The organism is Exiguobacterium sp. s56 (assembly GCF_018618255.1).
Taxonomy (GTDB): Bacteria; Bacillota; Bacilli; order Exiguobacteriales; family Exiguobacteriaceae; genus Exiguobacterium; species Exiguobacterium chiriqhucha.
Map to the genome: position 1 here is coordinate 1 of NZ_JACSLR010000014.1, position 57,671 is coordinate 57,671.

Annotated in this window: 51 protein-coding genes and 1 pseudogene (1 of these 52 running past the window's edge); 23 read left to right on the forward strand and 29 right to left on the reverse strand. The window is 47.2% G+C overall.

Going from position 1 to position 57,671, the window contains the following annotated elements; translation table 11 throughout:
* The 5 genes from istA to KNP71_RS12490 all read right to left on the reverse strand — a co-directional run.
* The coding region (gene istA, locus KNP71_RS12470; protein WP_353049152.1) for an IS21 family transposase at positions 1-953 on the reverse strand (953 nt) is incomplete at its 3' end.
* Positions 954-1,265: 312 nt separating this feature from the next.
* On the reverse strand, positions 1,266-2,207 hold the full coding sequence (locus KNP71_RS12475; protein WP_214830796.1) for a DUF4062 domain-containing protein: 942 nt from the start codon (positions 2,205-2,207) through the stop codon (positions 1,266-1,268).
* Positions 2,208-2,315: 108 nt separating this feature from the next.
* Positions 2,316-5,483 (reverse strand): type I restriction endonuclease subunit R, encoded by a 3,168-nt coding sequence (locus KNP71_RS12480; RefSeq protein WP_214830797.1) that lies wholly within the window; start codon positions 5,481-5,483, stop codon positions 2,316-2,318.
* Positions 5,484-5,507: 24 nt separating this feature from the next.
* Positions 5,508-6,692 carry a restriction endonuclease subunit S gene (locus KNP71_RS12485; RefSeq protein WP_214830799.1) on the reverse strand — a complete coding sequence of 395 codons (1,185 nt, stop codon included), beginning with the start codon at positions 6,690-6,692 and terminating at the stop codon, positions 5,508-5,510.
* Positions 6,682-8,274 carry a type I restriction-modification system subunit M gene (locus KNP71_RS12490; RefSeq protein ID WP_214830801.1) on the reverse strand — a complete coding sequence of 531 codons (1,593 nt, stop codon included), beginning with the start codon at positions 8,272-8,274 and terminating at the stop codon, positions 6,682-6,684. Before KNP71_RS12490 ends, KNP71_RS12485 begins: the two co-directional genes overlap by 11 nt.
* 263 nt (positions 8,275-8,537) lie before the next feature.
* Between KNP71_RS12490 and KNP71_RS12495 the strand changes: the two genes are divergently transcribed.
* The gene (locus tag KNP71_RS12495; RefSeq protein WP_029336194.1) at positions 8,538-9,023 is read left to right on the forward strand and encodes a hypothetical protein; all 486 of its coding nucleotides are present in this window, start codon (positions 8,538-8,540) and stop codon (positions 9,021-9,023) included.
* A 50-nt stretch (positions 9,024-9,073) separates the two neighbouring features.
* Complete coding sequence (locus KNP71_RS12500) at positions 9,074-9,892, forward strand: hypothetical protein (protein ID WP_214830803.1); 819 nt, start codon at positions 9,074-9,076, stop codon at positions 9,890-9,892.
* 265 nt (positions 9,893-10,157) lie between these two features.
* On the opposite strand, the gene KNP71_RS12505 is transcribed toward KNP71_RS12500, so the two are convergent.
* The 12 genes and pseudogenes from KNP71_RS12505 to KNP71_RS12560 all read right to left on the reverse strand — a co-directional run bounded on the left by KNP71_RS12505 (position 10,158) and on the right by KNP71_RS12560 (position 24,584).
* Positions 10,158-11,240 (reverse strand): GGDEF domain-containing protein, encoded by a 1,083-nt coding sequence (locus KNP71_RS12505; RefSeq protein ID WP_214830804.1) that lies wholly within the window; start codon positions 11,238-11,240, stop codon positions 10,158-10,160.
* A gap of 976 nt (positions 11,241-12,216) precedes the next feature.
* A complete protein-coding gene (gene gtfA, locus KNP71_RS12510) occupies positions 12,217-13,680 on the reverse strand; it encodes a sucrose phosphorylase (RefSeq protein WP_214830805.1) in 1,464 nt (487 codons plus the stop codon).
* A gap of 58 nt (positions 13,681-13,738) precedes the next feature.
* On the reverse strand, positions 13,739-14,566 hold the full coding sequence (locus KNP71_RS12515; protein ID WP_251026435.1) for a carbohydrate ABC transporter permease: 828 nt from the start codon (positions 14,564-14,566) through the stop codon (positions 13,739-13,741).
* Between the two features lie 11 nt (positions 14,567-14,577).
* A complete protein-coding gene (locus KNP71_RS12520) occupies positions 14,578-15,450 on the reverse strand; it encodes a carbohydrate ABC transporter permease (RefSeq protein ID WP_114167080.1) in 873 nt (290 codons plus the stop codon).
* Between the two features lie 21 nt (positions 15,451-15,471).
* Positions 15,472-16,719, reverse strand: a complete 1,248-nt coding sequence (locus KNP71_RS12525) for an extracellular solute-binding protein (RefSeq protein WP_214686295.1) — start codon at positions 16,717-16,719, stop codon at positions 15,472-15,474.
* Positions 16,716-18,926 carry an alpha-galactosidase gene (locus tag KNP71_RS12530; RefSeq protein ID WP_214830806.1) on the reverse strand — a complete coding sequence of 737 codons (2,211 nt, stop codon included), beginning with the start codon at positions 18,924-18,926 and terminating at the stop codon, positions 16,716-16,718. The genes KNP71_RS12525 and KNP71_RS12530 overlap by 4 nt, the downstream gene beginning before the upstream one ends.
* 110 nt (positions 18,927-19,036) lie before the next feature.
* Complete coding sequence (locus tag KNP71_RS12535) at positions 19,037-20,065, reverse strand: LacI family DNA-binding transcriptional regulator (RefSeq protein WP_214830807.1); 1,029 nt, start codon at positions 20,063-20,065, stop codon at positions 19,037-19,039.
* A 102-nt stretch (positions 20,066-20,167) separates the two neighbouring features.
* The gene (locus KNP71_RS12540) at positions 20,168-21,640 is read right to left on the reverse strand and encodes a UDP-glucose--hexose-1-phosphate uridylyltransferase (protein ID WP_214830808.1); all 1,473 of its coding nucleotides are present in this window, start codon (positions 21,638-21,640) and stop codon (positions 20,168-20,170) included.
* Positions 21,637-22,632, reverse strand: a complete 996-nt coding sequence (gene galE / locus KNP71_RS12545; protein WP_214830809.1) for a UDP-glucose 4-epimerase GalE — start codon at positions 22,630-22,632, stop codon at positions 21,637-21,639. The genes KNP71_RS12540 and galE overlap by 4 nt, the downstream gene beginning before the upstream one ends.
* The gene (locus tag KNP71_RS12550; RefSeq protein WP_483299388.1) at positions 22,629-23,807 is read right to left on the reverse strand and encodes a galactokinase; all 1,179 of its coding nucleotides are present in this window, start codon (positions 23,805-23,807) and stop codon (positions 22,629-22,631) included. The genes galE and KNP71_RS12550 overlap by 4 nt, the downstream gene beginning before the upstream one ends.
* A gap of 264 nt (positions 23,808-24,071) precedes the next feature.
* Positions 24,072-24,242: pseudogene (locus KNP71_RS12555) on the reverse strand (family 1 glycosylhydrolase); the annotation flags it as partial.
* Between the two features lie 87 nt (positions 24,243-24,329).
* Positions 24,330-24,584, reverse strand: a complete 255-nt coding sequence (locus tag KNP71_RS12560; RefSeq protein ID WP_214830813.1) for a hypothetical protein — start codon at positions 24,582-24,584, stop codon at positions 24,330-24,332.
* A gap of 302 nt (positions 24,585-24,886) precedes the next feature.
* Between KNP71_RS12560 and KNP71_RS12565 the strand changes: the two genes are divergently transcribed.
* Positions 24,887-25,633 (forward strand): hypothetical protein, encoded by a 747-nt coding sequence (locus KNP71_RS12565; RefSeq protein ID WP_214830815.1) that lies wholly within the window; start codon positions 24,887-24,889, stop codon positions 25,631-25,633.
* Between the two features lie 187 nt (positions 25,634-25,820).
* Here KNP71_RS12565 and KNP71_RS12570 read toward each other — a convergent pair whose 3' ends face one another.
* The 8 genes from KNP71_RS12570 to KNP71_RS12605 form a co-directional block, all read right to left on the reverse strand.
* Complete coding sequence (locus KNP71_RS12570) at positions 25,821-26,171, reverse strand: hypothetical protein (RefSeq protein ID WP_214830817.1); 351 nt, start codon at positions 26,169-26,171, stop codon at positions 25,821-25,823.
* Positions 26,172-26,203: 32 nt separating this feature from the next.
* Positions 26,204-26,761, reverse strand: coding sequence for a DUF6036 family nucleotidyltransferase (locus KNP71_RS12575; RefSeq protein ID WP_214830819.1), 558 nt, complete (start codon positions 26,759-26,761; stop codon positions 26,204-26,206).
* A gap of 86 nt (positions 26,762-26,847) precedes the next feature.
* Positions 26,848-27,651, reverse strand: coding sequence for a hypothetical protein (locus KNP71_RS12580; RefSeq protein ID WP_214830821.1), 804 nt, complete (start codon positions 27,649-27,651; stop codon positions 26,848-26,850).
* On the reverse strand, positions 27,648-28,424 hold the full coding sequence (locus KNP71_RS12585) for a ParA family protein (RefSeq protein WP_214830823.1): 777 nt from the start codon (positions 28,422-28,424) through the stop codon (positions 27,648-27,650). Before KNP71_RS12585 ends, KNP71_RS12580 begins: the two co-directional genes overlap by 4 nt.
* Positions 28,421-29,110: a hypothetical protein gene (locus KNP71_RS12590; RefSeq protein WP_214830825.1), complete on the reverse strand. Its 690-nt coding sequence runs from the start codon at positions 29,108-29,110 to the stop codon at positions 28,421-28,423. The genes KNP71_RS12585 and KNP71_RS12590 overlap by 4 nt, the downstream gene beginning before the upstream one ends.
* Complete coding sequence (locus KNP71_RS12595) at positions 29,107-29,889, reverse strand: ParA family protein (protein ID WP_214830826.1); 783 nt, start codon at positions 29,887-29,889, stop codon at positions 29,107-29,109. The genes KNP71_RS12590 and KNP71_RS12595 overlap by 4 nt, the downstream gene beginning before the upstream one ends.
* A 707-nt stretch (positions 29,890-30,596) precedes the next feature.
* Positions 30,597-31,664 (reverse strand): hypothetical protein, encoded by a 1,068-nt coding sequence (locus KNP71_RS12600; RefSeq protein ID WP_214830828.1) that lies wholly within the window; start codon positions 31,662-31,664, stop codon positions 30,597-30,599.
* Positions 31,665-32,477: 813 nt separating this feature from the next.
* On the reverse strand, positions 32,478-33,914 hold the full coding sequence (locus KNP71_RS12605; protein WP_214762909.1) for a hypothetical protein: 1,437 nt from the start codon (positions 33,912-33,914) through the stop codon (positions 32,478-32,480).
* A gap of 238 nt (positions 33,915-34,152) precedes the next feature.
* Between KNP71_RS12605 and KNP71_RS12610 the strand changes: the two genes are divergently transcribed.
* The 4 genes from KNP71_RS12610 to KNP71_RS12625 all read left to right on the forward strand — a co-directional run bounded on the left by KNP71_RS12610 (position 34,153) and on the right by KNP71_RS12625 (position 38,517).
* Positions 34,153-34,956 carry a PDDEXK family nuclease gene (locus KNP71_RS12610; protein WP_214830830.1) on the forward strand — a complete coding sequence of 268 codons (804 nt, stop codon included), beginning with the start codon at positions 34,153-34,155 and terminating at the stop codon, positions 34,954-34,956.
* 198 nt (positions 34,957-35,154) lie between these two features.
* The gene (locus tag KNP71_RS12615; protein ID WP_214830831.1) at positions 35,155-35,643 is read left to right on the forward strand and encodes a hypothetical protein; all 489 of its coding nucleotides are present in this window, start codon (positions 35,155-35,157) and stop codon (positions 35,641-35,643) included.
* A 350-nt stretch (positions 35,644-35,993) separates the two neighbouring features.
* Positions 35,994-36,848 carry a hypothetical protein gene (locus tag KNP71_RS12620; protein ID WP_214830832.1) on the forward strand — a complete coding sequence of 285 codons (855 nt, stop codon included), beginning with the start codon at positions 35,994-35,996 and terminating at the stop codon, positions 36,846-36,848.
* A complete protein-coding gene (locus KNP71_RS12625) occupies positions 36,829-38,517 on the forward strand; it encodes a hypothetical protein (protein WP_214830833.1) in 1,689 nt (562 codons plus the stop codon). The genes KNP71_RS12620 and KNP71_RS12625 overlap by 20 nt, the downstream gene beginning before the upstream one ends.
* A gap of 178 nt (positions 38,518-38,695) precedes the next feature.
* Here the strand turns inward: KNP71_RS12625 and KNP71_RS12630 are convergent, their stop codons facing one another.
* Both KNP71_RS12630 and KNP71_RS12635 read right to left on the reverse strand, forming a co-directional pair.
* Positions 38,696-39,721, reverse strand: coding sequence for a leucine-rich repeat domain-containing protein (locus KNP71_RS12630; protein ID WP_214830834.1), 1,026 nt, complete (start codon positions 39,719-39,721; stop codon positions 38,696-38,698).
* 260 nt (positions 39,722-39,981) lie between these two features.
* Positions 39,982-41,007, reverse strand: a complete 1,026-nt coding sequence (locus KNP71_RS12635; RefSeq protein WP_214830835.1) for a tyrosine-type recombinase/integrase — start codon at positions 41,005-41,007, stop codon at positions 39,982-39,984.
* Between the two features lie 285 nt (positions 41,008-41,292).
* Here KNP71_RS12635 and KNP71_RS12640 point away from each other — a divergent pair, with 285 nt between their 5' ends.
* Together KNP71_RS12640 and KNP71_RS12645 are read left to right on the forward strand one after the other, a co-directional pair.
* The gene (locus tag KNP71_RS12640) at positions 41,293-42,234 is read left to right on the forward strand and encodes a DUF6731 family protein (RefSeq protein WP_214830837.1); all 942 of its coding nucleotides are present in this window, start codon (positions 41,293-41,295) and stop codon (positions 42,232-42,234) included.
* A gap of 3 nt (positions 42,235-42,237) precedes the next feature.
* Positions 42,238-42,738 (forward strand): hypothetical protein, encoded by a 501-nt coding sequence (locus KNP71_RS12645; protein ID WP_214830838.1) that lies wholly within the window; start codon positions 42,238-42,240, stop codon positions 42,736-42,738.
* Positions 42,739-42,744: 6 nt separating this feature from the next.
* On the opposite strand, the gene KNP71_RS12650 is transcribed toward KNP71_RS12645, so the two are convergent.
* Positions 42,745-44,442 carry an ATP-dependent nuclease gene (locus KNP71_RS12650; protein ID WP_214830839.1) on the reverse strand — a complete coding sequence of 566 codons (1,698 nt, stop codon included), beginning with the start codon at positions 44,440-44,442 and terminating at the stop codon, positions 42,745-42,747.
* A 41-nt stretch (positions 44,443-44,483) separates the two neighbouring features.
* The gene (locus KNP71_RS12655; RefSeq protein WP_214830840.1) at positions 44,484-44,705 is read right to left on the reverse strand and encodes a helix-turn-helix domain-containing protein; all 222 of its coding nucleotides are present in this window, start codon (positions 44,703-44,705) and stop codon (positions 44,484-44,486) included.
* A gap of 337 nt (positions 44,706-45,042) precedes the next feature.
* Between KNP71_RS12655 and KNP71_RS12660 the strand changes: the two genes are divergently transcribed.
* From KNP71_RS12660 to KNP71_RS12725, 14 genes are all read left to right on the forward strand, one after another.
* A complete protein-coding gene (locus tag KNP71_RS12660) occupies positions 45,043-45,531 on the forward strand; it encodes a helix-turn-helix domain-containing protein (protein ID WP_214830841.1) in 489 nt (162 codons plus the stop codon).
* A 298-nt stretch (positions 45,532-45,829) separates the two neighbouring features.
* Positions 45,830-46,012, forward strand: a complete 183-nt coding sequence (locus tag KNP71_RS12665; protein WP_051627825.1) for a hypothetical protein — start codon at positions 45,830-45,832, stop codon at positions 46,010-46,012.
* A 12-nt stretch (positions 46,013-46,024) separates the two neighbouring features.
* On the forward strand, positions 46,025-46,249 hold the full coding sequence (locus KNP71_RS12670; RefSeq protein ID WP_214830842.1) for a hypothetical protein: 225 nt from the start codon (positions 46,025-46,027) through the stop codon (positions 46,247-46,249).
* A gap of 66 nt (positions 46,250-46,315) precedes the next feature.
* Positions 46,316-47,416: a hypothetical protein gene (locus tag KNP71_RS12675; protein ID WP_214830843.1), complete on the forward strand. Its 1,101-nt coding sequence runs from the start codon at positions 46,316-46,318 to the stop codon at positions 47,414-47,416.
* A gap of 14 nt (positions 47,417-47,430) precedes the next feature.
* The gene (locus tag KNP71_RS12680) at positions 47,431-49,794 is read left to right on the forward strand and encodes a VirD4-like conjugal transfer protein, CD1115 family (RefSeq protein ID WP_214830844.1); all 2,364 of its coding nucleotides are present in this window, start codon (positions 47,431-47,433) and stop codon (positions 49,792-49,794) included.
* A gap of 16 nt (positions 49,795-49,810) precedes the next feature.
* Positions 49,811-50,053, forward strand: coding sequence for a hypothetical protein (locus KNP71_RS12685; protein WP_024127790.1), 243 nt, complete (start codon positions 49,811-49,813; stop codon positions 50,051-50,053).
* Positions 50,054-50,069: 16 nt separating this feature from the next.
* Entirely contained in the window at positions 50,070-50,477 is a 408-nt protein-coding gene (locus KNP71_RS12690; RefSeq protein ID WP_214791253.1) for a hypothetical protein, read from the forward strand.
* Positions 50,478-50,497: 20 nt separating this feature from the next.
* Positions 50,498-52,462, forward strand: a complete 1,965-nt coding sequence (locus KNP71_RS12695) for a pLS20_p028 family conjugation system transmembrane protein (RefSeq protein ID WP_353049153.1) — start codon at positions 50,498-50,500, stop codon at positions 52,460-52,462.
* A 6-nt stretch (positions 52,463-52,468) separates the two neighbouring features.
* Positions 52,469-52,768: a DUF5592 family protein gene (locus tag KNP71_RS12700; protein WP_131472601.1), complete on the forward strand. Its 300-nt coding sequence runs from the start codon at positions 52,469-52,471 to the stop codon at positions 52,766-52,768.
* A 1-nt stretch (position 52,769) separates the two neighbouring features.
* Positions 52,770-53,390, forward strand: a complete 621-nt coding sequence (locus tag KNP71_RS12705; protein WP_024372249.1) for a hypothetical protein — start codon at positions 52,770-52,772, stop codon at positions 53,388-53,390.
* 17 nt (positions 53,391-53,407) lie between these two features.
* Complete coding sequence (locus KNP71_RS12710) at positions 53,408-55,360, forward strand: VirB4 family type IV secretion system protein (RefSeq protein ID WP_207391699.1); 1,953 nt, start codon at positions 53,408-53,410, stop codon at positions 55,358-55,360.
* Positions 55,360-56,466 carry a lysozyme family protein gene (locus KNP71_RS12715; RefSeq protein ID WP_131472599.1) on the forward strand — a complete coding sequence of 369 codons (1,107 nt, stop codon included), beginning with the start codon at positions 55,360-55,362 and terminating at the stop codon, positions 56,464-56,466. Before KNP71_RS12710 ends, KNP71_RS12715 begins: the two co-directional genes overlap by 1 nt.
* Before the next feature lie 30 nt (positions 56,467-56,496).
* Positions 56,497-57,075 (forward strand): hypothetical protein, encoded by a 579-nt coding sequence (locus KNP71_RS12720; protein ID WP_131472597.1) that lies wholly within the window; start codon positions 56,497-56,499, stop codon positions 57,073-57,075.
* Positions 57,076-57,671, forward strand: partial view of a coiled-coil domain-containing protein gene (locus KNP71_RS12725; RefSeq protein WP_131472595.1) — the 5' portion only. Its footprint extends 244 nt past the window's final position; 596 of the gene's 840 nt are visible here — the first part of the coding sequence; it begins with the start codon at positions 57,076-57,078; its stop codon lies beyond the right edge, outside the window. It begins immediately after the preceding gene.

Genomic DNA, 57,671 nt, shown 5'->3' on the forward strand with positions numbered 1-57,671 from the left:
CCTTGGTAGGACACAAAACAGTCTTTGCTTACTTGACGTGTTTCCCAGCGATGGACCGGATAATGCGGCTTCAAATGTCCTGGTGCTAGAAAATCTTGTTCAACCTCGAAGCGTTTCTCAGGTGACTCTTTCGTCGTATCGTTTTTCTTTTTATTGGCCGTGTTTTGTAGCCACTCTAGGACGTCACGATTCAATTGTTCCAATGTCTTTCCGATACGTCGTTTGAAAAAGTTCTGTTTCATATAGCCGAATGAGCGCTCGATCTTCCCTTTCGTCTGTGCCCGTCTGGGCTTGCACGCCTTCGGCGTAATCCCATAATAGGCCAAGAAATCTTCGAACTTCTGATTGAACTTGATACCGTTTGGATTGTGGCTGATGACCGCAGTTTTCATGTTGTCATAGAGAATCTGTTGCGGTACGCCATTGAAGAAGGCGAACGCATTCATATGGCACTTCATCAGAGTCTCCAGCGTCATGTCGGTCGTGAACTCGATGTATCGCATCCTTGAATACCCGAGGATGATGGAGAAGGCATACACCATACGCATTTCACCGTCTACTTCATACGTCCCGACATCACTCCAATCCATCTGTCCCTGTCTTCCTGGCGGCGTTTCAAACCTAACGGTAGCCTGCTTTTTAGGCTGAAGTCTGTAAGGTTTCACGTACTCTCTCAGAATCGTCATTTTGCCTTCATAGCCTAACTTTTGAATCTCATCGAACAGAACCTCGCAATTGGTAGTACCTTCTTTTATACGTTCGTTTATGTAGTCTTTGTAGGGTTCGAGTTTTCCTTTCCTCTTTTTCCGCTTTACTTTCGTAGGTGCATTTTCCATCTTCAAATACTTTCGGATTGTCTTAGGATCATATCCCGTCTCGTCAGAGATGGCTTTGATTGTCCATCCTTTGCTTCTTAACTCACGAATCATAAAAAATCCCTCACTTCGGATCATGTCTCACACTCCATTTTCAGGTTGTCAGAATCATTATCCGTTAATTTAAGGGATTTTTAATACGTTGATATAAGGGATTATAACAGCGTTGATTACACGTTGAGCTAGCTAACGAGCGAGCAACATCCTCTTTGAGGCAACCGTTCATGTAGAGCGGGCGATCGGCTAACGCCCTAACGGTTGTTCGAAGTCTGCGTCACGAAACGTCGTGTCGTTACTCAACTATACAAAATGAAAAGAACAAGAACAAAAAATAGCGTAAGTTCTTGTTCTTCACGCTCGCACATCTTTATATTATGCTACTAAGAAAAGTCAAAATGGCAAATCTGGATCTAGTACAATTGGATCACTTTGAATTATAAAATGAGATTTTAATTGCTGTACTGAATCAGGATTATTGCGTATTGTTTTTTTCAAATTTAGATAATTCTTATTATTTATAGTGTAGAGCCTTGGATTACCTGGCTCTGTGTACTCAGCAACACTCAAGATTTTTCGTTGTTCGAGTTTTATCAATACAGACTCATAGCGAGTACTTAAATAATTCTGTAAGCTATGTTGCTGCTCCCATTCTTCAACAACTTTCAAAGTTTCTTTTGCCATCCATCGAGCCCCGAAATTACGAAGTTCTTTTTCTACAGTAAATATAAAAAAGAGCTGCTCATCATGATCGAATGCGAGATCATCAAAAATATTTTGAAAAGAACTTTCTTTTTCATCATCATATTCTCTTCTTTTATTATCAACGGAAGCACCCATTAATTCATGTACTTGTTTACTAATAAAATGTCTAATTTTCCTTTCGTCATATGTTTGATATAAGCCACGTTCATGTTTCGAAAGATACTCTTTATAAAGTAAGACCATCTTCCGTTCATCCAACAATTCATCAGGTGCCTTGGTATCTACGAAGAAAATACCGACGCCTCTTGAATGATGTTCATAAAATACATTGATTTCCTCAACTGTTCCAGACTTATTGTTCTTAGTCCTTGTACCTATACGATTTCCAAATATCGCTATCAAAATATCACTTGATTTGAGAATCTGTTCATTGATGACCGCCTGACCATCCTTATCAATAGCGTAGGAGGCTATCGAATTATTCTCCCAACGAATTGGCATCAAGACAACATTCGCTACATCTGTATGTTCATTGTTCCAATTCCAAATTATTCTTTCAACTTCGTCACGTTGTTCACTCACATCTCCTGGTGAAGCAATGAATACCTTGATCAATTGTACAGATTTCATGAAGTACAAACCTCCTTGGTTAAGTCCCAAGTCAATCACGATTTATAGGACTAGATTTGAAAAATAGCCACGAAACAAATCAAAATTAGTTTCGTGGCTATTTCTGCTTTATCTGAGTTCTTGACTGAGCGGAATGACAGATTCATCTAATGTGGATCGCCATTCTCGTTTCATCGCAGGACCATATTTTAATGGCAAAGCTTCGGGATTTGCTTCCTTATAACTTGCGAAGTCTTTGCTGTTGATGATGCCACCGATGTTTGGAATCGGATCGGCGCCGATATTATATTGAACAGCCGAGGCATATAGTTCTCGTTCCTCCACAAACCACATCTCAGCAAAATCACGGACTGCTTGTTCGTAAGCACCAGTGAAGTAACTTCGCTTTAGTGCGAAGATATCATCTGCTTCGATTTCACCACCATCAATCGCATTCAAAATCGAACGGTATACTTCTTTAACGACCTCAGACTTGTTCAATTTTTGAAGAGCTTTCTCAATCTCAGAACGAATATCAGCATTATTTGCTGAATAAGTACCGAGTAGCTTGTCAATATAACTTGAATCGACATCATAGAGTTTCGCGGCATTGTCCCCGAAAAATTCAATCTCTGAGAAGTCAGGAACGTCATCCAAGTCTCCATCATCAGTACCTGAACCGTCTTGCAAAGATCCTTTCACTGTATTGTAGCTGCCAACGAAGTCCTCAATCGTTTTCACTTGTTCCCGGAGTACCTTTGATTGTTCCATGTCGTCGTTATAGTCGTCATAGGTAACAAGCGCCTCAAAGGCGTTACTTAGCTCTTGGAACGCCTTGACGAACTCAATTCGGTCTTCGATGGAAGAATGTTCATCAATCTCACCTGGCGACACAGCGAGCTCTTGCAGCGCCTTATGCGCCTTCTTGAACCGTTTCTTCGACTCCTCATACGTCGGATAGACGAGACTGGTGTCGTCGTTCTCGTTTGAATAGAGTCGGGTCGCATCCTGGACGTTCTTCTCCATGAGGGCGGGCTTCCGAAACGTGACAATCAATCCTTTCGTCTTTCCCGGGAAGGTTCGGTTCGTTCGGGAGAACGCCTGGATCAGGTTGGCATAGCTCAAGTTCCGGTCGACGAAGAGCGTCTGGATGGTCGGCGCATCGAATCCGGTGAGCAGTCGGTCGACGACGATGACGAGGTCGATCTGGTTCCCAAACTCCTTGAACTCGGCCTTCTTGCGCGCGAGACGGTTGTTGATGTCCCCGTTGTAGCGCTCGATGTCCTCGATCGACCACGCCGTCCCATAATACGCGTTATAATCACGGATGACCTGTCGCATCTCGTCCTCGACCTGTTTCGAGTTGTCCTCGTTCTCCTGCATCGAGTACGTGATGGCGATGCGTGGGAAGTCCGAGTCCTCGATGGTACGCCCTTTCCGGATCGGATGTCCCGCGAACTCGTTCGTCATCCAGTCGGGGTCCTGCTTCATCTCCTGGATGGCCTGATAATACCGTTTCGCCATCGCGATGGAGCTCGTGGTCAGGATTGCCGACTTCTGCGGACGACCGTTCTTGAAGTCGAACTTCGTGTAGGCATTGTCCGGGCGGAACATCTTATGGATGACCTTCTGGATATGCTCGTCCCGCTCGTACAGGTCGTTCGGGATATGCTTTTCCTTCTCCATCGCGTCCATTTGGTCGATGAGCTCGTTCAACTCGTTGTCGGAAAGGTCGGCATGCCTCTCGTCCTGACGTAGGATGCTAAAGATGCGGTTGTTCAGCGAGGTCGGTTCAATCGTGTCCTCATGTTCGACCTGGAAGCCGAGCACAGCCCCGTCCTCGAGCGCATTCTTGATTGTGTACGAATGGAGCAGCTCCCCATACTGGTCACGCGTCGTACGGGCGAGCTGCCCTTGCGCCTGCTTCTTGTTCTCATTGAAGATCGGTGTGCCGGTGAACCCGAACCAGGTCGAGTTCGGGAAGAAGCCTTTGATGGCCTCCATCCCTTCCGCGCTAAGCGCACGGTGACATTCGTCGACGACGAAGACGATATGTTGTCCGATAAGTTTTTGGAAGCGATGTGTGCCCTTCTCTTCTTCCTGCTTCTGTGCAATCCGAAGTGCCGCCTCGAGCTTCTGACGCGTCGTGATGATGACCGTATTCGAGTTCGTGTCGGACAGGAGCGTCTCGCTCAGCTTTTTCGAGCTCGACGTCCCGACAATCAGACTGTTGGCTGCGGTGTTCCCCGACGAGATACCGGTGTTGAATTCCGAGGCGAACTTCGTGAACTCGCTCGTCGTCTGGCTGTCGAGGTCCTTGCGGTCGATCAACATGATGGTCCGGTCGACCCCGGGTTTCCGGGCGAGGAGTTTCGTCGAGACGAAGCTCGTCAACGTCTTGCCGGAACCGGTCGCGTGCCAGACGAACCCTGACTCATGTCGCGCCGCCGACGCAAAAAGAGCCTCAATGGCATGGATTTGATACGGATGTAGGACCATGAGCGCCTTGTTATCCTGGTCCTCACTGACAATCGTGTAGTTCGCGATCAAGCGATGCGCGTCCGGGATGTTCAACATCTGTTTCACGAACTCGTACAGGTTGTCGACTTTCCGGTTCTCGGTCGTGCGCCAGCTGAAGACGAACTTCCGATGCATGTCCTTTGGGAGCGCGTTCGCGAAATAGCGCGTCGTCTGTTCGTTCGAGATGACGAAGAGTTGGAGCGTCGAGAAAATGTTGTTACGGAATAGCCCTTCTTCCGCGTATTTCTTGATCTGGTTGTGCGCCTGATACACCCCGTCCTTCGCCATCACCTTTTTCAACTCGATTTGGACGATTGGAAGGCCGTTGATAAGAAGCGTCACGTCGAAACGACGGTCACGCCCGTCCTCGTCCACCTTCTGTTTAGCAATCTGATGGACGACCTCATACGTCGAGATGCCGCCCCCGATGTCATGGTTCGAGTAGAGAATGAGCGACATCGAGCCGAGCGAGACATCCTCCCGCTCGATGGTGATGCGGGCGATGCCGTTCTCCCCTTTCAGCCAACGTGCCGCGTCAAACGGCGTCTGTGTCTTCGAGAGGAGCTCCGTCTTGATGGTATCGAACTCCTTGTCCGTGATCGGATGTTCCCCGATTTCGGACAGGTTGTTGCGCGTGATCTTGTGACGGAGGTTGTCCCACAGGTCCGCCTCCGATTTTAAGTCCGGCCGATAGTTCCATTGGTTGTGCCCTTCCCCGAGCACTTCGATCAGTCGATGTTCGACCGCGAGCTCATCACTATGTGTCGTCTTCACCACGATTCTCCTTTTCGTCTCATTAGATTATACGAACATCTTTTGAAGAAAGCCTTTTTTTGTTTCCTTCAAAGCTTCGATTTCTTTCTCCTTCAGTTCCATGACCTCATCCAGTTGTCTGAAGAACTCGCCGATTTTGAGTTGTTCGTCCTTAGAAGGAATCATTACTACTGCATCTTTAATATCAGTCGAGTTAATCGATTCAAAAGTCGAACCTGTACTGAATCTTGTCCAGTATCCTTCTGACTTCATTTTATAAAGAAGGTGATAAAGAAACTCATCCCCTTCTAGGCTGGCAACTCCGCGCCCTAATACTACTTCGTGACTAGTCTTTGCTACGTCTCCTACTGGGGCACGTACACATAAAATAATATCCCCAGGATTAGCTGTTTTAGTGACTTGAGTAGTCCAGACTCTTGGATGGACATATCCTTTCTTTATATCAGCATTTCCTTGAACGAGAATATGGTCATTCGGATTACTTGTATAATTTTTCCCACTTGGTGATTGTCCCATCGTAACTTTAGAAATATCGGCTATTTTATAATTAGTCCATTCTTTCTTAAATCCAGGGAAACGAAATTCAGGAATACTTTCTCCAGCTCTCGGAAACATTTTTTGCAAGAAACCTTGTTTGGTTTGATTGAGGGCTTCAAGTTCTTGCTGATGAAGAGAAATCGTATCATCTAAACTTTTAAAAAATGTGCCGATTTTGGTTTGTTCCTCTGGCGAAGGGATTAACATCGGCATTACACCTAGATTTTTTCCTGATATCTCCAAAAAGGTTGATCCCGAGGCATTTTTCAGCGCATAACTTTTGATTTTATTGTTCATGGAGTATAGAAAGTAAACATCACAATTATCGTGAACGACTAGAGATTGAAAGCCTTGATTTGTAGCCCCATCTTTTTTTAAAATGGCCGTATCACCAATACCCGCCCTAGAAGTAAATAATATCGTTTTATTTGCAGGTAATATTTTTGCTGAACTTTTTTCTAAGCCTAATTGAGTAATTTTACGCACACTACCATCGGCATAGATTTTTTTTCCGATTTCAGAAGGCGAATACCAATCAATTTCACCATCCCAGTAAGTAGGCTCTTTTGTATCAGGCGTACCTCCGCCGATAATATTTGTGACCTTATTCAAGGTTGTGCTCTTCCACCCTAGTGTAAATTCAGGAAATCGGATCGCTGGAATATTATTTTTCATAGTTAAACACCTCTAATGCCCCTTTAATCCATTCTTCATTTTCCTTGCTATACTGCAACGAAAAAATCATTTCGAAGAGATTAGCTTCCAGCTCCACTTTCTTCTCACGGACTGCTTTTAACTCGCTCCCGATTGTTGCCAAATCGATTTGGTTTTCCTCTTCGAACGTATCGACATATCTCGGGATGTTGAGGTTAAAGTCATTCTCTTTAATCTCATCGAAACTTGCGACATAAGCATATTTTTCTACAGCCTCACGCTTTTTATACGTTTCAACGATGCGCTCGATGTGTTCAGTCGAAAGTTTGTTCTGATTCTTGCCTTTGATAAAATCCTTGCTCGCATCGATAAAGAGGACATCACGCGTCTCGCGATTCTTCTTCAAGATGACGACTGTCGTCGGAATTGAAGTACCAAAGAACATGTTTCCTGGTAATCCGATGACCGCATCGATACTTCCATCCTCCAAAAGCTTCCTGCGAATGACGCCCTCTGCTGCTCCACGGAACAAGATACCATGCGGCAAAACAATCGCCATCGTCCCGGAGTCTTTCAAGTGATAGAAACCATGAAGAAGGAAGGCAAAGTCTGCCTTCGTCTTAGGAGCCAGCTTACCATAACGGCTGAAACGAGAGTCATCAAGGAACGTGTCGTCCGCTGACCATTTTGCCGAGTACGGCGGGTTCATGAGGACCGAATCGAACGTGTATGGCTCATCCGTCGGCCAGTCCTTGTTCAATGTGTCCCCGTTACGCAGACGCATATCTTCACTGTCGACACCATGGAGAATCAAGTTCATTTTCGCCAAGTTGAATGTCGTCGTGTTCAGCTCTTGACCATGATACTTCACGCTGTCCGGATAGTGAAGATAATTCCGGACGTTCAACATGAGAGACCCAGATCCCATCGTCGGGTCAAAGACGCTGAAGAGTTTCTTGTCTTCTTGTCCGAGGGAAACGATTCGGGCCATCATGTCTGAGACTTGGTGTGGCGTATAGAATTCGCCCGCTTTCTTTCCTGCCTCTGAGGCGAATTGGCTGATTAAGAACTCGTACGCATCCCCGATGACATCGCCACCATAGCCAACTAAATCGACATGAGCCAACTTCTTTAACACTTCGGTGATGGTGATATTCCGTTGCTGATCATCTGAGCCAAGTTTCTTCGACGTCAAATCGACGTCATCGAACAAACCGTTGAACTGCTCATATTTTGAGGCCAACTCGACGAACGCCTTGTTGAGGTCGTTCAATTGGAAGATATTTTGCTGTGCATGGTCAGCTAAGACGTTAAAAAGATACCCCGGTGCGATATCGTACCCGAGCGTGTCGACCAACGTCTCGATCAAGTCATCCCTGATCTCATCATCCGACATGAGTTCTATGTAGAGTTCCGTCTGTTTCTTCTGCGTGTCATATTCCTCTAACGAGGCATCCGCGCTCACGACCACCTTTTCCAAGAGTTTGTCTGAAAGATATTTATAGAAAATGAGGCCTAGTAAATAGTTCTTGTATTCTGAGGCGTCCATTTTGCTGCGAAGGTTGTCCGCTGCGCTGAAAAGTTTTTGGTTCAATGCTGACATGTCTATTTCTCCTGTCTAATATTCGAAGTTTAGTGATAAAAAATTATTCCACACTAAGAATTATAACGTTTCTGCTAGACTTCCGAAAGCAGAGCCTTACCCAATATTTTACACACCATTTCGTTTAATCCAACTTATAATAGAGAATACTCATGAATTAGTCATTCTGGGTCGCTACCTCCTATGTTCTATACAAATATATAACTCGCAATTTCAACTGATTTTCTCAAGATTTTAAACTTACGTAATTAGGAGGAATTAGGATGCACAAAAAAGATGATTCTCTCGACAAGAAGGAATTTCAAGAGTCAGAGTTAAAGAACAAACGTCGTCAGTCTTTAGCTTTAGAGCCAACCATTCCGCTTAGTGAATTAACACTAACAGACCCTATCATGAAAGTGACGCTATGGATCGGGAGTTTTGGCGTTTATAACGAGTCCATTTTGACTTTTCATTCGAACGGTTTCGTTAAACGAGAACTCTTGATCCTTCAAACGTTTGGCGAGGAACAACGGATAGAATCCGGTTGGTACAACCAGGATGACTCTGCAAAAGTCTTAAAGAAATTCAATTCTTTTAAGACGCATCTCTGGCCGGAGTTGTTCGTAGAAACAGAAACAATCACTCACGATGGGACCCAGTGGAAGTTGGAGGTCTGTAAGAAGGGGGAGGAGACTAGTTCCTATAGCGGTAGCAATGCTTACCCGCCGAAGTGGCGGTCCCTCAAAAAATTATTCGGCCACTATTGACGTCCAATCGTTTGTTGACCAGCCCCTACAGGAAGGTGTGAGGATGCCACATGGGAAAGCTACGAAAACCAATCCGCAAAGTCGTCAAATATGCCCCTAAACTTGTTCTAGAGTCCGCCGTGTCACTCGGTCATTACGGAGTCCTTGCTTTTGAAGTAGCATCCAATCCAATCAAACTTCTCTCGGTCAATTTTTCCGACGAGCTCGCAAAGTCTCCCTATGTGAAATACCGGCGCCGCTTCATGGACTATCTCGCATGGAAACTGTATTCGGAGGGCGATATGACCCTCGAGAACATGTCTTGGCTCATGGAAGAGTTCAAGACATGCGACGATGTCGTCAAACTGTTCATCGCCCGTGCTAAAGAGATTTCGGAGATCAATCACTCTTATCAGGCGACCATTCTATTGGCCATCTACTCTGCGAAAGTTTTTGCCCGGTTAGAACTCGCCGCAAGTAGTGAGTCCGCTTTCTTCTTGCATCTTCTGTCACAAGTGAATGATAACGACCTTCGCCATTTTGAACTCATCTATGACCACGCGGCTGCTCTCGAGCATAAATTTATACCAGTTTACGCTTGTGACGCCTATTACCAATCGATCGGTGATCCAGTCTTTCAACAACTGCCCCCTCAAGAACGGGAAGCTGCTCTCTTGGCGAGGCTAAGCGACGACCCGGAATTCGTCTCGTTTTACACGAGTACAGACAAGCTGACATTCCTGGGTGTGTTGATGCAACGTTCGTTCAGTTTTGGAAGCATCGGACATACTCAAATCTCATTGAACCCATATAGCGATACGTTGAAAGAACTGTTAGAAGAGTCCCGGTTGTTGGAAGAATCCTTGGTGCGTTCATCGAGCCCTTCGTAACCTCGAGCCCGAACCGCCTAGTCTCGATAAGTACGCCTCATAATCAATCTAGAGTTTTTGTATACAGAAAAATTGATATATGGTCATATCTAATCAAAATTGATGATAACACTTTGAGATGTATACATTTCTACAAGAATAGTGTACTTTCTAGACGATCGATTTTGTCTCTACTTTTATAAATATATAAAGAGAGTGTATACATTTCGACGTCGAAACGTGTACACTCTCTTTTGTTGACGAGTCACGGCCTCTCCTGACTCGATCATGAATATTTTTGTATGTACATCGCATCATCCGCGACCAAAAATAGTGTCTCCACTGAATCTCCATCTGTCGGATATGCGGCTTCCCCGATTGAAGCATCGAGGGTCACCGGCACATCTCCGATTGAGAGATCGTATTTCAATGCCGCCTTCTTGAAGTCCAAAGGATAAGGTGAAAGGATGACGAACTCGTCTCCGCCGATGCGACCGATTTTCGCCACATGTGGCAGATTGTCACGTGCGAGTTTACTGTAGGTTTGTAGTGCTTGATCACCTTTCATGTGTCCGAACGTGTCGTTCACTTGTTTGAACCCGTTCAAGTCAAGGACATACAGATGAAACGGTGTACCGTCCTCAATCCAGTCCCCCGCCACTTTCATGATCCCGTTCCGATTCAGCAGTCCCGTCAGCTCATCCCGCATCAGCTGTTCCTCGAACATCCTCTGTCGCTGTTTATGAAGAATCAACGACAATCCGAACACCCAGCCGCACACCCAAAAGATGACGACGAGGAATAGGACGTCGTTATAGGGATGGTCCGCACTCCCAGAAAAGTGTCCCAACACGGCCAGAATAAAGCGCCCCGCGAACGCGACGGTGACATTGACATATGCGATCAATGCGACCGTATACTCCAACAGTTCTCCCTTGATTGAGTGTTTCCACAAATAATGGATCGTGAACAGACAAAGACCGACCGCCACAGCATCATGGAATACGTATCTGGCCTCCACGTTATCACGTACAAGCCAGGATATGACGAGACAACCACCGACAAACAGAACATCAGTCCGTGTCGCCCTGACTCCTGTTTCCTGATGGCCATCAATCACTCGAACCCCGAGATACAGGTAATAAAAACTTAACAGGGAACCTGCCGTATGAAGAAAGATTGCCCACTCGTCTAACTGTGTATAGAAGAGCATGGCGACGAAGCCGAGGGATCCTAGCATACCGCCGAGGACCCATCGACCAAGCGATGGATGATCGAAGAGGATATGTTGCTGCGAGTACATCGTGATGGCCCCGAGAATGGATAACCCACTCACCACGATGCTTAGTGTGAATATGTCAAATGACATGTGATTCATCCCCCAAAGATGGATTCAGTTTTGGTCAGTCCTCTAATGATTAGACTTTCAACAACACATTAGACCACAGAAAATTATCCGATTCAATACATAATTTCAAATATTAAGAAAATGGGTTTCTACTATACACATTATTCCATATTTGAAAATACTAATATCCCCTTATGATGTCTCGAGTGTGGTATTTCATTCAATGAAAAATTTATATATTCGTTATAAGTCCAGACGGGCTTACGATTATCTTGATTGACCCTCGACCTATCCTCAATCTAATGATTGCTACTTTTATTCGTTGATGAACCGACATATTGACCGGAATAAAATCCATATTGTCATGTTAGTTAACGATTCATTCCGTGTAAAATCTTCATTACGATGAGTTTTACAGGATTACATGGAGCTGTTCATCCCCCAAGTAAAATCCCACGTGTCACTGATTCTTCCTGTCGCATGCAGCTGTGTGCGGTAGGTTTTTTGCGTGCCATACAAAAAAGAGAGGAATCCCCCTCTCTTGAATATCTTACATTATTCGGTATACATTGCTGACCCATAATCTGATGTAGGTTCCTCGTCATATGTAACCGTCTCGAAGTAGAACCACATGCTTGTTTCGCTGTAGGCAGTATCCTCATCTCATAGACATCTGTCAGACTTGTCAAAATGTCAACGTTCTGAGACAGCAGGTTTCGAACATTAAGGACGCCACTGTCTGTAACGTGCGAACCATCACTAATTTGACGAATCAAGAATTCTAGTTGGTTATGAAAAAATTCGAATGTTCAAGCGATGAGATGACCTAGGTTACGTTAAGTATCGTGTTTGACCTTAACCAAGAACGTCGAATACTCATCCTTTTAGATGCAGAAAACTGAAAAAATATTCGTAGAATCATTAAAATACCTACGAAAGTTGAGTTTTCATGTTCAACCTTCGTAGGCCAATTTATTTGGCATGACTTACGTGCTCATCAGATTAGACTATTTTTCATTGATTTATAGTGATACAGTTCCACACCATTGTCCATTTCAACGATACTAAATTCTTTAGAGTAAAGATTTGCATGTAATTCCGTTATGATCTGATCGTTCTTCCATTTGATCATGATTTCATTCTCTGAAGGTTGTTCTACTTCCATGTACCCATCAAATGCCCTAGAACGATTGCGGAATTTTAAGAGATCAAAGAGTTCTCGTACTACCGGTCGTTCGACTTCGCTCGCGACTTCTTCTTTCGAGTAGTAGTGACGATTGATGTTTCTTCCTTCTTTCGTCGCTTCTAACAACTCGATGTCATTCTTACCAGCTAAAAGTCCGACGTAATACACTTGCGGGATCCCTGGGGCGAACAGCTGAATGGCTCGGGCAAGTAAGTATGACGCATCATCGTTTCCGAGCGCACTATAGTACGTGCAGTTGATTTGGTAGATGTCGAGGTTGTTATACGCTTCCGAACTGTAGATTTTCTTCACGTTCGCGCCTTTGCTGTACAGTGCCTCACGCGTCATCTCGATCTCGTCGTCGGTCAATAGGTCTTTGACGTCGACCACTCCGATACCATCATGCGTGTCGAGTGTCGTGAACTGGTTGCGCGGGCAACGTTCCATCCAGTTGATCAGCCGTTCCGACCGTCCGCTATATAAGCCGTGAAGGACGAGCATCGGCAAAGCGAAGTCATAGACATAATACCCTTCCTTCGCGATTCGTTCTTGAATCGAATGATGTTCGTGGATTTCAGGCAGGACCGTCGCGCCTTTGTCAGCCACGACCTCTTCACAGTACTCAAGCATCTCCCAAATGTCCGGTTCGACAAAGAAACAATTCGTCCCAATTTTTTTATTGGCGTAGGCGAACGCGTCCAAACGGATGATTGACGCCCCTTTTCCTACAAGGAATTCGAGTTGTTGCTTGATGAACGACCGTGTGGCGTCCTTTGTGACATCTAAATCGATTTGTTCTTCATCAAACGTACACCACACCTTCTCGGTCGTCCCGTCGGCGAACGTGACTTCTACGTACGGCGCTCTCGGTTTTCGTTTATAAATCAGGTCGACTTGTTCAGAGGTAGGTTCCCCGCCAGGCCAAAACTCGCTATAGCGGATGAAGAAATCTTTGAAGGCGGACTCGTCCTTCTTCTCCAAGAAGTCTTGGAAATAAGGCGATTGACGCGAGATGTGGTTCACCATGAAGTCCATCATGAAATCATATCGTTCGCTGAGGCGTTGCACATCTTCCCATGACCCGAACGCTTCGTCCACTTTCGTATAATCCATCGGGGCAAACCCGCGATCACCTGACGAAGGATAGAACGGTAGCAAATGGATTCCGCCAATCACCCCATCGAGATGCGTGCGGGTGATCTCATCGAGTTCTTTCAAATTTTTACCGAGACTATCTGCATAGGTGATCAACATCACTTCGTTTTTCAATTTCATGTCCATTCTCCTTTTAAAAAGCTCCTACCCGTCTTGCTTTCACGTGTAGGAGCTTCATTTATTTGACGGATCCGTTGGCCATCCCATCGATGATGTGGCGCTGGAAAAACAAGTAGACGATGAGAATCGAGACGATCCCGACGACATACGAGGCGAAGGAAGGTCCGAAATCACTGAAATACTGTCCTTGATAGTTGAATTGGAACAACGGGAGCGTCCATGTCGATTCATCTCGGTTGAGTAGAAGCAACGGAAGCAAGAAGTCGTTCCAAATCCAGAGTGCGTTCAGGATGAGGACCGTCGCATGCATCGGCTTCATCATCGGGAAGATGATTTTAAAGTACGTGTTGAACTTCCCGCTGCCGTCGATGGCCGCCGCCTCATCCAACTCTTTCGGGATCACGGTCTTGACGTACCCCGCGTACAAGAAGAGTGACTGCGGGACCGCGTACGTCAGATACAAGATGATCAACCCGAGTTTACTCGACAACCCCAAATCCGACATCATCGACGTGATCGGGATCATGATGACTTGGAACGGGACGAATATCCCGATGATCAACATGATGTAAATCCCTTGGAAGACGCGATTACGCGGCATCGTCCGTGCGAGCGCATAGGCTGCCATCGGGACGATCAAGATGATGAGCGCGATGGACGCGATGGTGATCGTCAACGAGTTCGCAAAGTATTGGACGACCCCGTCGTCTAAGAGACGTTGAAAGTTCTCGAGTGTGAACGGGTCCGGCAATTCGAAGAAGCCGCCGGTGATTTGCCGTGTTTCTTTGAACGAGTTCAAGACGGTCAAATACATCGGAAGGGCGATCAAGACGAGCCCTACTGTCAGAAACACATACGTCGGGATATGAATTTTGTCCTTTTTCATGATGCCCCTCCTTACACTTCAAATTTTTTCGAAGAATTGATTTGGATGACCGAGACGATGGCGATGATGATGAAGAGGACGATCGCGATCGCACTGGCGTATCCGAATTGGTTGTTTTTGAACGCATAGTTGTACACGAGCAGTCCGAGTGACGTCGTCGACCCGCTCGGTCCCCCGCCCGTCAAGGCGTAGATGAGGTCGAACGCCGTCAATCCCGCCTTCATCGCCAAGATGAGGACGATGCTGATGGCTGGTGATAAGAACGGCAATTCGATGCTCTTGAACGTTTGCCACCGGTTCGCCCCGTCAATCGAGGCCGCTTCCCGAATCTCGTTCGGGATGCTTTGTAAGTTCGCCAAGAAGATGACGACCGGAATGGCGACCCCTTGCCAGAGGGCGACAAAGAGGAGGCCCCAGAACGCCGTCCCTTCGTTCGCGATTAGACTTTGCGAGAGCCATTCGATGCCTAAAAATTCACCGAGTGGCGCCAGCCCGTAATTGAAGAACTGTTTAAAGATCAAGCCGAGTGTGACGGTGCTGATGACCGCAGGGAAGAAGTAGGCTGTCCGGAACAGCCCGACCCCTTTGATTTTTTGATTCAATAGCAGTGCGATCGCAATCCCTAACACGATTTGTCCAACGACGAGACCGATCGTGAAGAGTAACGTGAAGCCGATACTCGATAAGAATTTCGCATCTGAGAAGATGGCCAAATAATTATCGATTCCGATGAAATTGTACGAACTTGTTAGCCCTGTCCAGTCCGTGAAACTGTAGATCACACCTTGTGCGAGCGGTATGAAGAAGAACACGATTTGAAGCAAGAGCGGCACAAGAATGAACAGGTACGGCCAGTAGCGGTTGACAAACCCTTTCTCTCTCATGGTGCAACTCCTTTAATGTTTTTATTTCATACCGTTGAAGAAGGCGTTCAAATCCTTGGCGAGTTGGTCTTTATCTTCTTTGTTCATATAATCGACCGTGAGGTGCCAGAACTCTTCTTCCGATGGCCATTCAGAATGGAGCCAGATGATTTGTTTGTCTGTGAACACGAGGTCCGACACAGCTTTCGTCTCTTCGAACGCGCCATCTGTATCGACTGCCTCGACCGATGTCGGAGAACCGTCCTTGTCATAGTATTTCTGCATGACTTCTCCTTCCGTCATGTACGCGAGCAGTTTTTTCGATGCTTCTTGTTCTGCTTCCGATCCAGCGCTCGACACAGAGAGTGCCAAGTCAGCCGCACCGACCGTCATCTCTTGGCCTGCTTTTTGGCCTGGGAAGGCAAACATGCTTACTTCGAAATCAGGTTGCTGGTCACGGATGACCGGAAGTGCCCAAATGCCGTTCGGGAAAATCAACGCTTCTTCCTTTGCGAAGAGTGCGACCGCATCGCTGTAAGATGCCCCGTTCGCATTCTTTTGCGTGTTACCGCTGACGAGGCTTAACTCATTTGCCACTGCCTCAAAATCTTCATTGCCGACTTTGATGCCATCTTTCGGGCTGTTTTTCAACGCGTCTTGCGTTTGGTCGAAACCGCCTGTCGTCGTCGCCCAAGCCAATTGGTGGTAGCCGTTCATCGTCCAGGAATCGTCGGTTGTGAGTGCTGCCGCAAACGGTGTCTCGCCAGCAGCTTTGATCTCTTTGACGACGTCTTCAAACTCGGACCATGTTTTCGGAGCCTCCAGTCCTAGCTCTTCAAATTTTGTCTTGTTATAGAAGAAGCCCCACGCGTTCGAGTTGAGCGGGAGTGAGTAAATCCCTCCGTCGACCGCGTACGATTCAGCCGCCCCTTGCTTCAAGTTGCTCAAGAAATCTTCGTCAGATAGGTCGAGGAACTTCCCGTCAGCCGCCCACCCTTTAAAGTCTGGGTTTTGCGGGTACGTGTGCACGATATCCGGGATGTCACCGCCGGCAACCCGTGTTTTCAATACGGTCCCGGCATTGCTGACGCTCGTCAATTTGACGTCGATATCAGGATTCTCTTTTTCAAAGTCAGCGATGATCTCATCGAGCGTCCCTTTCATTTCGACTTTTTGGGAGAAAAATTCGATTTCTGTCTTGTCCGACTCCGCTCCGCCCGAGCAACCAGCTGCGAGTACGAGAGATGATGCGACGAGCCCTACCATGCCTAGTTTCATTGTCTTGTTCATTTTGATTGGCCTCCTGAAAGTTCGTTTACTTTTTTCAGTACGTACAACTTACTTACAAAATCACCTTTGACAATCGGCTCGATGTAAAGCCCGACGTGCATGAGCTCATCACCGCCGTAACGCTGGCCCTCTACTTCATAGACGGCTGTTGTGTCCAATCCTCTCAATTTCAACAAACGGATGAGCGGTGCGGTTTCGCTGAGCACGCTATAGTCACAGACGATGACTTCCTCTTCCGATACGAACATCCAAGAAGGATGATTGCTGTCGAATGCGCTCTCCAGCCGGTAGAACGTCCCATATTGGAACGTACGACGATGCTCCTGATAGAATGCGACTTGCTGTTTGACGATCGCCTTCTCGTCTTCTGACATCTCAGTCACATCGAGCTCATAACCGAACACGCCAGCCATCGCGACGTTCCCCCGCATCTCGAGACTCGTCTCACGGTGTGTCTGGTGGTTTGGCACAGCCGAGACGTGTGCGCCCATCGAGGAGATGGGATACACCATGCTCGTCCCATGTTGAATTTTCAAACGCGCGATGGCGTCCGTGTTGTCACTCGTCCACGTTTGAGGCATGTAGTACAACATGCCTGGATCGAACCGACCGCCGCCGCCGGAGCAGCTCTCGAACAAGATGTTCGGATAGCGTGATGTGATCGTCTCGAGCACTTCATATAGTCCAAGGACATAGCGGTGTAACACTTCTCCTTGACGGTCACTCGGTAGTGACGTCGAGAACACCTCGGTCACGTTACGGTTGAAGTCCCATTTGAGATAATCGATTGGGACGCGGTCCAACACCTCGGTCATCTGCTGCACGATGTTATCTCGTACTTCTTTCCGACTGAAATCGAGTACATATTGATCTCGTCCTTTGGATAGACCGCGTCCCGGGATTTGAATCGCCCAGTCCGGATGCTGTTTGAAGAGTTCGCTCTCTCTCGAAATCATCTCCGGTTCGAACCATAGACCGAATTTCATACCTTTGGTGTGAATGTAGTCTGCGAGTCCTTTCAATCCGTTCGGAATCTTTTGCTCATATTCGAACCAGTCGCCTAGTGACGTGTAATCATCATCGCGATGTCCGAACCAGCCATCGTCCAGCACGAACAACTCGATTCCGAGCGCGGCACTCTCATCGACGATCGATTTGATTTTGGCTTCGTCGAAGTCGAAATAAGTCGCTTCCCAGTTGTTGATCAAAATTGGTCGGTCTGCGTCACGGAAGGTTCCGCGTGCGAGCCGTTCACGATACAAGGCGTGGAATGCTTGTGACATTTCCATCGTCCCGTTTGCACTATAGACGATGTTCACTTCCGGCGTTTGGAAACATGCGCCTGGATCCAAGCGCCACTCGAATCCAAATTCGTTGATGCCGAGTTGCACACGGGTCTGTCCGTATGGGTCTCGTTCGAGCAACATTTGATGACTTCCGCTATAGACAAGGCTGAAGCCGACTGCTTCTCCCGCATATTCCGTCGTCTCGGGTGAAACGAGTGCGAGAAACGGGTTCATCTGGTGACTACTCGAGCCACGTTTGCTGTCGAATACTTTCACGCCACGTTTTACTGGTTCACGCTCCATCATTCGTTCTCGGCCCCACATCCCGTTCAGCGTGATGACCTCGAGCTCTTGAAGCGGAAGGTCCAACGAGAGGCTCGCTGCTTTTTGAAGGTAATGGGTCTCCGCTCCTTCATTTTCAATTCGAGCGGATCGTGCCAACACCGGACGGTCACGATACACGGTATAGACGAGACGAGCAGTCAGTCGCTCTTTCGGATCTTCGAGTGTGATGATCAGCGTCTCGGCTTCTTCATCCTGTTCGACATACGTTGAAGGCATGCCATCAAGACGCGGTTTTCCTGTCACAATCTCATAGGACTTGTAACGGAAATCCGTGACAGTCGATCCGTCTTCGTGGCGGATGACTTGGGCCGGCGTCCGATAATCTCCCGTCCCGTAACCTGGATATTCTTGCAAGATCGTATCGAGGGAATAAAGGCGATCCGTCGCCTCAGGAAAGTTCGGGGAAAAGGAACGGTCGACGCGAGGATACTTCCGTCCACCGCGATATGCCGAAATCGCCTGACCAAAATATTCGTTGGTCAACACGTTGCCTTCTTCGACACGGAGCACATAGCTAAACACTGCATTAGACAAATGGAATACTCTCTCTGTTTCGTTAACATGAATCAACTTCATGGCTCAACCTCCCAATAGTGGTTGCGCTTTCATTAAAAACTAAAATGAAAACGTTTACTAAACACATCTATAATTTAACGTTTAGTAAACACTTTGTCAATCGCTTTTATTCAATTTTTATAATGGACACTTTCTCGCTTGATCAGTTTGGCCGGAATCATGACTCGTACGGGAATATCTCGTTCTTCGCGGATCCGTTCCAACGCCAACTTGACGGCAAATTTCCCAAGTTCTTCGGTCTCTACCTTCACGGTCGTCAACGAAGGTGTCAGGAATTCAGCGATTTCAATGTCGTCGAAACTAGAGATCGAGATGTCCTCTGGGATGCTATATCCTTGTTTTTGAAAAGCGCGATACACACCGACGGCCATCGGGTCACTCGCGACCAACACCGCTGTCGTGTCGCCACGCTCCGTCAACTGTTCACCTAAACGCAGTCCTTCCAACGTGCTCCATCCCCCTAATAGCCCATAGCGGAGATGCTGCAACCCTTTGTCGTTCATCCAAGATACATAGGTCTGATATCGATCCTCGTCCTCATTGAAATAGACGTCACCCTCTTGGTTCATGACGACACGCTGCCCTCCGATATAGGCGATGTTGCGATGTCCGTTTTCGTATAGATGTTCTAGACTCGCTATGGTCGCGCTTTTGAAATCAGAATATACGGCGTCAAACCGTGCGTCGGCATGCGAGTCATCGATGACGACGATATTAGGATTCTCGTTATAGAGCGACTCCAATGTTTTCGGGTCGACCGTACCGAGGACGAGGATTCCTCCCAAATGGTTCAACCCTTCCCAGTCCGCTTTTTTATCAGACAGACGGATCACCCGGTTGACACTCACCTTCAGCCGTTCGGCTTCTTGTTCGATGCCGCGTCGAATCGCTCGGAAATATGGATCATCAATCTCTTGAATCTCATTGACCGTGGTCACGAGCCCAACTGTCGCGATCCGGTTCTTATGTGTTTTCTTCTCTCGTGGGCTGTATTTTAATTGTTTCGCTGTTTGCAACACTTTATCACGTGTTTCTTGACTGACGGATAACTTCTCATCCGAATTCAATACGCGGGATACAGTCGCAATCGAAACGCCCGCCTTCTTCGCCACTTCACGAATGCTTGTCAAAGTAATCATGCCTCCAATATTGAGTAAAATGTGATTTCATTTTACTAAACAGTAGGATTTGTTTCAACCGTAAAGTAAAAGGCAGACAAGTCTTCACCTGTCCGCCTCCCTTTAGTCCCGTGATTGAATTACTTGAATAAAGCGCTGAAGTCCTCGTTGTCCATTTTCGTCCAACTTAAAGACGCCGCAGTCCTCAAGTCCCTTAACAAATTTTTCGGCTACGGCCATTTCGATGAAACGTTCGATATTCTCCCTTCCATCGTATGCTCGTTTCAATTCGCAAGCCCAATCTTGATGGAGATCTTGTACGTTGTCCGTTTCTCCTACAATAAATCTCTTAACTTCGTCCATCTCAGCTTGGAGCCTCGCCGGCAGTACAGCAAGCCCCATCACCTCGATCAATCCGATATTTTCTCGTTTGATATGGTGAACATCTGCATGGGGATGGAAGAGTCCGAGTGGATGTTCCGATGTCGTCCGGTTGTTTCGAAGAACGAGATCCAACTCGAAGAACTCACCTTTTTTTCGTGCGATTGGTGTGATTGTATTATGCGGGGCGTCCGTGTGGGCCAAGATGTGACATGCTTCGTCCGAATAGTTGCGCCAAGTCGACAAGACACGATCCGCGCACGCGACGAGGTTGTTCTGATTTTGGCTACGCAACCGAATGACCGACAACGGCCAAAGCAACGTGTGTCCGCTCACATCTCGGAATTCCTCAAAAGAGAATCGGCCTGTCTCGCGCGCCTCCGCCATCGCAAACGTGTATCGTCCTGCTTGGTAATGGTCGTGCGATAAAATCGAGCCGCCCACAATCGGCAGGTCGGCATTCGATCCCGCGAAGTAATGCGGAAATTTCTCTACAAAGTCGAGCAGACGGACGAACGACGAACGGTCGATCCGCATATCTCGATGCTCACCCGACAATAAGATGCAGTGTTCGTCGTAATAGACGTAAGGCGAGTACTGCATATACCATTCCTCGCCTCCGAGTTCGAGCGGCACAAGCCGATGATTGGCTCGCGCCGGATGATCTAAACGCCCTTCGTACCCTTCATTTTCCACACAGAGGAGACACTTCGGGTACGGGGCTCCCTCTTTCTTCACGCTCTTCTGTTGCGCGATCTCTTTCGGATCTTTCTCTGGCTTCGACACGTTGATGGTGATGTCGACCATTCCATATCTTGTATCTACTTGATAAGAGATATTCTGTTTCGTTCGCTCTGTCTGAATATAGTTCGAGTCCGTCGACAACCGGTAAAAGTAATCCGTCGCCATGACCGGGTCCGTCGCGTACTTGTCGTAAAACACCCGTTCTACTTCCGAGGGGCGTGGCATGAATTGGTTCATCATGTCTGCCGCGAATCGATCCCGCTGTGACCGGCCGTCCTCAGTCAAACCGTTCCGCACCGCCTCGTCCACCAATCGGTCGACGAGCTCCGGGATTCGACCGTTCGTCGTCTCATCGCTCGGTGTCGCCCCCGTCATGGCGAGCAACCGGTTCTTCACGTAGATGACATCCCGCTCTTGGATGAGTCCACTTTTTCGCGTTGCCGCCACGAGTCCATTCACAAGCGCACTCATCGTCCCACCTCATATCCGTCAGGGTGGGCGGCATGCCATGCCCATGCATCTGCGATGATACGGGTGATATCGGTTCTTTCAGGAGCCCACCCCAGTACTCGCTTCGCTTTTTCCGCAGAGGCAATGAGACGTGCGGGATCGCCAGCTCGGCGTGTCGTCGCCCGAGCAGGAATCGCATGTCCCGTCACTTGACGGGCCGCCTGAATCGTCTCATTGACAGAGAATCCCGTATTCGATCCCAAATTGAACACGTCACTCTTCTGACCGTCACGCAAATAGTGGAGAGCACGCACATGTGCATCTACCAAGTCTTCGACGTGGATATAGTCACGGATGCATGTCCCGTCTTCTGTCGGATAATCCGTTCCGTAGATGGAGATGTGGTCCCGTTTCCCGTTCGCCACTTCCAAAATGAGCGGAATGAGATGTGTCTCGGGATGATGGTCCTCACCAATCTCTCCTCCCGACCTTGCCCCCGCCACATTGAAATAGCGCAGAGCCACATAGCGCAGTCCATGGGCATTCCCGATCCAACCCATCATCTTCTCCATCGCGAGCTTCGTTTCACCATACGTCGACGTCGGATGTGTCAGGGCCGACTCGGCAATCGGCATGATTTCCTGATCGCCATACGTCGCTGCCGTCGAAGAGAAAACGATCTCAAGCACACCGTGTCTCACCATCGTCTCTAACAACACCTGGGTCCCATAAACGTTGTTGTCATAATAATCGAGCGGTTTCTCCATCGACTCGCCGACGAGCGAATTTGCTGCAAAATGGACCACTTGGTCAAACTGACCTTGAGAGAACACCTTGTCTAAAAAGGCTTTATCTCGGATATCCCCCTCATAAAACGTCGCATCCGGATGCAACGCTCGGCGATGTCCCGTCGACAAATTATCCACGACGACGACATCTTCGCCTCGATCAATCAGTTGATAGACCGCATGAGAGCCGATATAACCGGCGCCCCCTACAACGAGAATACTCATGAGATGCTCCCTCCTTTGATTTCATGGGCTCCTTCCCCGATAGAAGCGACGTAGCAAGTCGGCGCATATCCGATTTGACGCTCATAGTCCGCAGTCACTTCATCGATGAAACGAGGAATCTCATGTTCCCGTACCAAAGCGATGGCACAACCTCCAAAACCGGCGCCCGTCATGCGCGCCCCAATCGCTCCATGTCTCCATGCGCTCTCGACCAATGTGTTCAACTCGACACCGGTCACGTCATAATCCTTATCCAACGAGCGATGAGAGGCATCCATCAGTTCTCCGAAGCGATGGACGTCACCGGCCTGAAGCGCGCGGAGCGCCTCACGTGTGCGCTCATTTTCACTGACGACGTGTCTTGCCCGGCGATAGATGGTCTCATCTTCAAATCGATCTTGTCTTTCTTCTAGTGTGTCACTGTCCAAATCACAGAGCGCACGGATATTCAATTCTTGATTGAGAACTTCCAGTGCCGTGTCACACTCTTGTCGCCGCTCGTTGTATTTAGATTCGGCCAGTTCACGCCGCTTATTCGTATTCATGATGACGACCAATACATCCTCAAACTCAAACGGCGCATACGTACATTCAAGCGTATCGCAATCGAGTAACATCGCTTGATTCTTCTTGCCCATCCCGACCGCATATTGGTCCATGATCCCGCTGTTGACCCCGATGTATTCATTCTCGGCGCGTTGTCCGAATTTGACGAGATCAAGTTGATCAAAGTTCAAATCATACACCTCATTCAGAGCGACCGCCGTCACCAACTCAATCGAAGCCGACGAAGACAAGCCCGCACCGTTAGGGATATCGCCAAAATACAGAAAGTCCAACCCGAACGACGGTTCACGTCCATCAAGCATGTAACGGAGCATCGCTTTCGGATAATTCACCCACCCGTGAGCGTCTTGATAATCAAGCTCACCTAACGGCACAGTGACCACTCCAGCTTCCGGAAAATTCATCGAGTAAAAACGGCACTGTCGATCCGTCCGACGTCGTACCAACGCATATGTTCCGAACGTCAACGCCGCAGGAAAGACGTGTCCCCCATTGTAGTCGATATGCTCTCCAATCAAATTGATTCTCCCAGGCGCAAAAAATACCCGCTCGAACTCCTCGTGAAAAGTGTTTGTAAATGCTTCAGACAGTTTCATCATATCTTTCATAGCCATTCCCTCCTCATCAGTTTCACCACACTCTGATTCTAACGCATTCAATCTATAAAATAAATAATGTTTAGTAAACAAATTATGAGTTTTTTTCATTTTTAATAAGAACTAAAATAATTTAAAATTTACAATATAACTATTGTTCAGTTAACAAAATCGATTGAATCCGATTATAAAACCCGCACTGGTTCGCCAGTGCGGGTTTTATATGGAGCTTATTCACAATAGAGATATCTCACTTGTTTGATATCTCATCTCTCTTTAACGAAGACTCTTCCTATTCGTTAGAATGACGTGACGATACCACTCGTACGAATCTTTTCGATAGCGATTGAGCGTCCCCTTCCCGTCATTATTACGGTCCACATAAATAAATCCGTAGCGTTTTTTCATCTCTCCTGTCGTGAATGAAATCGGTTCGATGCATCCCCATCATAAGCTCTCCATCATCTTATAATGGTTGTACATATTAAATACGGACCAAGTTCATTTTTATGAACCTGGTCCGTTTGACGGAATTTATGAGTATAGTCCGATAAAGTAAGCAACGACCACCAACAGGAGCACGTATGAGAAAATGACTGTCGGAGGAGAGACCGTCTCATGTTCGAAGCGTTTAAACAATCGTTCTGCCAGATGGCCACTGATGAGTACACTTACCCCCACCAAAGCTCCACCCAAAAAGACATTTAATTCTGTCGTCAGAGCAAAGAATACGCTCAACATGATAAATACCGTGGTAAATAGAGTTGAGAAGACTTTAAGTTTATTCACAATGACACACCCCATCCTTTTTTGATTGCGAGAGTGCGCTCGTACTCACGAGTTTATATACTTACGAGTTCGAGTTGAAAGAAGATTCATAGATTTTGACGGATGATAAGAACGGCTTTAATACAAAACCGGACAACCCGTACTCATTCACTGTATACATTTCGACGTCGAAACGAATTAGGCTTGTCAGCAATGCCTCGTCTTGTGTTTACGTAGTAAATACGCGAAAATGGAAGTGAGATGAATGCGAGTCCATATGCGTTCAAACGAGAAAACTATCAAATGGTAAAGTGGTGAATGCTGTGCAGTCGAATGAAACCAAAGTGACCTCTTTTCGAGTCTCCCAAGAGGTAAAAGAACACATCCAACGGTTGTCGGAACAGCGGCAACTGTCGACAAATCAATTGTTTGAAGAACTGATCACCTTGGCTGATAAACAGGTGCCAGATCCATTGATCAGTGAGGAGAACGATGCTCTCCAAGCGGCACTGAATCAGGTGCTGGCCCTTTTCAATGAACGTGCCACGCGGCTCGAGCTTCAAACAAAGGAGCACGAACGGATCCGTTCGCGCTATCAAAAGACGATTCATGACCTTGAGCAAAGCATCATCATAGAGTCGGAACAGCTCAAAGAGGACTATGAGCGTCAAGTCGCGGCCCACGACCAGGAATTAATTCCACTTCAACATCAAGTGGAGCTCCTGTTCGCCGAAAAACAGAACGCTCAGGACGCCCTCGAGACCGAACGTGCTTCTTTCAAAGAGGAACTGAAGACCCAGAAGAAGTTGGTCTTTAACTTAGAAGAAGACGTCAAGAAGCTCGAGCTAGAGCGCAGCCAGCTCAATCGTCAAAACCAGAACCTGATGGACACGCTTGACGAGTTGAAGGCACGAACGCGACGAAGCGACCAACTCGAAGAGGAGAACCAAAAACTTCACTTGGAAGTGCAGCTCCTCCGTCGTGAAAAAGAGGCGTTCGAGAACCGGTTACAGGAACAGGTCGAGCTCGCGGTCCTGCGGGAGCGAAACACCCAACAAAATAAACAATGATACGAAAAGGGTACTAGATTGAGTCAACCAGTGACTGAATCTAGTACCCTTATATTTTTTACAAAGAAAGGATTTAACGGTTTGGGGAAATCGTCTGATACATGTTCAATGATTTGACCAGAGATTCTTCCTTCATGCGTAGAATCATAACCTCATGAGAGTATAAAAATGACTCCACTTGGTCCAATTAAGATTTCACCCGCAATCCACGCATCTTGAATCGATTACGCTTTTCTTCTAATTTCACTTTCATATCTACCGAGAACGTACTTTCAGGAGTGTTGTAGGCACGCCGTGCTGCCATACTAAGCATTTTTGCCACATCCTCTGCCCGGTCGTCCTGTAAATCAAGGAGTGAAGATCGAACATACTGGCGAGCCATTTCTCGGTCACGTAGCGATTCAGGGACCGATACATGACGACTTAATGCCAGGGCCAATTGAGCCGTCTCTAAGCGATAGCTTGTCCCACCTGCCTGCATACGATTCAGTTCATCCGCTAGCTCGCTTTGCAAAAGTACATGATTACTGTCCGTCATCGGTCACCCTCCTCTACTGTTCTTTTGATTTATTATATACCCTTTTCCTGAAAAATTCGACTCAAGTCGTGCACGTTACAAAACGGATCGTCCCACGTCATGTTCGCTTTATATTCCTCTACAAGTTCGAGAAGTTTGTCTTTATCGCAAAGTGCCAATAGGTTCGTCTTTTCGAGATCCTCTAAATCCTTTTGGCGAGAGGAAAAGATCTTGGTACATGCTAAGAGTTCAATGTCGGGGATATACACATCAATCGCCTCGAACAGACCTTCAATCTTATGTCGAAATTCATTTTCTCTAAAGTCTTCACGGGGTGGGAACTGAATCACCCCTTCGACAATTTCAATTTCATATTCATGAAGTGCTTCTTTCAATTCAGGTGTCACAACACCTTTCGTCACGCGAATATCAATATCTCGCGTCGGACGATACTCGGCATCTTTATTCATCATTTCAATGAAGAGAAGAATCCCTGATGCGCCAACCACGACAAACTCGACTTCGATGTCTCTTGAGGCGCAAAACGTATCAAGAACGAGCAAGGTATCGATAATACTCTCAACGTCTTTGTATTGATTGGAGTAAGTCATGTATGTCCCTCCTAATGAAAATGACCCACTCTGATCCGGTATGTTAGGAGTCTTCGTGGGCCATGATGTATTTCACATCTCTCAATTTAATTCGTATTTAAATAGGCACTGAGAGCCCGCCGGATAATCTCATCTTCTGACACATGTTCTTTTTGCGCGGCTTGTGTTAATCCAACGTATAAAGGATCTGTCAAATCAGCAAAACGAATCTGTACACGCATTGGTTTCATAGATTTAGTTTCGACTTCGAGCACACGTTGTTCCTGACGTTCAATCAACATCCGTTTCACTTCACGGAGTTCTTCACGTGTCATCTCGTACACCGTCTTGTCTCCCGAAGCTGTGTAGTACTTCTTATTCTCGAGTAGCGCGAGCTTTGGATCTTCTGGCCACGACAACAACTCAGCAAGTTTCGTCGCGCTGAAATCTTGCTCGAGCGTCTTCTGTAAGATATTCGGACCAAACGTATTCCAAAATGAGACGAAGCGACTGACTTGAGGATGTGACATCCCAATTTTGTTTAAGAAGTCTTTCCACGTTCCTTGTTCTTTCTGGAACTCTTTTTTGGTCTCCGGATCACGAAATAAGCTATTCGCATGAGCAAGTATTCGACATTTCTCGACAAAACTGGTCGCTTGAATTGCATCGATATGGTTATAGTACTGAACGATTCCATCCATATCTTCGGGAAGCTTCTTCGTGATGATGCGTGACAGTCCCGTCGCCGGCAGGGCCTGATAAGGGTTCGATACGGTCGTCGTTGCCGAGAATTCTTTCACGGCCTCGACTTGTTCCGTACGGCTATCTGTCGCTTGTTGATTCTGATTCACCGGAAGGTTGGCACTGAACGTCGAGATCTTAGGTGTATGTTTCTTTCGGTTGCGTGTCATAACGACAATACCTCCTCGGCGAGTTGTAGATAGGCGTCGGTCGCTGGGCTCTTGTGATCGATGACAGGACGAGACTCTCGCTGTAATGTCTGAACCTTCACCGCATAAGGAATCGTCGTCAAAACCGGAATACCGACTTCTTTCCCGAGTTCTTCAAGTTCTTCGACTGTCGTGACGTCCCCTTTCGAGCGGGCACTCACCATCGTCGGGATGAAGGCAGCGATATGGATGTCTTCCCGGAATCGTTTCATCTCTTCTAGTTCTTCAGGTGCCGAGTAAACGGCATCCATCGAGAACTTCTGCATCTGGACAGGCATCACAATCCGGTCCTGCGCGACAAGTGCGCAGCGAGCGTATGGGTTGAGCGCCGAAGTCGATCCTGGACAGTCAATCAAACAGATATCAAACAATTCGTCGATTTTGGTAAGTTCTTCGCTGAGGCGATACTCATACCCGATCTGGCTTGTCAGGTCACTCGGGGAAGCTGAGCGCCTTGTCGGGACAAGATAGACCGTTCCCGTCTCATACTCGCACGTCACGATCACCTGTTCGATTGGTGTATAGAATGGATCATTCTCTTCAAGGAGGCAATCGAGTAAGACCTTGCCTTCATAATCGTTTGTCAGACCGAGCCCATTCGTCGAAGACGCCTGGTCGTCCGCGTCGATGACGAGGACACGTAATCCGTCACGAGCATAAGCATGAGCCAAATTGATGGTCGTCGTCGACTTCCCGACGCCGCCCTTTCGATTGTACAATGCGATTTTCTTCATGATTCGTCTCCTCGATTCTCGTCTGTGACGTCGATGATATTGTCGTTCACGGTCCGCTCGATAATTTCCGTCAACAGCTCACTCACACTCCGATTTTGGGCATGTGCATACTGTTGGAACTGATCGGACAGGTCGGACGGGATTCGTGCGGAAAGGACGGCAGATGGTTTCTTTGTTTTTTGAAACGGGCTGACTTTGACCTGTTGCACAGATTCACGGGTCTTACGGGCCGCTCGAATCTGTTTGACCGTCAACTCGTCGACGCTTCGCGACTCTCCATCAATATAGAGTCCCTGTTCGACGACCTCTTCGACGTTATCAAGATACATCAATTCAAACAGCTTGGAAGCCGGGAGGCTCGCAATCGATGCTTCGAGTGGATGTAACGTCTCATAGGCTTTTACGTACCTAGATGCAAGCGAACTCGACATCGATACGGCCTCGAGGAACCCCATCCATTCTTTTTTGTCATGCATCTCAGAACGGGCGATGACGAGCCGTTTCCCGATCTCGAATACTGAAATCGTTTGAACTTTTGAGAGCTCATTGATTTCATGAACAAGGTCCTCGACTTCTTTAGAGACCGGAAGTTTTTGGACGAGCGCGCTGATATTCGTCAAACCGCTTTGATACGGGTGCTGCTCACTCGGTTTGATTTTATGAATATTACGGTTCCGTGCCTTCATGATATCTCACCTGCTTGTTCGACGACTTGTTTGGCCAATAGTCGAAACGGTTCAGCGAGTACCTTCGCTTCTTTGGAGCGGTACTGAATGACACTCTTTCCACTATCGGCAGCTTTCTCGATGAAGGTGGATCGCTTGATCATCGGAAGGATATCTAGTGACTCTTCCTTCGCGATGACTTCCATCGCTTCGTGATACTCTTTATCCGCCTTAAAAGAGGCATCCATCGCGACAGGAAGAATACCTGTGATGACGAGGTCTGGGTTGTAGAACTTCTTCACTTTTTGGACCGTCCGGACCGTACTCGCAAGTTGGTCGAACACGAGCTTCTTCGGCATGAACGGGATGACCGTCATGTTTGACGTCGAAAGCACGACTTTCGAGAGTTCATTGATCGATGGGACCGAGTCTAGGATGATCCAATCAAACTCCTCCTCGAGCGGTGCAATCATGTCTTTTAATAGGAAGAGCTTGTCTTGCTCGGAGATTAGATTGATCAACCTGGCATTTCGTTCATTCGAAGGGAGAAGACTCACGTGATACGTTTCGTCATCAAACAGGACTTCTCTGATATCAAGATTACGGGTATGTACATCAAACATCGTCATGTACTTGATTGTGTCGGACTCTTTTAACATCAGCTTGCTGAGCGAGCCTTGAGGATCTAAATCAATGATCAAGACCCGTTGTCCTAGCTCACCTAATGCATAAGCCATATTCAAAGAACAGGTCGTCTTCCCTGACCCACCTTTCGATATGTAAAACGTGAGTATGTTCATCTGCTCTCTCCTTTCTCACTCATATCATGCCACAATCTCTTATTCCTTACAACACAAAAACCGCAAAGACGATAGTAAATCCATAATTATTATGTATACAATTACGAATTTAAGTTGTATACAAAAATTGACTATGAGAAATCAATGTATACGTTTCGACGTCGAATTGTATACAGGCTGTTATTTGCACTACTAATGATTTATAGAAAGTTGAAGTCATACGGTAAGCTGGACTTTAAGATCTCTTATCATAGAAGAAAGACATCGTATATCTGGACATGATTTAAATAATAGAAGAAGAGATAAAAACCATATTCTTCTGAGTTAAAAAAATATAAATAGATTAGAGAGAGTTAAATAAAGATTAATAGAATTAGAAAAAGAAGAAGGTCTCTCGAGCCAGTCATATCAAGCGTTCTGACTGGTTAAGTGAAAAGAGAAATTTCAAAAGGACCATCGTTTCGTTCACAAAGGTTCATTTTTTTTCAACTCTAATTTGAAAATTAAAAAATAAGAGAGGATTTAATTCAGCAAATCTTTGATTACTTAACTGCTTGGTTTGATTTTTTTCTTAAAAGTAAAAAATGCAGATTCAGTATGCAATGATGACTTAGAACGAATGGGAAACAATACAAACAGACGAAAACCCCTGCAAGAATGGGTGATTTTCATATATATTTTCAAAAATAAACATGACAAATAGACCATCATGCGATAGCCGATTTTGCCTGGTTCTCTTTTAGTCGTTGATGGAGATAGAAGATGGGCTCCTCAAAGAACAGCTTATGGGTGCTCGAGTGGACCAAGTCCTCACGATGGTGTAGGAATGCCTGTTTTAACTCTTCGACGACCTGTTTGAACGTCTCGGCCCCGAAAGTATCGCTCATCGAGAAGAGTGAGTCACGGTTGACTTTGAGAGTGTCAAATTCGAAGAACTCCCCTACTCGCTTGCGCATTTCAAACCAAACGAGCTGAACTTCAGTGCGGTCTTTCTCTTTGATCTGCTTACTGTCTTGCGCAGCTGATAGTTGCACTTCAAGTAAGAGCGGTCGTGTGGCGTCTTGGACTCGTTTCTTGAGTGAGATGTTCTGTTTGACCATATTTAAGAAATGCTTACTGTCTTCAACAAGCGACACTTGAAGGAATTTGAGACCAGACATCATCTTTTGGATGGCGAGTTTATGGCCACAGTATTTAGGAAGGAATCCTTTGATCTCATCGTAGGTGAGGATGGCCTGTTCATTTGACTGGACATGAACGTCTTTTTCGACCTGGACGATTGTCCGTAGCGCGAGTCGCAGCGTGTTCACATTATCGAGTGCGATCAATTCGGACAAGAGGCCGTGCCAAACAGACGTATACCCGGTCTTCGAAATGACCACAGCACCGTCTACAAACAAATCACGATAGTTTTCAAGGTAATCCGTCAATTGGATTGAGATCACTCCTGGGAAGTGACGGACGACCGTCATAAGACCATTCTGTTCAAATGTTTTTAAGTTATTATGTAGGGAGCGGATCGACGTGCATGCAAAATCCGCGACCATGTGGTCCTCGATAAATTCAATCTTCCCTTGGTCGTCAGCGTAGGCGAGAATAGAGAGAATATGGCGGATTCGAGACTTGGTCCATTTGAAGGCCGTGAAACAGGCCGGAATGTTATAATGATGCTGCTCATAACGATAGTGATCCTGTCGTTTAGTCCAACGTGTCAGTCCGCTCATCGCGACTAGAAGCTTATTCGCGATCAAAACATGGCGATTCTTACCGATCATCTCTCCTACACCTCCCCTATCCTAAAATATGCTAGTTTTAGTATCTTGTTATTTCCAATGGGTGTCAAAGTGCGGTTTCAGTACGACGATTTGCGACCAAATTTAAATAAACATTGGTGTTGAGCCATTTTTAGAGAGGAAAAGAGTGTCGTTTCAGTACGACGGTTTGCGACCAAATTGACACGAACGGCCTGATGAAGCGATTTCAGGCTATATTCGGCTTGAATTTTCATCACGAAAACATAGATTATGTCGTTTCAGTACGAAGATTTGCGACCAAATTGACTTAAGTGTCGTCTCGGTACGATGATTGACGGCCAAAATCGAACAAAATGCGGTTTCGGTACGACGATTCGCGACCAAATTGAAGAAACGGGTACTTAATTTTTTTTTTGAAATTCTATCGATTTGCCCATATATGTCGTTCTGGTACGACGATTCGCGACCAAATCAAAGAAAGTGTCGTTCTGGTACGATGGTTTGCGACCAAATTGAAGAGGATGTCGTTTCAGTACGACGATTTGCGACCAAATTCTATGGAAGTGCGGTTTCGGTACGATGACTTGCGACCAAATTCATCTAAAATGTGTCTCAGTACGGATTGTACAGATCACTTTAGAACAAACGCGACATTATAAGGCCGTTCACCCCCAAATCTCCCAGGATGTCATCTTGGTGCGATGGACGATGCTGGTCCATGGCTGTCCTATGACTTGCCCAGGGCATATAATGTTCCATGTGGAACATATTCGGCCGCCATATCAACAAAAAGAAGCCCCTTTTGCAAAGGGCTTCCTGGGATGTACGTCTCTGTCAAAGCAACAAGGTGTCATTGTGGTTCAACATCTCCCACGACTCGAGCGGATAGAACGTGAAGAAATAATAATCACCGGAGCGGTGCCAGTCCTTCAAGATGAACTCGTGCTCTTTGATGCGGTCGAGGTTCGCCTCGAGCTCCATCAGGTTCTCTGACTTACGTGACTTGTTGAAGCGGATCGAATAGGTGAACTGACGCCAATGTCGCCGGACCGGGTTCTCCTCCCCCGACTGGATGGAGGCCATACGTTCTTTTTGTAGGACGAATGCCAAATGATAGGCGAAGCTCCCTGTCAACTGTTCGATCTGTTCCCCGTATATGCTGACGATCTGCTGTTTGAGCAGGTCATCATAGACCTCCTCGGTGACCGTGACGACCACCTGGCTATCGGCCAGTGTCGTGGCGTTCCTGATGGTGACGGATGAGAAGAGCCCGCGGATGAAGAAGTCCCCTTCATCGTTATGCCCGGCGACCCGATAATAGCCGAGCTTCATCAACCGCTTCGTCGTCAAATCATAACTCTTCCCGCTCTTGTTGGCATACAGCTTCTCCACCAGCCGGACCAACGGGAAGATGATTTTCCGGCTCGTCTGGAACGAGATGTCGCGGTAAGAGAGAATCTCGGTGAAGGCCTCGAAATCCTTCGAGTCGAGGTCAGGGACCTTGCCGTTCAACTCTTGGATGAACTCCTTGCTGACCAGGACGGAAAGGTTATGCGGGACGCCCTCCTTGTACTTGGGGACGACGGACTCATAATTCAACAGGTCGAGGTTGAGCTGCGAGGCATCGTTCAACCTCTCGTCGAGGTGGTCCGTCTTGTTCTTGATACGGTCCGACATGCCGAAGAACGGGATGTCGACGGCCAATGTCGGCGAGTGGTGCGCGACCCGTTGCGTCAGATCGATCTCTTTGGCCACCTCCCCTAGGACCATCAGCACGTCGGTCTTCAACGTGGACGTCTTTTGATTGAGGGTCTTCTGCGACCAGTAAGGATATGTGTGGAGTAATCGGTTCGGATCCTCGGCCCATTCCTGGATCTTTGTGATGCAGAGCTGCATATAGTCCTCGACAGACTTCACGTGAAACTCTCTATAGAGGCCTTCGGGGCCAGCCACCTTCAAATAGGCCGAGATCATGTCATGTTGTGCCCGCAGCTCCTTGTTATATCCACGTCCCTCTTGATAGTTACGGATTGCCGTCTTGACCCAGCGACGCTTCAACTTCATGAAGGAATAATAGCGGATCTTTTTATAGGCGTTCTCGATGTTCTCAAGGGCGTAGTGTTCCTGATAGAGCGACGCCACGAAGCCGTTTATGTCGTAAATCGCCGCCTCGTGGAGGATGTCCTCCATGCCGTGCTGTTTGATTGAATTGACCGCTTGCGAAATGATGAGTTGCTGGGAGCGGCTGTTGGAGTTCGATTGGTTCTCCATGCTGATCACCTCTTCTCCCCTAAATATAGCACACGTCCCTAAGGGGAACCTTTAAATTTGATACCCTATAATTATTTCAAATACCATAAGTAAAAGTGTGCGCCGGCGCACACTTTTTTCTAATATGATGAGAGGTGAAATTGAATTATAATCCTAGTGTAGGGTTTTGTTAGAATACTCCCTAAAAATGGCTTATAAGTAGGCCGTGACTCAATAAATGTAAGGAGTGAGGGAAGTTATGAGCGTACATCTTAAGGCGTTTGACACATATATTGGGAAAGGGGCCAAGATGCTGTCGTGGGATGTCGGTCTCAACCCTGATCTCAACGAGAGCAAGGCGAAGACCTCCAATATAACGAAACGGCTCATCGATCGTCATAGCGATGCGATAGAGCTGTGGGAAGGAGATGTCGACGGACGACTGTTAATGAAGTTTGTCAATCTCAATAAAAAGGGCACTTCCAAACAGAACACTGTCCTCGAGGAAATCGATTTTCTCGAGTGGGTCGAGACGGACTGGGAAAACAGTGCAATCATGCGATGTCTCGGCGGTTCGACCTTCCTATTCATGGTCTTTGGTGAGAACAAGGTGGGAGATGTGTTCTTTCTCGGTCCCGTTCTTTGGAAACTGCCTCAAAAAGAGGTGGAGGGTTTGAAATCTTATTGGCATACGGTGACAAAGATACTGAGAGAAGGGGTCCCGATGTGGGAGGCCTCTCACGGGAAGAAAATGATCACGAAGAACAATCTTCCGGGCCAGGCGGCGTATAAGATGATACATATCCGGCCGAAAGCGAACAACAAGAACGATGTCACCCTTCTACCTGACGGACAGATGATCACCAAGCAAGGTATCTGGCTGAACGCGAAATACGTGAGTGGGATCGTCAACCCGCTCTTCGAGGCCAGACGGGATGAAATAAATGTCCTACGAGACATGGAGTCAATCGACGATGGAATAGAGGGAGCCACGATAGACTCCCTTAAAAGGATGCTTAAGGAGGAGGCCTATACCCCGGAGACGTTCGTGGCAGCCTGTTGAGAGGTCATCCCGGGATTCGGCATCGAATCCATCAGCAAGCGCCTTGTAGAGCGTGTAGGGTATCGGATATCCTCACCATACATCTTAGCCAGGAAGCACCTGGACAGCAGGTCGTATATCGAGCACGTCATCTTGGGTGGCGACTATTTCAAGATGAAGGATACGCCGGTCTTGTCTCATCCTTATGCGTCCAGAATGATGGCGAAGATGAGGGTCGGTTGGAGAATCATCGAAATCGAGCCCGGCCTTTTCATCACAGAGCGGGCACTCGTCCGTGCGGGCATAACCACCAAACTATTGGAATCTTTTCAGGCGTTGGTCTTTAACGAGATGGAAGTAGGTCGCTTCTATACGATCGAGCGGCTCACAGAACTTCTCGACTATGACCCGCTCGGGGAATACGGGTTCGATGAGAAGTTGTATGAGGGGGTATTGAGAAGGCCAGGTAAAATCTCTCATGTGAAGGTCGGTGATACCTATCTCTTCATCAGAGGGGTGAGCCGAGACCTTCCCCAAGCATTGATGTACAGTTTGATGGGGGTGTCTCCACATGCACAGCTGACGGATATGTGCGACGAGTTGTCTGACCTTCATGGCAGACCGTTCGACCGTGAGGGTCTCGTCATCTTGGTGAACCGAACATCATTTTATCTGGCGCCAGACATGGATATGGTATTCGTGACCTAGGATGCCTATCTGTCTTACCTTTATAAGGTGTGATTTGAAATAAGCCCCGGTTAGAAAGTGTGCGCCGGCGCACACTTTCTAACCGGGGCTGCTTGGTGAACAACTCGTCAAGCAGATACATATAGACCGTTGCGTCCGAAACGAGACCATGGACATTTCCAGATGGACACAAGGTATGGTACGGCAACGGGCAAGCTCGATCTGAATTTGATGTTTGTTAAACAGATGAAAATAGAGGACGAGAAAGATTCGATGATGAGCCCCGTTGGCAGGGAATCTAGGACAAAGAGAGAATTGTTTCAATACTGCATCTGAAGGATGTGAAACATCGAAGTGAAAGGAGGGTCAGGATGGAAGCGAGCAAAATGTTCGTCAACCTCATCGAGTTGTCTCCAACCGATAGAGGGTACGCCCTTGACGCCGTGGGCTACATCGTGGAAGAAGGAACCGGTGGACGACACCTGGATAAGATACACAAGAAGAATTTCCGGATGACGACGGTCGAGTATGTAAATGGGTTGAAAAATAACCTGGTCAATTCCGGACAATGGACTTTGGTCTACGAGGCCATCTCAGAATGGTATGGGTCCTTCCAAAGAGACTTTCAAAACCTGGACATCAATCAATTAAAGAGCAGGTGGAAAGAAAGGCCCATACATACCTGGGCACACTTTCTTTTGAACGGGGAGCTCCATCTATTGAGGGAGCTAGATAATTCGGAGATGGTTTTGATTGAAAAAGAGACCTGGGAAAGGACGCAGAAACTTTCTTTGAAGAACTCGAGCCTGACAACGACCATGGATGATGTTCAGGACAAAGGGACAGAACATGACGGTTTAAAAGAAGAACTCATAAAACTATATCGAATCGATGAAGAGACAAGGGTCAAGGTTTCCCTCTTCGACAAGAGAGTAGCGTTCTTTTTACAGACGCCATATGACGAAGCCTCCGTCAACAAATATAAGAATAGATACAACCTCCACAGCATCACCCAATACTCGTCGATAGATTTATCCAATTTCAGCACCCAACACGACCTTTTCGTGTTCATGGGGACGAGGGCCACCCATGCTGCCTTCTATAAGCTCACTAGCAAGATTCCTAGGGAACGGTTGTTGCAAGTGAGCGGCCAGAACATAGATATCGTATTCAAAGAAATCACACAACAGTTAAAGGGGAAGATGGATGATGCAGCAAATCAATGAAAAGTCAGTATTATTGACCCGGTTTACCCAGGATGTGGAAGATATGTCCCATCGTCTCGAGGGGAAAGAACGAAAGAAATTCCTGTACAAAAAAATCGACCTTGGACAGATGCAAGACAACGAGATTGTTGACGACCTTCTCACATTAAGATATATAGCGAACAATCGGATGCATGAGTTCGAGAACCTCTTGAAAGAGAAACTTGATGCTTATGAATCGGCATTGGTAAGAGCCATTGAGGAATCATTCACAGAAAGAATCACGTACAATGAGGAATTGCTTGAGACGGTAACAGAGGAGCTGGTCCCTTACTATCACGGACGGTTCCAAATCAACCTGTCCAGAGAAATCAGTTTCTTGCCGCTTGAACTGCGTCTTCTCCTATATACGAAGCTACTTGTCATCGAACCTTATAAAATAATCCGTTATAATTTGCTTGATCGAATCTCTTTGACGTTGTATAAGTCAGGAAACCCGAAGCTTGGAGAGTATGCTACTTTTCTGAAGACAATGCTTGGAGTTGAATTGGCGCCACTCATATTCAAGACAGAGAAACGATTCGAAGAACTGTTCTGGGCCGACATCGGGGCCAACGAGAAAATCGAGACCGTGAAAGAAGAAATCTTAGATGAGGCGAACCTTTACCAAAAAACCATCGAACGAGAGTTTTGGTATGGATTCAAAGGCATGAGTGATTTGAAAAATATAAACGATGTTCACGCAGCCAAGCTATGTTTGAAAGCTTTCACACTATATTTCGAGAAGGTCGTTGAATTATCGAATCAGATGGAAGAAGTGTTTTTGAAGTATTATGACACTAGAAATCGAAAACCGGTGGAGCGCATGTTGAACGAGGAAGGGCTCGAGAGCCTCACAATCAAGCCACGCTATACCATTGCCATAATCGGGCAGAAAGGACAGAGGGAGATGACGGTTGAGGAGAAAGACGAATACGAGGAGGGCATGAGGAGACGCGCAAAAACATGGGCTGGTATCGGCCGAGAGACCTTACTGATGAACAAAGGGAAGACAAGGGCCAAAGATGAAGTGTACCAGGCTCCCGAGGTGTTAGATCAATCCTCTGCGCGTCTTCATCTCACCAATTTGGTCCAACTGATAAGTAATCGTTCCTATACATTGAATCAGTTTGACCGGTATATGTTCGGGTTGGTGATTTCCTCGTTGAAGTCGAAAGACTGGGACAAAAAACGCTTGAATCTCTTTTTAGGTACTTTAACTTACGTCCAATCCATGCTTTGGAACAGAAATGACAGAGATCCGGTAGTTTTACTCAAAATCACAATGGATCTGATTGAGCAGGACGGATTACTAGAATCACATGGAGTAGGTTGGCCAATCGGTCTTGTAGTGAATGAGATGGGAAGAACGTCTAAGAAAGACTATATCGTCGTATTTGAGAAAATCCAACGGAATGATATTTTCGCAGGGATTGTTTTCGTCTCTTCTCGAGAGCCCCTTCGAAAAGGTGGGAAGAAACAGTCAGAAATCGAGAGTCATATAGACCAATTGTTATATTCACTTGTGATAGATTGGAAGAGAATAGAGAAGAAAATGGGGGCGACCAAAAAAGATTCCTCGCTTCTACGGGACGGCTTGAAAGAACTATCGAAAGAAAAGGAAAAAATATTTGCAGAGAATCAGAATTAACGTTGAACTAGAATTATACTAATGAAATAGTTCAACGTAAAACGGACTTGAGTTATAGTGTTCGTTAAAAGTTTATTGTTCGGCCCGAAAATTAAACAGAAAAAGGCGAATGACCCTACATAGAGTGGGTCATTCGCCTTTTCTTCTTTCCATCACATTTTCAATATTAAGAACGAAATTATTGATTCATTGGAATTCCAAGCTCGGAACAAGTATCTTTACGAAAGTTAAAGTAAAACTCATTAAACTCCTGTTCCTTGAGCCGAATATATTTCATGGCAGGCACGACATCCTTCAATGGATATTTATGTACTACGTCGTTCTTTATAGAGGTTGATTTTGAGGTTTCGGCTGTCAGATTAAGCTGGCTCAATATAGTCAAAATATTATTTGTCGCATCATTGAAATATTGTTGATTCGATTCGACGATAACGTTTCTTTTCTTAGAGTGAATTGAAACTAGATTGTCTACATAAGGCATTCCAGAGAATGAGTTTTCTGTGAATCTTGGAAGTTTTTTTGGCAAAATCACAACTTCTATATTACTGCATTCTTCAAATGCATTAGGGCCAATACTTTCAACATTTTCAGGAATCAGTATATATCTTAATTTTTGACAGTACGAGAAAGAATGCGCACCTATATGTTGGAGAGTGGAAGGTAGATCCACATATATAAGTGAGTCGCAATTCGAAAACAGGCAATTCCCTAAAAAAGTTAGGCCCTCGGGTAAGCTCACGGACACAACTCTTGTCTCAGAAAATGCATACGCACCAATATGTTCAATATTTCCGTTAAAAAGTATTTCTTTCAATTGAACGCATTCATCGAACGCATAACTTTCAATGATTTTTAGACTTTTTGGAAAGCTAACAGAATTAAGAGATTCACACGATTGAAAACAGTGCTTACCTACTTTTATTAATCCTTCGTTGAAATCTATTTGCTCAAGATCAATGCATGAATAAAAGGCAGAATCGCATAATTCTATTACGGAATCAGGAAATGAAACGGCTAATACATCTGATTCTTCAAATGCACCGCGACTTATTCCTTTCACGACCTGTCCATTTATAAAACCAGGAATCTTTACAACTTCTTGAATCCCTTTATAGCTTACATATCCATTTTCAATTACAAAATCATCAATTGGAGAATCGCTGACTTTTGTAAAGTCAATCAACTTTTTTTCTGAAAACAGCACTATATATCCTCCTTTAATATTAAATTTATATATTTAAAATTTTCAACAATTGCAATAAATATTCCTCCCAGAAAAATCAAAATAAAAATCAGTATATAAATCCTGTTTTTATTTTTATCGTATAAACACATGATATATAAGCGCTTTGAATTTTTAGATTGACAGTATTTTATTTCCATGTTTGTTTACTAAATTTAGTCAAGGTAGGCCTCGCTTCAAATAAGCTTTTTGTAATAAAGTTCTTCGTGGCAACAAACTGTTTATTCAAATGGCAAGTCGGTATTTGAAACGTTTGATGATTGATTAAGAGATTGCAGATATTCATTTGTTGTACTAATAGATTCGTGGCCCACTAATTGCATGACCCCAATCAGCGGACTGCCATTGGCTAGCAGCTTAGTGATGTAAGCGCGACGGAACCAATGAGGCGGGGCCTTTTCTTCGGTCTCTGCGTGCTCGACCGCATTGTGCGTCATCAGGCGGAGGGCCTCGTACGTCATCGCTTTATGCAGCTTTTTGGTACTGAAAGCTATATAGGGAGAGGTGACCTCCTCGATCATCATGAGCGTCTGCAGTCGATTGACAAGGTAGCTCGCCTTCTCGGTGAGCGGGATCCGTCGCCATTTGTCTCGTTTTCCTTTTGCCTCGAGATAGAATGTATGTTGATTCCGTTTCACATCAGTGAATTTAATTGACAGAAGTTCGGCCGCCCGCATTCCCGTCGTCAGCAACAGATAGCCAATCGTCTCGTTTCGGAGCTCCATGAGCTCCTTTTTCTGTGCCCTTTTGACGGTATGACGGAACGATTCGGCGATGCGCTCGACCTCGTCGAAGTCGACCTCGCGACGGAGCGGCTCGGGACGCTTCTGGTTCTTCACGTGGAAGGCCAGGTTGTTTAGATGGTAATGGTTGACATGTAGGTATGTCAGGAGTCTCTTCAGCATGTTGTTCTTCCGCTTGGCGCTCCGTGGGGCGTACCGTGCGTTCACCTCGAACAGATAGCGATGTACGTCGAGCACGGTCAGACGCTTCAGGCCGTCGGTATTCGTCATCACGAAACCAAGTACGAATTCGAGGTCCTGCTTGTAGGCGCGGCGTGTGTGAGGGCTCTTCTCCGCATAGATTGGGAACAGTTCCGTCGCCCAGAACAGCTCGATGATCTCCAGGTCGTTTAACGTCTCGAGAGTGATGTGGTCACCTTTCAACGCCTCGGCCAGTTTCGGGTTCGCCCCGGTCAACTCTCTCAAAGCCAGTTCGAATTCCTGGCGTGTCTTCTCGATTTTCATGCTTCTCCCTCTTTTCGATTCGAATTCACCGTTTTACTCGTCATTCGCTATTCATAATGGTGTGATTTAACGTATTACATACGTAATTAAATATTAAATACAATACAAACGGATTTAATATCGCGTGTAATAAATGTATTACATTTTGTTTTATAGATAATTATTAAAACATTAACTTGTGATAATCTTATATTATCACAAGTGAAGATTGATGTTATAAAAGATCGTGTTATTTTTCTGAGTTTGGTAAAATGAAGAAAAATAGTTGGGGGATTTGTTAATTGTATGAAAAAGAAGTATGTAAGATACGAATATTATCGAGTGGTTTATACTGACATTGACAAAATTGATCACAAGAGAGGTTTATTTAAACTTGATAAATTAATTTCTAAAGTTAAAGAATTGCCTTTAGGGGAAAGAGCTAAAAAGGTACGTCTAGAAAGTTCAAGATTAGATGACCATAATGAAGCGAATAATTATCATTTATTACTCTTTTCTCGCTTGAAAAAGTCACACTTTACTAAAAAAGGAAAATTAGATAGCCCGTTAGAAGACTTTGATTTAGAGGATGATGATTATATTGGTGAGGAAGTTTGTGCTTTATATGATCCCGATATGCATGTATTAATGCTTCAACGTAATAGAGATAGTTTAAGCCCAACGGGTATTCAAGAATATTTAAATATTATGTTTCAAGAAGTTACTGGTAAAACAAATTATGAAATTTTTCTTGAACCAATATGCACTGATGATGCAAAATCTCGGGTCAAAAAAAGTGGAATAATAAAAAAAATACACGTTAGAATTGCTGATAAAGATATTAAAAAAATAGTTGAGAAAGATAAGGGTTTAAAAGGTCTCGTTAGTGGATGGTCTGTATATGAGGCACCGTATGTTGATATCATTTTAGTAAATGGTAGATTTAAAAATCAAAAAATAAAAAGAGAGCCAGTACAAGAATTAATGGATGAAATTCTTGAAAACCCTGAATTGATTCAAAAAGCGCGTTTGACTATAGGTGATACTAGTAAACCAGAAGTTATAGATTTGTTGACTGATAAAGCAACTGACTTTTCTCAAGTTCAGGTAAGTGAAAAAATCGAAGAGGCTCGGGCTCAATTGAATCACAAAGTAGTATGGGATCTTATGATTGATATTTTTCATACAGGTACAGAAAATAAAAAGCGGAAATTTGATATTCAAAGGTACCTTACAAAAGGAGGGTAAACCTTGAAAAACTTAAAACTTCCAGTTATTTTAGCTATTTTAATTACTGGAACATTAATTCTTTATAATTTCTTAATAGATTATATTGAGCCCCTCCAAATTAAATTAAACTTTACTTTAGAGGGGTATGAAAAAGTAATTGATGGGGTTATTACATTCACGTCTATAATAATAGGTTTTTTAGTGGCTATTTTAACAATTTTATTGAGTTCAAGAGACAGTCAAATTATGAATCGTATATTGAATGGTAAGGAAAAAGAAGAGCTAAGAACATATTTTTTATCTTCTTTTATAATAGGAGGATTACTTGTATTTAATTCAATAATAATGTATGTCGCAAGGTATTTTTCAAGTGTTTTAGTGCATGTATTCTTTTACTCTTGGATTTTCCTTACAGCCGTTTTTACTATTCACTTAATATTGTTTTTGAGTATTATTATGAAACTCCTGTTTCAATTAAATGAAGATTCAAAAAATGAAAGGCAAGATGATGACATTATTTGAATTACTTCAATTCCATGATTTGATTTCTTCAATAAGAAGATTCATTTTGTCTTTTAAATCTAATGTACTTTCTAAATCCTGTAGATAGAAAGTGTCTGAGATTTCTTGCGCGAATTTAATTTTATTACGAAGAAACTTTTTGCCCTCACCAGGCTTTATTGAGTCTAGTAATTCATCAAACAATTGAAAATGGTCGAGAGAAGTCAAATGTTTAATATCATATCTATTTGACAGTGCAGACAATGGAATATAATTTTCGATTTCTTTGCCCTTAGTAATCCAACAAAAAGAATCGTGCTTTTGAAACTCTTCTTGAATTCTCTTTTTTGTGTCATTGATTGGTTGATTTCTATATCTTTTGTCGCTATCAATCACTATAGCTGAATTTCTATTTGTTAAAAGTAAATTAATTAACGAAGATTCCTCAACTTGTTCATGAAGTTGAAAATGAGAGAGTAATCTTCCTCCATAAAAAATAATTTGATAATGAATACCCTCTATTAATGATTCGTTTGAAAATACTTTGATCCATTTATTTATATATATTCTGTCTGAAGGCCCTTCAACCCAAATGACTCCGTTGGTTTGGAAGATATCACTTGCACGCACCTCGAGATCATCCAATAATTGCATGCTATCTTTATATCCTTTAAGAGTATTTATACTTAATAAGTTATCACTCTTTCTAAGGTGAAGGATTTGAGAGTTTAAATCCGAACTAAACAAGTTAATCGGAATATTAGAATGTGTAGTTAGATATATAATTGAGTCATTTTGCACTGCCCAACTTTTTATAAAAGTGAATAAATTCCTTTGTAGAGAAGGATGGAGATTGTTTTCAAGCTCCTCTAATGCAAAAATAGCGTGAGATGGAGTTAACTTTTTAACATCTAAGACCACAAATAGGTTCAATAGCACGAGAATAATAGTCTTAAGTCCGCTCCCTGAATTAGAAAGTGATACTCTACCTTTTGTTTCTTCTTCTAAAAAAATCTCCCAATAAATCTCATTATTCTTATCAATTTGTTGGACCACAATATCTGTAAAATGAGCATCAGGATGAATGATTTGATTCAGGGTTTCTAGTAATTTTTTCTCGATCATCTTACTATCTAAAGTACTCCAGTTAATATATTTATGTACTAAGTTAGTGGCTCCAGTTCCATCACTATCTAAATTCAATTCGCTATTTTCTTTCTCTGGAACAATATTTCGATCAGCTGCTAATCTAAAAAAACTGACTCTAGTAAAAGGATTTCCAATTGCATTTGCAAGCTTATCCCAGTAAGTCGATAAATCTTCTCTAAAATCTTTGTTTATTGATTTTGACGCAACCCCAATGTACTTAGAATTCCCCCCAAATGATTGTTTCTCTATCCTTATTTCCACATAAAAAATTTTTCCAATGAGTTTTACACCGAATGCATAATGGTTACCTATTTTTCCATCACTTGTATTTTTATGAAACACCCGTTCTATTATTTCTTTATCAAGTTCATATCCAATCACAATTTCGTCAAATAATTGGTTATGCCTTTTAAATAGTTCAATATCGGTTAGATAATCAAATACGTCTAACAAACTAGACTTCCCAGTATTATTTCTTCCTATTATTAAATTTATTAACGATATTTGATCAATTCCAACTAAAGTGTCTTTAAAGTTCTTGTAGTTTTTTATATAAACTGAACGTATTTGATGCATAGTTCTACTCCTTTATTTTTGAGCGTATTGAATTTTTTAGCCTATAAAAAAGTACTATCATTAAAAAAATCATGCAAAGTAATGCCCAATCCATCACAAAATTTTTGAATCGTACTTATTTTAGGATGCTTTGTTCGTCCATTCATCAATTCGGAAATCGTCGCCTGATTCAACCCACCTTTTTGAATGACTTGATGGATGGTCATATTATGTTCCGCTGCGAGCTCCTTCATCCGCTCGATGATTGCCTCGTTCAATTCCACTTGCTCACCTCACGATTTAAGTACTCTCTTATCTCCTTATTCTTTACGAAACCTTCTATTCCTCTACCCTACCACAATCTCTTGAAATCAAAATACTTGTCATTATTTTCTATCATCAAAGCGTTATTTTTTTACAATTGTGCGACAAAATCAAAAATATTGAGTTACTGTTGCTCTTTATCCCTTGTATAGAGCGGATTCGACAAGAATCGTCAACTGTAAAATTTCTGACATATCAGAAAACTGATGATTTTTATTCCTAACCCTGTTATATTGGAACCAAGAAAAGGAAACATCTGTTTGGTCGCCGCTCTGGTTTACAGAAAGGGGAAGGCTTATGTATCGATTCGGGGAGTGGTTGAAGGAGAACCGTCGGCTCTCGGGTTGGTCACAGGTCGAACTATCCGAGAAGACATTTGGAGAGATTTCACAGCCTGCCATCAGCCAGTATGAACAGAACCGTTCGGTGCCGTCGATTGCGGACATTGATCACCTGGCCCGCGCGTTCGGGCACACGCTTGCGACGGTCCCATGGGATGCCATCGATTTCGGCTACGGGGCGACGCGTTCCGTCACCAAGCTCGAGCGACGTCGGTTCGACCTGAAGGAGTTGCCACAGGCCGATTCGGTCCGCACGTTCGACGGGAAGACGTATGAGCTGCATGGCTTCATCGGTATCGAGAAAGGGAGCGGCGAGGCGGTCCAACTGACGCAACTCTACTACCGGATCCGTACGGTCGTCTGTGACGCCCACGTGCTCGCCAAGCGCAAGAATCCGGATGACGAGCTCATCCATGTCAAGAAGCGGAAAAGAGTCCGACAGTAACCGATATCGACGCAGCAGCACATCCTTAAGGATGGTCTCCTCCAATCACATACCGGCGTGTCCCTCACCAGTGACCGGGTGGGCGGGATCTACGCACAGATGGTTCGGCGAGAGTCGCCTAAAACTCGCCACAAGGTCACCACATCGTTCCGGGTCATCGAAAAACCCTGTACAGCTCCTCATCTCAGCGAGGAGCAGAGTTCGTGGGGGAACGGCTAGAAACCCACCGCACCGAATCCGACTGTCCTTAATGATGTGTTGCTGCACATCACGAGATCAAGGGAAGGAAGTGTGTACTGTGGCATCAAAGGAACAGAAACAGAACCGAAGCTTCGCCGAGAAACTCTTACGCATCCGTGGGAAGGACTACGAGGAATGGCTCGACGAGCAACACCAACAGGTCATCCAGGACAATCAGGAACTCATCATGGAGGCGCTCGAGGCGAAGCTCAGCTTCAAGTCGCCGGCGCACCAGGACTAAGGAGGGAACGACATGGGACTCAATGAGACAGGGCTCAGCTTGCTTCAGTTCTTCCAGGGGCTCGCCGTCATCGCCGCGGCCATCGCCTTCGCGATCGGAGGCTTCTACTTCATCTTCGGCGGGGATCGCGGCCGCTCGAAGGCCGTCGGGTGGCTCGTCGGGGGCGCCGTCGGCCTGATCATCGTCATGGGCGCGTTCACGCTCGCCGAGATGGTCAATCAGAACATCAAATTCTAATGCACCTTCGCTCAGCGTTCCAATCGGAAGGCTTTTTTTGTTGCTTGAAACGAGAGGAGGAACGAGATGCTGTTTGTACGATTCACCGACGTGCCGGATACACGGATCCAGAACTATGAGCGGCTCACCTTCGCTGAGGCGGTCGTTGCGACACATGACCTGCACCAGACCCTTAGCGAGGAAGGGATGAGCTGTTCCGGTGACTTCCGGCTCTTCGACCAGAAAGACGAGATGCTCTATCGAGGCACTTTCACGTTCGGGACCGAAGGAACGTATCCGAACCTATATCATCAAGTGCAAGACCGGGTACAACGGATCCGGATAAAGAAGGAGGACAATTCTAAGAAGATGTGGCTCCTCGACGAGATCGAGTCCGAGACGCCAGACGACTATAAGCGCCCGTCCGTCAAATCGAACCTGGTCGTGTCGTCGACCTATCAATCAAGCCTGACCCGACTACAGCGCCGCCTCATCTACGGGGCGGCCACGGCTGGAATTCTCTTCACATCGTTGTTCACTGCCACCCAATGGTTCATTGATAAAGAGGCACACGCCGAACAGGTGACCGGGGGCGAACAGGCGTGGCTAGATGCTTACGATCAGGCGCTCCAAGGCGAAGAATCTTCACTGATACAACTGTTCGAGCGAAAAGACCGGTCTGAGGAAGAGGATGCCTTATTGGCCGACCTCTATCTCGCAGAAGGCGCAGACCAGAAAGCACTTGAGCTCACGGATGACCCGATCCTGATCGAGACGAAGCTGGCCGGGCTCGATCTATCCGACCAGGAAAAATTGGAACGTCTCCGGGACTTCCAAGTGTCACATCCGACCGATGAGGGCGCGTTCGATATTGCCGTACTGGAACGGAACCATGAGATTGTGGCCAAGACGAAAGACGTGGAGTGGACCGCGCCCCGCATTTCGGCGAAAGTGACCGCCTACCTCTATCTAGGAGATATTGAATCCGCGAATGAATGGGCGTCCAAGACGAACGACCCTGCCGTACAAGTAAAGATGGATAAATACCAAGACATTAGGGCCACGATCGAAGGACTGAACGAGAAACTGAAGAAAACTTCTAGCAAGGACACTTCGGCCCGTGAGAAGATTCAAGCCGCTATCGCTGCTGAAGAAGTTAACCTAGAAACGATTCTTTATTCAGATTAAGGTAGGTGAAATAATTGAGAACTCAGTCTCTATCACCACGATTCCCGATACGTCTGATCTTCCCCGTCCTGTTCTGCCTGTTAGTGTTGCCGGTCGGGATTTTTTATCTGCTGAACGGGGTCTACAACATCATTCGACAAATCATGACCCCAATTATAAAAGAAGGGCTTTTGGCCGGAGCGGCGATTCCGACGCTCTCACCCTCCTTGTTCTTGGAGGTGAGTCTTCCCTCTTCGACTGTCTTACTCGGGCTGATAGCGTGCAGTCTGTTCATCGGACTGGTCGTGTTCGGCAAGGTATGGCTGAATTTCCGTGATCTACGAAAAAATCAGAAAGGGAGCGCCCGCTTCACGTCGTTCGATGAACTGAAACAACAGTACCGCCGCGTCCCGGACCGGAAGAAACGGTATGAAGGATTAGGTGGTGTCCCGGTCGGACGGGTCAAGAACGAGCTGTTCATCGATGACTCGCCCGTCAACAACCTCGTCATCGGGACGACCCGATCCGGGAAGGGCGAGACGTTCGTGTTCTCGACGATCGACCTGTACAGTCGAGCCAGTGATCAGGCCAGTCTTATCATCAACGACCCGAAAGGCGAGCTCTTCGCCGCCTCGAAGGAAACGCTCGAGCAACGCGGGTATCAGGTCGAGGTGTTGAATCTGATGAACCCGCTCCAATCGATGTCGTACAACCTGTTGCAGCTGACAATCGACGCGTTTTTAGAAGAGAACTACTCGCTCGCCCAGCAGTATGCGCGCTCGGTCGCGTTCATGTTGTACCATGACCCGAAGGCACGGGACCCGTTCTGGGCCAACTCGTCGATCGACCTGTGTACGGCGCTCATCCTCGGGCTCTGTGAGGAGGCAAAGGACACGCCGGAGAAGATCAACATGTACAACGTCGCGCTCATGCTCTCGGATCTCGGCTCACGGACGGTGGTCACGCGGCAAGGACAGGAAATCTCCGCGCTTGATGAGTTCTTTCAGCGGTTCCCGGAGAACCACCCGGCCCGGCTCCAGTTCGCGACGCTCCACTTCTCGGGTGGCCAGACACGGGCGAGTATTTTGGCCAATACGAACGCAAAACTCGGTATCTTCACGTTGAACGGGACCGGGAAGCTGACGTCGATGAACTCACTCGACATGCGACGCATCGGATTCAACCGTTGGATCAGTGGACGGACCGAGCCTTTGACACGACTCACGTTCACGTTCCCCGATGGGACGACCCATGCGCTCACGACGGACGACGATGGCAGCTTCATCGTCTACCATACGTCGCCGCTCCAATCTGGGGACGTCGTTCAGATCTCGACTGACTCAAGCACTGCGACGATCCAGCTGGAAGCGCATGACGAGGAGAGTGGGCGGTTCCATTACGCAATCGACGGGACGATACAGATCCGTGAGGTGATGCATCAGCTCCGTCCCGTGGCGGTGTTCCTCATCGTCCCGGACTATGACCCGACATTCAACGTCATCGCGTCGCTCTACATCAAACAGGTATACACGGCGCTCGCTCGGGTCGCCTCGCAGACGAAACAAGGTAAATGCGAGCGTCAGGTCGTCTTCCTTCTCGACGAGTTCGGGAACATGCCACCGATCGAAGGCATGGCCAACATCATCACCGTCTGTCTCGGCCGGAACATGCGCTTCAACCTTGTCATCCAGGCCTATTCCCAACTCGAGAACCTATACGGGGAGGACTGGAAGACGATTGACGGCAACTGTGGGAACACGCACTATCTGTTGACCGCGGACGAATCGACCGCCGAACTGATCTCGAAGAAGCTCGGTGAGGCGACCATCGTCACGAAATCGCGGTCCGGGCAGACGTTCTCGCTCAAGAAATCGAAGACGGAGAACGTGGACGGCCGCCGGCTCATGACGGCGACCGAGGTCATGGGACTCAAAGAGGGCGAGATGCTCATCATCCGTGTCATCAAGCGTCAGGATACGAAGAAACGGCGTATCCAGTCGTATCCGATCTTCTTAACCGGCAAGACGGCGATGAAGTACCGCTACGAATACCTGGCGGACGACTTCGACACAGACCGCTCCCTGCATGACATCGACATCCCCTGCCGCCACGCCGGTCTCGACTTCGAACAGATCCGTATCCGCTTTACGCAGAAAGAAGACGAGACGGAAGCGAATACGCCATCAAATCAGGAAGAAAAGTCCTTGACGGTATGTGACGTGCTTCAGGACAGCATCCTCCGCTCGATGTTCGAAGGACATGACATCGGCGGGATGTCCCTCCCCGAGTTCGAAACGAACCTGAACCTAGGAGTTTACGACGTCACCGACAGCCAGAAGAGCTTTTTGAGCACGATGATCGCGAAACGACTCAAGAAACTGAAGCAAGGCACACCGTAGAGAGGAGGCCGAACCCATGGCCGAGAGTGCGAGAGAGAAGCGAATCCAGAACGAATTGCGTGTCGTCGCGAGGATCATCGAGACGCAGCGCGTCCGCCTCGAACGGGGCGACGTGCTCAATATCCAAACGACCGATGGCTTTCTGACCGTCTATCAGGACGACACCTCAGACACCCCAAAAACTGTTACACTAATAGATAAGTTCGACTTCCGCGTCAACCTGAAGATTGCGGATCTACTGAAGGGGAAAATCGTCTGACGGAGGGGTAAACGTTATGAGGAAAATCTTGATTGGTGTCCTACTCGGAAGTTCGTTACTTTTAGCATCGTGTGGTGCCGAAAGTTCGAATTATCTTTCTACGACTTCTGTTGAAGAAATTGCAGATATTAAAACTGAGCAAGAAAGTGCATACGTTCTTGTAGACAGCGATAGTCAAGGTAATGAAGGGGCTTACGTTGATACTGTGCGAGAAGTCGCCACGAAAAAAAAGAAAGACGTTCTCTTATTCAATCCGTTTCAGCCTAATGGGGAAGATCTTGAAGAACGTTCTACCCAAGAACATCCTGAACTTAAAGGTGGCAGATTGTACGAGATGACTGACGGTGAAATCAGTCGTGAATTAAATGTATCTGCCCTTACAGAAGATGAATTAAAGGAGCAAGTCACTACTTTCATTAAATAGCCTCTGAATGGAGGGATTCTATGGGTGATAACGAAGTCGTAAACAAGCTACAAGAGTTCACTGATATCCTTAGTCTCAGTACATTGGTACTGGATGCCCTCCGCTCAATGGGTTGGATTTTAATACGTGGCTTAGCAGTATTAATTGATGGACTTGAAAAAGTGACTGACAACATATTACTAACGAAAGCATTTTTTAATAACTCTCAAGTGGTTGAATTCGTTTCTACGATTCAACCTTTTTTGTACGTTCTTTTAGCTGCTAGCTTCCTATTCACGGGTTACCTCATCATCTTTCAAAAGAAATTTGATCGAGAAGGATTTTTAATCAATCTGTTTATCACGTTGCTCATTCTCGGACTATTATCTCCAACGATGACGCAAGTAAGTGAATTCAGTGATACCGCGATTGATTTCACAACTCAAAACTCTGGCGAAAACTCTTCAAGTGAATCGATATCAAATCAGATTTTACGAGAAAACATTCATGATTTGATTGAATATGACCGAAACGATTTTTCCGGGTTGGAAGGTGAGGCTTTGAACTCTCTGCCTCAAAGTCATTTACGAAATATCGATATCAACGAGGTATTCGATAGTAATGAATTTCGCTTGGGAAGTACTGGCGAACAAATCTCTCAGTCTAAACTAACCTGGAATGGTGAAACGATGGGAACCTCGAAACTCGACCAAGGCGGCGTCGAGTGGAACAACCAGTATTACTACCGCTATCAGCCGAACTGGTTAACCATCTTCGTGACGCTCGGAATCATGGGCTTCACGCTGTTCTCAATCGCCTACAAACTGGCGCGCCTGTCGTTCGAGCTCGCCTTCAACTATGTCCTGGCGATCCTCGTCGCACCGGCCGACCTGCACAGTGGTCAAAAGACGAAGAAGGTCATCCAGAGCATTTTGAACACGTTCCTCGTGATCATCCTGATTTTCGTCTCCATCAAGCTGTACACGATCGGGACCGCCTATCTCGCGGAGACGTTGGACGGGTTCGCCTATCTGATCGCCCTCATCGCCTTCTCGGTCGCGTTGATTGATGGGCCGAACATGGTCGAGCGGCTATTCGGAATCGATGCGGGGCTCAAACGGGGCTGGGGTGTCGCCCTCGGCGCCTATGCCGCCGGGAAAGGCGTGACCTCGGCCGGTGCCCACGCGGTCTCGAAGGTCGCGCGTTCCACACAAGGAGCACAGAAGATGCCATCGCTCCATGAGGCTGCGACGGCTCAAATGGATTCGAATGCCATGCCACAAAATGATTCGCCGCTTAGTGTGGCGACCCAAGCTTCACAACGGATGGACGCCGAGAGACAAACCGATCCAGATGATGTTGCTCAGACGAATCAAACCGCAAGTCGTACTCAACATGACCAAGACAAACCGACAATTCCGAAGGACGTTGTGCAACAAAATAACGGTCAAAAATCAGAGCGTGAAGTGAACGGTTCTCCACACGTGAACGAAGCGTCGGGCCGCACGTCTCCCGAATCGATTCATGCGACGAACCCTGAATCAAATACCGAACGTGGCTCCGACCATCAAACAACATTATCGGAGACGCAAAGACCGGAGTCGATTCACGACCATTTAAGTTTTGGTCAATCTCCAATCCCTACTTCGTCGACTATCGAACCGGTTACCGGGTCCATTGATGCCGCATCTGGGCCAGACCACCGTCACAATGAATCGGTAGGCCGAAACGACGCGACGTCACCGTCACCTCATGAGGCACCACATTCAAACGATTCATCCTCGTCTTCGTCATCTGCGATGGACTCGAGTGATACGGCAACAGAGAAACGCCAAGGACGCGCCCGACGGACCATCCGTCAGGACGACGTGCTCGACGTCGAGACCGAGGTCATCGAACAGGTGCGTGAGAATCAGACGTACCGTCATAGCCAGCACCATGAAGAGTCACGACGGATTTATCCGACTTCGCCGCCTAAACCTGACAACATCAAGAAGAAGGAGTGATGACCCATGCGCAAATACCGGATCCCGAACGAGGTCACGACCGAACTGAAGATCAACAAGATGCTCTATTTGCACGATTTCCTGTTCCTCGTCGGGCTCATCGTGCTCCGACTCGTGACGCTCCCGTTCATCCCGTCGGTGCTGCACATCTCGTTCACGGTCTTCCTCGTCGTCTTCGGGCTGTTTATGGTACTGCGGCCGGCGACCAATCCTCAGAAGCGGATGGTCCACGCGCTCTATTACGCGCTCATCAAACGGAAAGATACCTATCTCGCGCTCGACGCGCACACGAAAGGACGTGACTGAGATGGCTTTCATCGAGGAGTCGCTACAAGAACCGAGACGCACGGGCACCTGGCTTGATGAACAGGACGTGGTCGAGAAACGGAAGGTCAAAGACAAGGTCGTCGTCAAATCGACGGTCGCCGAACTGATGCCGGTCGTCGACATCACTGGGACCGAGGCGTTCGAGATGCGCGACGGGACCTATCTCGACATGGTCCAACTCACCTCGAAAGATATCTATTCACTAAATGAGGAGGAAAAAGACCATGACGTGTTCTCCCTCGCCTATCTCCTGCAGGCGTACACGCATCCACTCAAGGTCGTGCCATTGAACACACCGCTCAGTCTCGAGCGGCAGAAGATCAGCATCGAACGACAGATCCGACAAAATCAGACACCGGCCTACCTGCCCTTTTTACTCAAGAAGAAGCAGGAGCTCGAATACCTCGAGGAGCATCGCACCAATCGCGATTATCTCCTCTTTTTTTATGCCGACGACGAGCGGACGCTACGCGAGCGGAAGACACATCTCTATAAACTGCTCCGCCGCTCGAACCCAATGCGCGAACTGACACTCGATCAGAAGATCCATGTGCTCTATCAGCTGAACAATCCGAACACGAAACCGCAACTCGACGCCTGAAGAAAGGAGTGACGCGCATGTGGCAGCGCCTGCGTGAGCGAATGGCCAAACAACAGGACCCGGAGACCATAAAAATCGAGAAAGGCTACAATCCCGAATTTATCGGCAAAGTCCAGCCGCAGGGCGGCATTAAGTTCGACGCCAACTTCGTCCGGCTAGGGGACGGCTATCTGTCGTGCCTCCATGTCTACAAATATCAGTCGCTCGTCTACGACTACTGGCTCGAACCGATCCTGAATATGCCGGGCGTTTTGACGACACTCGACATCGGGACGGCCGACAAGCGTGAAATCATCCAGACCATCAACAAGTCGATGGCCGAACAGAACACACGCTTCGAAAACGCGAAGGACAACATCGACCGCATCGACGCCCGGGAGACGTACAAGGAACTGAACGAGCTCTACGAACAGATCACCCAGGGCGAGACGATGAAATATCTGCATCTGCGCCTCTATGTGAAGGCGAAAACGCTCGACGCACTCGAGGTAAAAGTGCAGGAAGTGATGGAAGAACTCGAGGCCCGGAACTTCCGCTCGACAATCTTCCTGAACGAACAGGAATGGGAATGGCAGAGCCTGTTCACGAGCTATGATCAGCAACAAAGGCTCCCGAACCGGCGCCGTGGGAAAGAGATCCCGTCCCTCTCCATCGCCGGCGGCTATCCGTTCCACTTCACGTCGCTCCAGGACGCGACCGGCACGTATTACGGGACGACCGACACGAACGGTAGCGTCATCTTTGACCTGTTCCATAAGGACAAACAGCGCAAGTTCTATAACGCGCTCATGATCGGCAAGATGGGGTCCGGCAAGTCGACACTTCTTAAGAAAACCGTGCTCGACCAGGCAATCAAGGGCAACAAGATCCGCATCCTCGACGTCACGGGCGAGTTCTCCGACCTCGTGCGTCAGCTCGGCGGGAAAGAGATTGCGCTCGACGGGTCGGCCGGGCTCATCAACCCGCTCCATGTCTATAAGACCGTGACGAACAACGACGGCAGCGCCAACGAGGCACTCTCGTTCATGCAGCATCTCTCGAAGATGGCCGTGTTCTATCACTACATCAACCCGGCGGCGACGCAGGAAGAGACGAACGAGTTCGAGATCCTGCTCCGGGATTTGTACGTCCGGCACGGGCTCTGGGACGAACAAGGCGAACTGCCGATCACGACGCATCCGGCGAAGCGGTACCCGACGTTCTCCGACTTCTTAAAACTTGTGCGGCGTGAGCTCTACACGGACGACACACGCACCTCGATCAAAGAAGCGATCAGTCCGAACCGGGTACGGCGTCTCGAGAACATCGAGCTCGCCGTCACGAACCTCGTCCATAACTATGGCAACATCTTCGACGGCCACTCCTCCATCGACCGATTCGACGAGGAGCTCATCGTGTCGTTCCCGCTCCGAAACCTGACGAGCCTGCGCGACGAGGTATTCCAGGCGCAGGTGTTCTCTTTGATGAATATGCTGTGGGACGGGATGATCGCCAACGGCTCGAGTCAACTGAAGGCCTACAACCAGGGCGTGCTCCGGACGGAAGAAGCATGCAAGTACCTCATCGTCATCGACGAGGCACACCACTTAATCAACACGCGCGACATCTCACAACCCGCCATCCTGTATCTGCAACGCTGTATGCGCGAGGCGCGCAAGTACTTCGGCGGCATCTTCTTCGTGTCGCATCTGATCACCGACTTCGTGCCGGCCGGATCGAAGTCCGAGAACGCGGAGAACGTCAAGTCGCTCTTCCAGTTGACGCAATACAAGATCATCGGCGAACAGGACGCGGAGAGCATCCCAATCATCCAGACGGTGTTTGATGGCCAACTCTCGAACTCCGAGATGCGGATCATCCCCTCGCTCGAGACGGGGCGTGTCGTCCTGAGCATTTCCGGCGTGCAGAACCTCATCTTTGACGTCGATGTCGCACCCGAAGAACTCGTCTTGTTCGGTGGGGGTGCCTGATGTGGGCGGCCGCGAAACGGACGGCCCGCTTCGCCGTCACAGCGAAATGGCAGCTCGCGACGCTCAAGTGGCGGCTCATCCTGCTCGGCATCGCGGCACTCGTGTTGTTCCTGGTCATCCTCGTTGTGGGAATCCTCGACACGCTCACAGGTGTCCAGAACGAACAACCGACCGACGTCCCGTTCGACACGACCGGCGGTCTCCAAGTGAGCGACCAGGTGCTTCAATATCGAGGCTTGGTCGAATCGGAACTGACGAAACACGGGCTGGCCGAACAGACGAACCTCGTACTCGCGCTCATGATGCAAGAGAGCGGCGGACGCGGGAACGACCCGATGCAGGCGAGCGAATCGAAATGTGGACGCATCGGGTGCATCGCCTCCCCCGAGGAGAGCATCGTCTATGGCGTCGAGCATTTCGCGTCCGTATTCGAACGGGCGAACCGTGACGTGCAGCTCACGCTACAGAGTTACAACTTCGGCGGCGGCTTTATCGATTATGTTCAGGAGAACGGCGGACGATACTCGAAAGAGCTCGCCATCTCGTTCTCGCAGATGATGTACCAACGCGTGAAACACACCGGCATCTACCGCTGTCATCGTCCGAGCGCGGTCCAGTACGGCGCCTGTTACGGAGACATCGAATACGTCGACGCGGTGCTGAAATACCTCGCGCCGGTCGCCGTCGCCGACGGGGTCATCACGAAAGAACTGTTGTCGGGGATACGTTCCCCGCTTGCCATCCCGCTCAACGTGACATCGCGTTTCGGATGGCGCTTCGTCTTCGGACAACGGGACAACCATACCGGCATCGACTTCAGTTGCACCCCGTCCGACACGATCCACGCGGTCAAGAGCGGCACCGTCATCTATAGCGGGAACCGTGGACCGTACGGAAATCTCGTCCAGGTCCGGCACGACAACTACATCACGGCGTACGCGCACCTGAGTCGTCTCGGCGTCCAGATAGGGCAACAGATCGAGGCCGGGCAAGCGCTCGGGTACTGCGGCACGACCGGCCGTTCGAGCGGGAACCATCTGCATTTCGAGATCAAGACGGGTGAATGGTCCGGTCATATCGACCCCGCCCCGGTCTTCGGATTGTAAGTCATGGATGTATAGAAAGGAGGAGAAAGGATGAACTTCACCGCACGTCACCTCGCGTATCTGTTCGGGGTGCTGCTCCTGATTTCGATTGCGGCGAACATCTTTTTCTATCAACAAGTGATAGCTGTAACGAGTACTTCAGAGGCGAGTCAGACAGAAAATGAGATTGTCACTTCCCCTGAATCGACAACCTCCGAAGTGTCGGCGGTGGACACCGAACCAGTCTTCGCTTCAACGGAGACTGCCCGAATGGAGGAGCTGACGATACGAGCGACACGCTTCGTCGAGTATGCCTTTACCATCACGAAGGACAGTTACACGACCCAGAAGCGACAGGCAAAAGAGGTCATGTCGGAAGAACTCAAGGCCATACTCTTCGCCGCGGACGGAAGCGATGTCGGCACGTTCGAGACGACCGTCCGCGACATCGAGGTGTTCCCTTCTGTCACTGGAGAAGGTTGTCTCGTGCGATTCGAACAAGACCTGTTGATCACCGAGACGGGTTATGAAGAGACGACGCAAGAACTGTTGGCCCTGACGTTCGAGTCCATCGACGGACGTTTGGTCGTCACCGAAATGGAAGATTTGACACCGGAAGGAGGGATCTAGATGCGACGACAAACGCGACGGCGTCTCACCCAGAACGTCTCTCGGTTCTACCTCGGACTCGGCGTATTCTTTGTCATCGGCTTCCTCTTTTTCGGTACTTCGTCGTTCTTCTTTGCTGAAGAGGCACCGGTCAATGAGACGCCGATCAACGAGGCAATCCGTCTCTCGAACGGGGAGACCGTGACGCTCCACGCGTCCAGTTACGATACGGAGGCCAAGACAATACGCATCCGACTCTCGCTCGATGAAGCACCAGGTAACACGAACGATCATCTCTTCCGCTATGTCTATAAGGCACGTCCGGATTCCGAGAAGGAAGTCATGGTGCTGTATGACCGGAACGATCAATACGTGCTCGAATTGAAAGATGTTCCGAGCGACTTCGACCAGCTCGCTGTCCGGATTTACGGATTGGATGAGTCACAATCAATCGACAAACTCACATCCGAGGAACGGGAGAACGGTCTTTTGACGTCCCTCTATGCCGACCATCGGACCATCGAACAGGCGAACCACAGTTCATCTGACGAGACAACTTTCACGAGACAATTCGTCGAGGACGAGCTCGCGCAAACCGAGCGCCAGTTAGAAAAAGC

Excerpts from the sequence above, each read along its gene's own strand:
- KNP71_RS12475 (WP_214830796.1), bottom strand. The coding sequence starts at position 2,207 with ATGAAATCTGTACAATTGATCAAGGTATTCATTGCTTCACCAGGAGAT.
- KNP71_RS12485 (WP_214830799.1), bottom strand. The coding sequence starts at position 6,692 with ATGAAAAATAATATTCCAGCGATCCGATTTCCTGAATTTACACTAGGG.
- KNP71_RS12490 (WP_214830801.1), bottom strand. The coding sequence starts at position 8,274 with ATGTCAGCATTGAACCAAAAACTTTTCAGCGCAGCGGACAACCTTCGC.
- KNP71_RS12495 (WP_029336194.1), top strand. The coding sequence starts at position 8,538 with ATGCACAAAAAAGATGATTCTCTCGACAAGAAGGAATTTCAAGAGTCA.
- KNP71_RS12500 (WP_214830803.1), top strand. The coding sequence starts at position 9,074 with ATGGGAAAGCTACGAAAACCAATCCGCAAAGTCGTCAAATATGCCCCT.
- KNP71_RS12505 (WP_214830804.1), bottom strand. The coding sequence starts at position 11,240 with ATGTCATTTGACATATTCACACTAAGCATCGTGGTGAGTGGGTTATCC.
- gtfA (WP_214830805.1), bottom strand. The coding sequence starts at position 13,680 with ATGAAATTGAAAAACGAAGTGATGTTGATCACCTATGCAGATAGTCTC.
- KNP71_RS12515 (WP_251026435.1), bottom strand. The coding sequence starts at position 14,566 with ATGAAAAAGGACAAAATTCATATCCCGACGTATGTGTTTCTGACAGTA.
- KNP71_RS12520 (WP_114167080.1), bottom strand. The coding sequence starts at position 15,450 with ATGAGAGAGAAAGGGTTTGTCAACCGCTACTGGCCGTACCTGTTCATT.
- KNP71_RS12525 (WP_214686295.1), bottom strand. The coding sequence starts at position 16,719 with ATGAACAAGACAATGAAACTAGGCATGGTAGGGCTCGTCGCATCATCT.
- KNP71_RS12530 (WP_214830806.1), bottom strand. The coding sequence starts at position 18,926 with ATGAAGTTGATTCATGTTAACGAAACAGAGAGAGTATTCCATTTGTCT.
- KNP71_RS12535 (WP_214830807.1), bottom strand. The coding sequence starts at position 20,065 with ATGATTACTTTGACAAGCATTCGTGAAGTGGCGAAGAAGGCGGGCGTT.
- KNP71_RS12540 (WP_214830808.1), bottom strand. The coding sequence starts at position 21,640 with ATGAGTGCGCTTGTGAATGGACTCGTGGCGGCAACGCGAAAAAGTGGA.
- galE (WP_214830809.1), bottom strand. The coding sequence starts at position 22,632 with ATGAGTATTCTCGTTGTAGGGGGCGCCGGTTATATCGGCTCTCATGCG.
- KNP71_RS12550 (WP_483299388.1), bottom strand. The coding sequence starts at position 23,807 with ATGAAAGATATGATGAAACTGTCTGAAGCATTTACAAACACTTTTCAC.
- KNP71_RS12570 (WP_214830817.1), bottom strand. The coding sequence starts at position 26,171 with ATGACGGACAGTAATCATGTACTTTTGCAAAGCGAGCTAGCGGATGAA.
- KNP71_RS12575 (WP_214830819.1), bottom strand. The coding sequence starts at position 26,761 with ATGACTTACTCCAATCAATACAAAGACGTTGAGAGTATTATCGATACC.
- KNP71_RS12580 (WP_214830821.1), bottom strand. The coding sequence starts at position 27,651 with ATGACACGCAACCGAAAGAAACATACACCTAAGATCTCGACGTTCAGT.
- KNP71_RS12585 (WP_214830823.1), bottom strand. The coding sequence starts at position 28,424 with ATGAAGAAAATCGCATTGTACAATCGAAAGGGCGGCGTCGGGAAGTCG.
- KNP71_RS12590 (WP_214830825.1), bottom strand. The coding sequence starts at position 29,110 with ATGAAGGCACGGAACCGTAATATTCATAAAATCAAACCGAGTGAGCAG.
- KNP71_RS12595 (WP_214830826.1), bottom strand. The coding sequence starts at position 29,889 with ATGAACATACTCACGTTTTACATATCGAAAGGTGGGTCAGGGAAGACG.
- KNP71_RS12600 (WP_214830828.1), bottom strand. The coding sequence starts at position 31,664 with ATGATCGGTAAGAATCGCCATGTTTTGATCGCGAATAAGCTTCTAGTC.
- KNP71_RS12605 (WP_214762909.1), bottom strand. The coding sequence starts at position 33,914 with ATGGAGAACCAATCGAACTCCAACAGCCGCTCCCAGCAACTCATCATT.
- KNP71_RS12610 (WP_214830830.1), top strand. The coding sequence starts at position 34,153 with ATGAGCGTACATCTTAAGGCGTTTGACACATATATTGGGAAAGGGGCC.
- KNP71_RS12615 (WP_214830831.1), top strand. The coding sequence starts at position 35,155 with ATGGCGAAGATGAGGGTCGGTTGGAGAATCATCGAAATCGAGCCCGGC.
- KNP71_RS12620 (WP_214830832.1), top strand. The coding sequence starts at position 35,994 with ATGGAAGCGAGCAAAATGTTCGTCAACCTCATCGAGTTGTCTCCAACC.
- KNP71_RS12625 (WP_214830833.1), top strand. The coding sequence starts at position 36,829 with ATGATGCAGCAAATCAATGAAAAGTCAGTATTATTGACCCGGTTTACC.
- KNP71_RS12635 (WP_214830835.1), bottom strand. The coding sequence starts at position 41,007 with ATGAAAATCGAGAAGACACGCCAGGAATTCGAACTGGCTTTGAGAGAG.
- KNP71_RS12640 (WP_214830837.1), top strand. The coding sequence starts at position 41,293 with ATGAAAAAGAAGTATGTAAGATACGAATATTATCGAGTGGTTTATACT.
- KNP71_RS12650 (WP_214830839.1), bottom strand. The coding sequence starts at position 44,442 with ATGCATCAAATACGTTCAGTTTATATAAAAAACTACAAGAACTTTAAA.
- KNP71_RS12660 (WP_214830841.1), top strand. The coding sequence starts at position 45,043 with ATGTATCGATTCGGGGAGTGGTTGAAGGAGAACCGTCGGCTCTCGGGT.
- KNP71_RS12670 (WP_214830842.1), top strand. The coding sequence starts at position 46,025 with ATGGGACTCAATGAGACAGGGCTCAGCTTGCTTCAGTTCTTCCAGGGG.
- KNP71_RS12675 (WP_214830843.1), top strand. The coding sequence starts at position 46,316 with ATGCTGTTTGTACGATTCACCGACGTGCCGGATACACGGATCCAGAAC.
- KNP71_RS12685 (WP_024127790.1), top strand. The coding sequence starts at position 49,811 with ATGGCCGAGAGTGCGAGAGAGAAGCGAATCCAGAACGAATTGCGTGTC.
- KNP71_RS12690 (WP_214791253.1), top strand. The coding sequence starts at position 50,070 with ATGAGGAAAATCTTGATTGGTGTCCTACTCGGAAGTTCGTTACTTTTA.
- KNP71_RS12695 (WP_353049153.1), top strand. The coding sequence starts at position 50,498 with ATGGGTGATAACGAAGTCGTAAACAAGCTACAAGAGTTCACTGATATC.
- KNP71_RS12700 (WP_131472601.1), top strand. The coding sequence starts at position 52,469 with ATGCGCAAATACCGGATCCCGAACGAGGTCACGACCGAACTGAAGATC.
- KNP71_RS12705 (WP_024372249.1), top strand. The coding sequence starts at position 52,770 with ATGGCTTTCATCGAGGAGTCGCTACAAGAACCGAGACGCACGGGCACC.
- KNP71_RS12710 (WP_207391699.1), top strand. The coding sequence starts at position 53,408 with ATGTGGCAGCGCCTGCGTGAGCGAATGGCCAAACAACAGGACCCGGAG.
- KNP71_RS12715 (WP_131472599.1), top strand. The coding sequence starts at position 55,360 with ATGTGGGCGGCCGCGAAACGGACGGCCCGCTTCGCCGTCACAGCGAAA.
- KNP71_RS12720 (WP_131472597.1), top strand. The coding sequence starts at position 56,497 with ATGAACTTCACCGCACGTCACCTCGCGTATCTGTTCGGGGTGCTGCTC.